The organism is Kocuria palustris, from assembly GCF_016907795.1.
In the GTDB taxonomy this organism is placed as follows: domain Bacteria; phylum Actinomycetota; class Actinomycetes; order Actinomycetales; family Micrococcaceae; genus Kocuria; species Kocuria palustris.
Genome location: NZ_JAFBCR010000001.1, coordinates 1886223 through 1943893, shown reverse-complemented (window position 1 = coordinate 1943893; position 57671 = coordinate 1886223). Strand labels below are relative to the sequence as shown.

General features: G+C 68.7%; 45 protein-coding genes, 1 tRNA gene, 5 pseudogenes and 1 other annotated feature (2 of these 52 cut by a window edge). Of the genes and pseudogenes, 23 read left to right on the top strand and 28 right to left on the bottom strand.

Annotated features, from left to right (window positions below; genetic code table 11):
- From JOE55_RS13140 to JOE55_RS08615, 11 genes are all read right to left on the bottom strand, one after another.
- Window positions 1-970, bottom strand: partial view of a molybdenum cofactor biosynthesis protein MoaE gene (locus tag JOE55_RS13140; RefSeq protein WP_239546560.1) — the 5' portion only. Its footprint begins 230 nt before the window's first position; only the first 970 of its 1200 coding nucleotides appear in the window; it begins with the start codon at window positions 968-970; its stop codon lies off the left edge, out of view.
- Entirely contained in the window at window positions 967-1464 is a 498-nt protein-coding gene (moaC, locus tag JOE55_RS08660; protein ID WP_006213675.1) for a cyclic pyranopterin monophosphate synthase MoaC, read from the bottom strand. Before moaC ends, JOE55_RS13140 begins: the two co-directional genes overlap by 4 nt.
- Window positions 1465-1651: 187 nt before the next feature.
- Window positions 1652-2887: an MFS transporter gene (locus JOE55_RS08655; protein WP_204782649.1), complete on the bottom strand. Its 1236-nt coding sequence runs from the start codon at window positions 2885-2887 to the stop codon at window positions 1652-1654.
- Window positions 2888-2961: 74 nt separating this feature from the next.
- On the bottom strand, window positions 2962-3762 hold the full coding sequence (narI, locus tag JOE55_RS08650) for a respiratory nitrate reductase subunit gamma (protein ID WP_204782648.1): 801 nt from the start codon (window positions 3760-3762) through the stop codon (window positions 2962-2964).
- A gap of 6 nt (window positions 3763-3768) precedes the next feature.
- Complete coding sequence (gene narJ, locus JOE55_RS08645) at window positions 3769-4596, bottom strand: nitrate reductase molybdenum cofactor assembly chaperone (RefSeq protein ID WP_006213679.1); 828 nt, start codon at window positions 4594-4596, stop codon at window positions 3769-3771.
- The gene (narH, locus tag JOE55_RS08640) at window positions 4593-6275 is read right to left on the bottom strand and encodes a nitrate reductase subunit beta (RefSeq protein ID WP_204782647.1); all 1683 of its coding nucleotides are present in this window, start codon (window positions 6273-6275) and stop codon (window positions 4593-4595) included. Before narH ends, narJ begins: the two co-directional genes overlap by 4 nt.
- On the bottom strand, window positions 6275-10012 hold the full coding sequence (locus JOE55_RS08635; RefSeq protein WP_204782646.1) for a nitrate reductase subunit alpha: 3738 nt from the start codon (window positions 10010-10012) through the stop codon (window positions 6275-6277). The genes narH and JOE55_RS08635 overlap by 1 nt, the downstream gene beginning before the upstream one ends.
- Window positions 10013-10306: 294 nt before the next feature.
- Window positions 10307-10738, bottom strand: a complete 432-nt coding sequence (locus JOE55_RS08630; protein WP_006213684.1) for a hypothetical protein — start codon at window positions 10736-10738, stop codon at window positions 10307-10309.
- 94 nt (window positions 10739-10832) lie between these two features.
- Complete coding sequence (galK, locus tag JOE55_RS08625) at window positions 10833-12035, bottom strand: galactokinase (RefSeq protein ID WP_239546558.1); 1203 nt, start codon at window positions 12033-12035, stop codon at window positions 10833-10835.
- Window positions 12032-13171: a galactose-1-phosphate uridylyltransferase gene (gene galT, locus JOE55_RS08620; RefSeq protein WP_204782645.1), complete on the bottom strand. Its 1140-nt coding sequence runs from the start codon at window positions 13169-13171 to the stop codon at window positions 12032-12034. Before galT ends, galK begins: the two co-directional genes overlap by 4 nt.
- Window positions 13168-13953, bottom strand: a complete 786-nt coding sequence (locus JOE55_RS08615; protein ID WP_204782644.1) for a DeoR/GlpR family DNA-binding transcription regulator — start codon at window positions 13951-13953, stop codon at window positions 13168-13170. The genes galT and JOE55_RS08615 overlap by 4 nt, the downstream gene beginning before the upstream one ends.
- A gap of 179 nt (window positions 13954-14132) precedes the next feature.
- Between JOE55_RS08615 and JOE55_RS08610 the strand changes: the two genes are divergently transcribed.
- Window positions 14133-17201 (top strand): glycoside hydrolase family 2 TIM barrel-domain containing protein, encoded by a 3069-nt coding sequence (locus JOE55_RS08610; protein ID WP_204782643.1) that lies wholly within the window; start codon window positions 14133-14135, stop codon window positions 17199-17201.
- 4 nt (window positions 17202-17205) lie between these two features.
- On the top strand, window positions 17206-18621 hold the full coding sequence (locus JOE55_RS08605) for a glycoside-pentoside-hexuronide (GPH):cation symporter (RefSeq protein ID WP_204782642.1): 1416 nt from the start codon (window positions 17206-17208) through the stop codon (window positions 18619-18621).
- 644 nt (window positions 18622-19265) lie between these two features.
- Here JOE55_RS08605 and JOE55_RS08600 read toward each other — a convergent pair.
- The 3 genes and pseudogenes from JOE55_RS08600 to JOE55_RS08590 form a co-directional block, all read right to left on the bottom strand.
- Window positions 19266-20216 (bottom strand): annotated as a pseudogene (locus JOE55_RS08600) (IS3 family transposase); the annotation flags it as partial.
- Window positions 20123-20219: a sequence feature (AL1L pseudoknot), on the bottom strand. It overlaps the preceding pseudogene by 94 nt.
- A gap of 24 nt (window positions 20220-20243) precedes the next feature.
- Window positions 20244-21401, bottom strand: a complete 1158-nt coding sequence (locus tag JOE55_RS08595) for an IS30 family transposase (RefSeq protein WP_053446838.1) — start codon at window positions 21399-21401, stop codon at window positions 20244-20246.
- 33 nt (window positions 21402-21434) lie between these two features.
- Window positions 21435-21737 carry a transposase gene (locus tag JOE55_RS08590; RefSeq protein WP_204782640.1) on the bottom strand — a complete coding sequence of 101 codons (303 nt, stop codon included), beginning with the start codon at window positions 21735-21737 and terminating at the stop codon, window positions 21435-21437.
- 62 nt (window positions 21738-21799) lie between these two features.
- Here JOE55_RS08590 and JOE55_RS08585 point away from each other — a divergent pair.
- The 4 genes and pseudogenes from JOE55_RS08585 to JOE55_RS13135 all read left to right on the top strand — a co-directional run.
- Window positions 21800-22933 (top strand): annotated as a pseudogene (locus JOE55_RS08585) (extracellular solute-binding protein); the annotation flags it as partial.
- Between the two features lie 113 nt (window positions 22934-23046).
- On the top strand, window positions 23047-24198 hold the full coding sequence (locus JOE55_RS08580; protein WP_204782639.1) for an ABC transporter ATP-binding protein: 1152 nt from the start codon (window positions 23047-23049) through the stop codon (window positions 24196-24198).
- Between the two features lie 191 nt (window positions 24199-24389).
- Window positions 24390-24791 (top strand): PadR family transcriptional regulator, encoded by a 402-nt coding sequence (locus JOE55_RS08575; protein ID WP_204782638.1) that lies wholly within the window; start codon window positions 24390-24392, stop codon window positions 24789-24791.
- A gap of 26 nt (window positions 24792-24817) precedes the next feature.
- Complete coding sequence (locus tag JOE55_RS13135) at window positions 24818-25576, top strand: HAAS signaling domain-containing protein (RefSeq protein ID WP_239546556.1); 759 nt, start codon at window positions 24818-24820, stop codon at window positions 25574-25576.
- A gap of 71 nt (window positions 25577-25647) precedes the next feature.
- On the opposite strand, the pseudogene JOE55_RS13590 reads toward JOE55_RS13135, so the two are convergent.
- Window positions 25648-26343, bottom strand: a pseudogene (locus JOE55_RS13590) (lipase family protein); the annotation flags it as partial.
- A gap of 545 nt (window positions 26344-26888) precedes the next feature.
- Between JOE55_RS13590 and JOE55_RS08565 the strand changes: the two are divergent.
- A complete protein-coding gene (locus tag JOE55_RS08565; protein WP_204782636.1) occupies window positions 26889-27248 on the top strand; it encodes a universal stress protein in 360 nt (119 codons plus the stop codon).
- Between the two features lie 164 nt (window positions 27249-27412).
- On the opposite strand, the gene JOE55_RS08560 is transcribed toward JOE55_RS08565, so the two are convergent.
- Window positions 27413-28717 (bottom strand): molybdopterin molybdotransferase MoeA, encoded by a 1305-nt coding sequence (locus JOE55_RS08560; protein ID WP_239547340.1) that lies wholly within the window; start codon window positions 28715-28717, stop codon window positions 27413-27415.
- A gap of 247 nt (window positions 28718-28964) precedes the next feature.
- Here JOE55_RS08560 and moaA point away from each other — a divergent pair, with 247 nt between their 5' ends.
- The 4 genes from moaA (at window position 28965) to JOE55_RS08540 (ending at window position 32632) form a co-directional block, all read left to right on the top strand.
- The gene (gene moaA / locus JOE55_RS08555) at window positions 28965-30086 is read left to right on the top strand and encodes a GTP 3',8-cyclase MoaA (RefSeq protein WP_204782634.1); all 1122 of its coding nucleotides are present in this window, start codon (window positions 28965-28967) and stop codon (window positions 30084-30086) included.
- A 72-nt stretch (window positions 30087-30158) separates the two neighbouring features.
- Window positions 30159-30449, top strand: a complete 291-nt coding sequence (locus JOE55_RS08550) for a MoaD/ThiS family protein (RefSeq protein WP_029643430.1) — start codon at window positions 30159-30161, stop codon at window positions 30447-30449.
- 1 nt (window position 30450) lies between these two features.
- Window positions 30451-31275, top strand: a complete 825-nt coding sequence (gene mobA / locus JOE55_RS08545; RefSeq protein WP_338125465.1) for a molybdenum cofactor guanylyltransferase — start codon at window positions 30451-30453, stop codon at window positions 31273-31275.
- A 7-nt stretch (window positions 31276-31282) separates the two neighbouring features.
- The gene (locus JOE55_RS08540; RefSeq protein WP_053446772.1) at window positions 31283-32632 is read left to right on the top strand and encodes a molybdopterin molybdotransferase MoeA; all 1350 of its coding nucleotides are present in this window, start codon (window positions 31283-31285) and stop codon (window positions 32630-32632) included.
- Window positions 32633-32697: 65 nt separating this feature from the next.
- Here the strand turns inward: JOE55_RS08540 and JOE55_RS08535 are convergent, their stop codons facing one another.
- The gene (locus JOE55_RS08535; RefSeq protein ID WP_024289278.1) at window positions 32698-33198 is read right to left on the bottom strand and encodes a DUF456 domain-containing protein; all 501 of its coding nucleotides are present in this window, start codon (window positions 33196-33198) and stop codon (window positions 32698-32700) included.
- Window positions 33199-33327: 129 nt separating this feature from the next.
- Here JOE55_RS08535 and JOE55_RS08530 point away from each other — a divergent pair, with 129 nt between their 5' ends.
- Entirely contained in the window at window positions 33328-35379 is a 2052-nt protein-coding gene (locus tag JOE55_RS08530) for a BCCT family transporter (RefSeq protein WP_204782633.1), read from the top strand.
- A gap of 75 nt (window positions 35380-35454) precedes the next feature.
- Window positions 35455-36153 (top strand): lytic transglycosylase domain-containing protein, encoded by a 699-nt coding sequence (locus tag JOE55_RS08525; protein ID WP_239546554.1) that lies wholly within the window; start codon window positions 35455-35457, stop codon window positions 36151-36153.
- A 95-nt stretch (window positions 36154-36248) separates the two neighbouring features.
- Here the strand turns inward: JOE55_RS08525 and JOE55_RS08520 are convergent, their stop codons facing one another.
- A complete protein-coding gene (locus JOE55_RS08520; protein ID WP_204782632.1) occupies window positions 36249-41150 on the bottom strand; it encodes an NAD-glutamate dehydrogenase domain-containing protein in 4902 nt (1633 codons plus the stop codon).
- Between the two features lie 434 nt (window positions 41151-41584).
- Between JOE55_RS08520 and JOE55_RS08515 the strand changes: the two genes are divergently transcribed.
- A complete protein-coding gene (locus JOE55_RS08515) occupies window positions 41585-42694 on the top strand; it encodes a glycerophosphodiester phosphodiesterase family protein (protein WP_204782631.1) in 1110 nt (369 codons plus the stop codon).
- A gap of 97 nt (window positions 42695-42791) precedes the next feature.
- On the opposite strand, the gene JOE55_RS08510 is transcribed toward JOE55_RS08515, so the two are convergent.
- Window positions 42792-43313: a histidine phosphatase family protein gene (locus JOE55_RS08510; protein ID WP_204782630.1), complete on the bottom strand. Its 522-nt coding sequence runs from the start codon at window positions 43311-43313 to the stop codon at window positions 42792-42794.
- 91 nt (window positions 43314-43404) lie between these two features.
- Between JOE55_RS08510 and JOE55_RS08505 the strand changes: the two genes are divergently transcribed.
- The gene (locus JOE55_RS08505; RefSeq protein ID WP_239546552.1) at window positions 43405-44427 is read left to right on the top strand and encodes an aldo/keto reductase; all 1023 of its coding nucleotides are present in this window, start codon (window positions 43405-43407) and stop codon (window positions 44425-44427) included.
- A 187-nt stretch (window positions 44428-44614) separates the two neighbouring features.
- Window positions 44615-45187, top strand: a complete 573-nt coding sequence (locus JOE55_RS08500) for a DUF2617 family protein (RefSeq protein ID WP_204782629.1) — start codon at window positions 44615-44617, stop codon at window positions 45185-45187.
- Between the two features lie 48 nt (window positions 45188-45235).
- On the opposite strand, the gene JOE55_RS08495 is transcribed toward JOE55_RS08500, so the two are convergent.
- Window positions 45236-45736: an acyl-CoA thioesterase gene (locus JOE55_RS08495; protein ID WP_204782628.1), complete on the bottom strand. Its 501-nt coding sequence runs from the start codon at window positions 45734-45736 to the stop codon at window positions 45236-45238.
- A gap of 85 nt (window positions 45737-45821) precedes the next feature.
- Between JOE55_RS08495 and JOE55_RS08490 the strand changes: the two genes are divergently transcribed.
- The 4 genes and pseudogenes from JOE55_RS08490 to JOE55_RS08475 form a co-directional block, all read left to right on the top strand.
- Window positions 45822-46472, top strand: a complete 651-nt coding sequence (locus JOE55_RS08490; RefSeq protein WP_204782627.1) for a YdcF family protein — start codon at window positions 45822-45824, stop codon at window positions 46470-46472.
- Window positions 46473-46607: 135 nt separating this feature from the next.
- A tRNA-Leu gene (locus tag JOE55_RS08485) sits at window positions 46608-46691 on the top strand.
- Between the two features lie 195 nt (window positions 46692-46886).
- Window positions 46887-47483, top strand: a pseudogene (locus JOE55_RS08480) (IS3 family transposase); the annotation flags it as partial.
- Between the two features lie 19 nt (window positions 47484-47502).
- Window positions 47503-47820 (top strand): annotated as a pseudogene (locus tag JOE55_RS08475) (IS1634 family transposase); the annotation flags it as partial.
- Between the two features lie 317 nt (window positions 47821-48137).
- Here the strand turns inward: JOE55_RS08475 and JOE55_RS08470 are convergent.
- Window positions 48138-48785 carry a uridine kinase family protein gene (locus JOE55_RS08470; protein ID WP_197459154.1) on the bottom strand — a complete coding sequence of 216 codons (648 nt, stop codon included), beginning with the start codon at window positions 48783-48785 and terminating at the stop codon, window positions 48138-48140.
- 360 nt (window positions 48786-49145) lie between these two features.
- Here JOE55_RS08470 and JOE55_RS08465 point away from each other — a divergent pair, with 360 nt between their 5' ends.
- Together JOE55_RS08465 and JOE55_RS08460 are read left to right on the top strand one after the other, a co-directional pair.
- A complete protein-coding gene (locus JOE55_RS08465) occupies window positions 49146-49295 on the top strand; it encodes a hypothetical protein (protein WP_006213710.1) in 150 nt (49 codons plus the stop codon).
- A gap of 518 nt (window positions 49296-49813) precedes the next feature.
- A complete protein-coding gene (locus JOE55_RS08460) occupies window positions 49814-50374 on the top strand; it encodes an AAA family ATPase (RefSeq protein WP_204782626.1) in 561 nt (186 codons plus the stop codon).
- 165 nt (window positions 50375-50539) lie between these two features.
- Here JOE55_RS08460 and JOE55_RS08455 read toward each other — a convergent pair whose 3' ends face one another.
- The 4 genes from JOE55_RS08455 to JOE55_RS08440 are packed head-to-tail and all read right to left on the bottom strand — an operon-like array spanning window position 50540 to window position 52765.
- The gene (locus JOE55_RS08455) at window positions 50540-51055 is read right to left on the bottom strand and encodes a phenylacetate--CoA ligase family protein (RefSeq protein ID WP_061712835.1); all 516 of its coding nucleotides are present in this window, start codon (window positions 51053-51055) and stop codon (window positions 50540-50542) included.
- A gap of 2 nt (window positions 51056-51057) precedes the next feature.
- Window positions 51058-51486, bottom strand: coding sequence for a DUF2000 domain-containing protein (locus tag JOE55_RS08450; RefSeq protein WP_061712834.1), 429 nt, complete (start codon window positions 51484-51486; stop codon window positions 51058-51060).
- Complete coding sequence (locus tag JOE55_RS08445; protein WP_204782625.1) at window positions 51483-52445, bottom strand: DMT family transporter; 963 nt, start codon at window positions 52443-52445, stop codon at window positions 51483-51485. The genes JOE55_RS08450 and JOE55_RS08445 overlap by 4 nt, the downstream gene beginning before the upstream one ends.
- Window positions 52442-52765, bottom strand: a complete 324-nt coding sequence (locus JOE55_RS08440; RefSeq protein ID WP_186367347.1) for a Dabb family protein — start codon at window positions 52763-52765, stop codon at window positions 52442-52444. Before JOE55_RS08440 ends, JOE55_RS08445 begins: the two co-directional genes overlap by 4 nt.
- A gap of 368 nt (window positions 52766-53133) precedes the next feature.
- Here JOE55_RS08440 and JOE55_RS08435 point away from each other — a divergent pair, with 368 nt between their 5' ends.
- Window positions 53134-53952 (top strand): TrmB family transcriptional regulator, encoded by an 819-nt coding sequence (locus JOE55_RS08435; protein ID WP_197459153.1) that lies wholly within the window; start codon window positions 53134-53136, stop codon window positions 53950-53952.
- 558 nt (window positions 53953-54510) lie between these two features.
- Here JOE55_RS08435 and JOE55_RS08430 read toward each other — a convergent pair.
- The 3 genes from JOE55_RS08430 to JOE55_RS08420 form a co-directional block, all read right to left on the bottom strand.
- Window positions 54511-54933, bottom strand: a complete 423-nt coding sequence (locus tag JOE55_RS08430) for a hypothetical protein (protein ID WP_204782624.1) — start codon at window positions 54931-54933, stop codon at window positions 54511-54513.
- Window positions 54934-55179: 246 nt separating this feature from the next.
- Window positions 55180-56811 (bottom strand): amidohydrolase, encoded by a 1632-nt coding sequence (locus tag JOE55_RS08425; RefSeq protein ID WP_204782623.1) that lies wholly within the window; start codon window positions 56809-56811, stop codon window positions 55180-55182.
- Window positions 56812-56886: 75 nt separating this feature from the next.
- On the bottom strand, window positions 56887-57671 hold the 3' portion of the coding sequence (locus tag JOE55_RS08420) for an alanine/glycine:cation symporter family protein (protein ID WP_061711829.1). 757 nt of this gene lie beyond the right edge of the window; only the last 785 of its 1542 coding nucleotides appear in the window; its start codon lies beyond the right edge, outside the window; the stop codon is at window positions 56887-56889.

Here is a 57671-nt window from a genome sequence, read left to right as displayed (position 1 = left end):
CGCGCAGCGCTTCGGCGGCCTGCGGATGCGCGGTGTAGTCCAGGGAGGCGACGCCGCGGCCGCCGTCGTGATCGCGCACGATGCCGCTGAACCCGACGACGGCGCCCGCCGCGGAGGCAGAGGCCATGGCCCGCAGGCCCACCGGATCCAGCGGCTGATCCGTGATCCAGGTGTCCACGACCGTGGACGGGGCCAGGTCGGCCGGGTGATCGCCCTGCTGGCCGGAGGGCTGGTATCCGTCGGCGGGCGGAGCCGGGGGCTTGTCGGCGGCGGAGGCGCCGTGCTCGGCTGGCGGCACCGGGGCGACGGCCTCCTCGACGGGTGCGGCAGGCGCGCCGTCAGCGGAGGCCGCTGAGGGTGCCGCTTCCGTGCGGGGGGCCTCGGGGCTCGTGTGCCCCGCGTCCCGGTCGCCCTCGAGCTGGTGCAGGATGTGCTCGAGCAGCGGGATGATCACGGCCATGCCGTCCTTCACCCCGCCGCGGGAGCCCGGCAGATTGACCACGAGCGTGCGCCCGCTGATCCCGGCCAGTCCGCGCGAGAGCACGGCGGTGCGCACGTGCTGCAGGCCCTCGGCCCACAGCGCGTGGACGAGCCCGGGAAGCTGCAGGTCGAGCAGCTCGGCGGTGATCTCCGGCGTGCGGTCATCGGCCATCATCCCGGTGCCGCCGGAGGTCACGACCAGGTCCGGACGCTCGGCCTGCGGCAGCTCGCGCAGCAGCCGGTGCAGCTCCCGGCGCAGAGGCTCGCCGTCCGCCACCACCACGGGCTCCGGGCACTCGATCCCGGCCCGTCGCAGCGCCGTCACTCCTGCAGGCCCAGCGGTGTCCTGGTAGGTGCCCGCAGCGGCGCGGGTCGAGGCCACGACCAGCACAGCGCGCCGCGGGGGCAGCTGCGGATCCCGCTCGCCCCAGGCGCGGGCGCCCTCCGATTCGGTGCTCATCGGCTCGGTGCTCATCGGCTCGGTGCTCATGGCTGCGCGTCCTCTCTGGTCCAGTCGCCGGACTTCCCGCCCGACTTGGCCAGGACCCTGATCCCGCCGATCTCGGCGTGCTTGTCCACGGCCTTGATCATGTCGTAGAGCGTCAGCGCCGCCACGGAGACCGCCGTCAGCGCCTCCATCTCGACGCCGGTGGCCCCGCGGGTGCGCACGGTGGCCAGCAGGCGCACGGACTCCGTCCGGCGTTCGAAGTCCACCGAGGCCTTGGCGAGCGGCAGCGGGTGGCACAGCGGGATGAGGTCCGGGGTGCGCTTGGAAGCCATGATCCCGGCGATCCGCGCCGTCGGCAGGGCATCGCCCTTGGGCAGCTCGGCCGCGAAGATCCTCTCGATCACATCCGGTCGAGTGCTCAGCACCGCCTCCGCGGTGGCCTCCCGGGAGGTCTCGGCCTTGGCGGAGACGTCGACCATGTGGGCCGAGCCGTCCGCCCGGACGTGGCTCAGACCGCTGCTCGGGGTCTCGGACATGGGCTCCTCCTGAGGTGCTGCGAGCTGGGTGCTGCCGGCCGGACGCCGCGAGACGCAGGGCGCGCCCGGCGGAGTCGTCGTGCCGTCCACCGTACGGGGACCGCACGACGGGACAGCCTGTGGGCCCGACGGACGGCCCGCCCCTGCGGCGGGCAGAGACGGGCCGAGCGCGAGGCGCTGTGCGGGCTCAGGCCGTCTGGCGCTGGTCCACCTTGCCGCCGTTGCGCAGCACGAGCGCCACGAGCAGGCCGAGGATGCAGAACGCGGCCAGCAGCATCAGCCCGAAGAAGTAGGAGTTGTGCTCCGGGTTGTAGGTGGCTCCCATGACCAGCGGCGGGAAGTAGCCGCCCAGGCCGCCTGCCGCGGCGATCACGCCGGAGACGGTGCCCACCGTGCGGGAGTCCGAGGCCCGCGACACCCAGGCGAACACGCCGCCGGTGCCCAGTCCCAGGAAGACGGCCATGGCCAGGAACAGCGGGCCGTAGACGAACTCGTGGGAGGGCTGGAAGGCGACGATCGCGGCGAGCGCGGCCGCGCCGACGTAGGAGGCGATCGACACGGTCTTGGGACCGATCCGATCGGCCAGGGTGCCGCCGATCGGCCGGGCGATCACCGCGGCCAGGGCGAATCCGGCGGTGCGGGTGCCCGCGGCCGTGGGGTCGTAGTCGTAGACGTTGCCCAGATAGGTCGGCAGGTAGTTCGAGAAGGCGACGAACGCGCCGAAGACGATCGCGTACATGAAGCACAGCATCCAGGTCTCCTTCAGCGCGAAGGCGGCCTTGAGCTTGGGCATCATGGGCGTGGGCTCCAGTCCGCGTCGCGTGGGCGACTCGCGCAGCGCGATCCAGCTGATCGCGGCCATGGCGGCCACCAGCACCGCGACCAGCACGTGGGCGCCCATGTAGCCCAGGCCTGCGACGATGCGCGGGGTGACGAAGGCGGAGACCGCGGTGCCGACCATGCCCGCGCCGAACACGCCGGTCGCGAAGCCCTTGCGGTGGGCCTCGTACCAGGCCGAGCAGAACGGGATGCCGATCGCGAAGACCGTGCCGGCGATGCCCAGGAAGAACGAGACGAAGACGAGCAGCCCGAAGCTGTTCAGCTGCCCCACGATCGCGGTGAGCAGCACGAGCGGAGCGGTCACGCCCAGGATCGCGGTGAACATGACGCGCCCGCCGTAGCGGTCGGTCAGCGCGCCCACCGGGACGCGGGCCACGGAGCCGACCAGGATCGGCATGGCCACGAGGATCGAGGTCTGCCCCGCGGTGAGGTCCATGGCCTGCGAGTAGCGCGAGGACAGCGGGCCGATGATGGTCCAGGCCCAGAAGCCCATCACGGAGGCCAGGGTCGCGATGATCAGGTTCCGGGTCTGGCCGGCCTTCAGCTCGGCGTCGACGGACGGTCGGGTGCCCTCAGCGGACATGGGTGATCTCCTGGTGGTCGGCGCCGCGCTCGAGGCGGCGCGAGGGTGTGCAGTGGGGCCGTGAGAGGGGCGCGTCAGCGGCGCCCGGAGGACGCCGGCTGGCGCTTGGGCCGGGAGGCCGACGACGGCGCGCGGTCCTGCGTCCCGATCGGGTCCCAGCCGCGGCGCACGGGGGCGTGGCCGGTGGTGCGGCCCCGGTCCCGGGAGCGGTAGACGATGTACGGCCGGAAGAGGTAGTGCACCGGCGCCGTGAACGCGTGGATCAGGCGGGTGAACGGCCAGGCGATGAACAGCGCGAACGCGAACAGCACGTGCACCTTGAACGAGGGCGACGACGCGGCCATGGCGCCCACGTCCGGCTGCAGGATCCATATCGAGCGGAACCACGGGGAGACGGTCTCGCGGTAGTTCACGACGGTGTGGTCGAAGACCGAGATCAGCGTGGTCGCGATGCCCGCCAGCAGGGCCAGCACCAGCAGGACGTACATCATCTTGTCGTTGTTCGTGGTGGCCATGAACACCGGGCCTGTGGTGCGGCGGCGGTAGATCAGCAGGGCCAGGCCCACCAGCGTGCCGAAGCCCGCGAACATGCCGATCGTCAGCGCCATGATGTGGTACATGTGCTCGGACACCCCGGCGAAGTCCGTCCAGGACTTGGGGATGACCAGGCCCACGATGTGCCCGATCAGCACCGCCAGGATCCCGAAGTGGAACAGCGGCGAGGCGATCCGCAGCAGCTTCCCCTCGTACAGGGACGACGAGCGGGTGGTCCAGCCGAACTGGTCGTACTTGTAGCGCCAGATCGTGCCGCCGATGAAGATCAGCAGCACCACGTAGGGCAGTACACCCCACAGCAGGATGTCGGTGGTGTTCATGCGGTCTCAGTCCCTGGAGCTCGTGGAGGCGGCGGCCTCGCGTCGGTGGGTGGGGGTGCAGCCGGCAGCGGCGTGCGCGGCCGAGGGATGGGTCGCCGGATCCACAGGCACGGCACCTGCCGCCCCGCCGGTCATCCCCGAGGCCGAGGAGTCGGACAGCGGCAGCAGCCGCGGATCGAACGGCTGCAGGCCCACGGTCTCGGTGGGAGGGCCGTAGCCGGCCATGCGCATCACGGCGTCGCGGTCCTCCGGGGAGGCTCCGGGCAGCGTGGTGCACACGAGCTCGACGATCCCCAGGTGCGGGAGGCCGTCGTCCTTCAGCGCCAGGCGCAGCAGCTCCAGCGAGGGCCGGTAGCGCTGCAGCAGCTCTGCGCCGTCGTCGGGAGCCACGAGCGCTGCGAACTCCAGGACCACGGGGAGGTGATCGGGCAGCTCCGAGTCGTCCATGCGGAACCCGTGCTCGGCGTAGAGCTCCTTGAACGACAGCAGCGACTCGCCGCGGCGGCGGGTGTCGCCGTCGGTCCAGTACGTGAGGTGGAGGCTGTGCCGGCGCGAGAGGTCGTACTCCTGGACCCAGTCGCCCTGGATCTCGGCCAGCGGCTTGGAGAGCATCCACTGCTCGAGGCGGTCCACGGGCGCCGGGTCGACCCCGACCTCCTGCAGCGCCGCGCGGATCTGCGGGATCCGCCCGAGCAGCTCCCGGTCCGGGTAGCCGAGCAGAAGTGCTGCCGACTGGCGCACTACTGCGGAGCGCTGGGGGTCGGCATCGCGCCACGGCGCCGTCTCGACGGTGCCCTTGCCGCCCAGCCCGAAGATCCTGGCCAGCAGGCTCATCGCGGCTCCCCCTTCGACCCGGGGGACGAGCTCTCCGGGAACAGCCCGTACGGGGTCCCGTTGCCGTCCCAGTTCAGGAGGTTCACCCGGCCCGACATCTCGGAGGCACCCGCGGGCGAGTCAGCGGTCTGGCGCGCCTTGAGCGTGGCGAAGTTCTCGACCGCCACCGGCATGGGGCGCCCGGAGGCCTCGCCGAGACCGCCCATCTGGCCCATGCCCGGGCCGCCGTCGCCATCCAGGGAGCAGCCCATCTCCTCGAGGTTGTGGGCGTCCTCGGTGTGCGCGGTGGGGATGACGTAGCGCTCTGAGTACTTGGCGATCGCCATGAGGCGGTACATCTCGTACATCTGCGAGCCTGTCATGCCCACAGCCTGGGCGATCGACTCATCGGCCTGGTCGCCCAGGGTGATGTCGCGCATGTAGGAGCGCATGGCCGCCAGCTTGCGCAGCACGTTCGCGATGATCTCGGTGTCTCCGGCCGTGAACAGCTCGGCCAGGTACTCCACCGGGATGCGCAGCGAGTCGATCGCCCCGAACAGGACATCGAGGTCCTGGCCGTCGTGGCCCTGGGTGGACAGAAGGTCCACGATCGGCGACAGCGGCGGGACGTACCAGACCATCGGCATGGTGCGGTACTCGGGGTGCAGGGGCAGAGCCACCCGCAGCTCCTTGGCCAGCTTGTAGACGGGCGACTTGCGCGCGGCCTCCATCCAGTCGTCGGGGATGCCGTCGGCGCGGGCCTGACGCTGGACCTCGGGGTCGTTCGGGTCGAGCATCAGGTCGAGCTGGGCCTCGTAGAGGTCCTTCTCATCCGGGGTCGCGGCGGCCTCGGTGACGCGATCGGCGTCGTAGAGGAAGATGCCGATGTAGCGCATGCGACCCACGCAGGTCTCGGCGCAGACCGTGGGGATGCCGACCTCCACGCGGGGATAGCAGAACGTGCACTTCTCGGCCTTGCCCGTCTTGTGGTTGTAGTAGATCTTCTTGTAGGGGCAGCCGGTGATGCACTGGCGCCAGCCGCGGCACTGATCCTGATCGACCAGCACGATGCCGTCCTCGGCGCGCTTGTAGATCGCCCCCGACGGGCAGGCCGCCATGCAGGACGGGTTCAGGCAGTGCTCGCAGATCCGCGGCAGGTGGAACATGAAAGTCTTCTCGAAGTCCAGCTTGATGCGGTCCTCCGAGTCCCGGCGCAGCTTCTGCAGCACCGGGTCCTGGGACTCCGTGGCCTCGATGCCGCCCAGGGAGTCGTCCCAGTTCGCCGACCACTCGACCTTGGTGTCCTTGCCGGTGATCAGCGACTTGGGCTTGGCCACCGGGAAGTCGTCCGAGGCCGGAGCCGAGACGAGGTTCTCGTAGTCGTAGGTCCAGGGCTCGTAGTAGTCGTCCAGATGCGGCTGCACCGGCGAGGCGAAGATGCCGAAGAGCTTCTGCAGGCGGCTGCCCGACTTGAGCTGCAGGTTGCCGCGGCGGTTGAGCGTCCATCCGCCGCGCCACTTCTCCTGGTCCTCGTAGCGGCGCGGATAGCCCTGCCCGGGGCGGGTCTCCACGTTGTTGAACCAGACGTACTCCGTGCCGGCGCGGTTGGTCCACGCCTGCTTGCACGTCACGGAGCACGTGTGGCACCCCAGGCACTTGTCGAGGGTCATGACCATCGCGGTCTGAGCCATGATGCGCATCAGTACTGGACCTCCTGCGAGCGCTTGCGGACGACCGAGGTGACATCTCGGTTGTTGCCGGTGGGGCCGTGGTAGTTGAACGCCCAGGACTGCTGGGCGTAGCCACCCACCATGTGCGTGGGCTTGAGCATGATCCGGGTGACCGAGTTGTGGATGCCGCCGCGGCGGCCGGTGGCCTCGGACTTGGGGACGTCGATCGTGCGCTCCTGCGCGTGGTGGACGAAGACCGCTCCGGGGCGCATGCGGCTGGTGACGATCGCCCGCCCCACGAACACGCCATTGGTGTTCACGCACTCGACCCAGTCGTTGTCCCTGACCTCGATCAGCGCCGCGTCCTCGTCCGACATCCACACCGACGTGCCGCCTCGCGAGAGCGAGAGCATGAACAGGTTGTCCTGGTACTCGGAGTGGATGGACCACTTGTTGTGCGGGGTCAGGTAGCGCACGGCCACCGAGAGGTCCCCGCGCTCGCCGAGCCGCGGCTCGCCGAACAGCGCCGCGCTGTTCAACGGCGGCCGGTAGGTCGGCAGGTTCTCGCCCATGTCCGACATCCAGTCGTGGTCCAGGAAGAAGTGCATGCGCCCGGTAAGGGTGTGGAACGGCTTGAGCCGCTCGATGTTCACCGTGAAGGGGGCGTAGCGCCGTCCGCCCGTCTCCGAGCCGGACCACTCCGGGGAGGTGATGACCGGCACCGGGGCTGCCTGGGTGTCCGCGAAGGTGATCTTCTTCTCCTCCGAGCCCAGCGCCAGGTCGTGCAGCTGCTTGCCCACGCGCTTCTCGAGGGTCTTGAAGCCCTGCACAGCCAGCTCGCCGTTGGTGGTCCCGGACAGCGCCAGGATGGCCTCGGCCATGCGGGCGTCGGTCTCGATCGCGGGCCGGCCCTCAGCCGCACCGGAGTCGAAGACGCCGTGCTTGCGCCCCAGCGCCTCGACCTCGTGGTTGACGTCGAAGGTGATGTTCTTGGTGGTCAGCCCGAGCTTGTCCGCCAGCGGGCCGAGCGCCACGAACTTGTCGCCGATCGCGGTGTAGTCGCGCTCCACGATCTTGAGGTTGGGGAAGTTCTTCCCCGGCACCGCCGGAAGGTCCGTGCCGCGCCACTCGGGAACGTGCCCGCCGGGCTGGTTGATCTGCCCCGGGGTGTCATGGGTGATCGCGGTGGCCACCAGGTCGTGCCGGGTGTCCAGACGGCCCTGGGACAGGCGCGCGACCTCGTCCGAGAGCAGCCGGAACAGCTCGTGATCCGTCTTGGCCTCCCACGGCGGGGTGATCGCCGGGTTGAAGGCGTGGACGTACGGGTGCATGTCCGTGGAGGAGAGGTCGAACTTCTCGTACCAGGTGGCGGCCGGGAAGACGACGTCCGAGAGCAGCGTGGACGACGTCATGCGGAAGTCCGCCGAGACCAGCAGGTCGAGCTTGCCCTCCGGCGCCTTCTCGTGCCAGGCGACGTCGCGGGGCTTGTGGTCCACGTGGTCCTGGCCCAGCACGTTGTTCTGCGTGCCCAGCAGGTGCTTGAGGAAGTACTCCTCGCCCTTGGCGGAGGAGCCCAGCAGGTTCGAGCGCCACAGCACGAGCGTGCGCGCCCAGTTCGCCTCCGCGTCCGGGTCCTCGACCGCGAACTGCAGCTTGCCTGCCTTGGCCTGATCGGCGACCCACTGGCCCTCCGATTCGGCCTCCCCGCGCTCGACGGCAGCCGCTGCGGCGTCGGCGACGTCGAGCGGGTTCTGCGTGAACTGCGGGTAGAACGGCATCCAGCCCAGGCGCGTGGACTGGGCCACGACGTCCGCGGTGTGCATGCCGTCGAGGTGGCCCTTGGCCAGCGGGGACTGCAGGTGCGCCGAGGAGTGGCCGTCCTGGCGGAACTGGTCGGTGTGCATGTACCAGAACGCGGTGCCGATCATGAACCGCGGCGGGCGCGACCAGTCGCTGGCGGAGGCCATGGTGGCCCACCCGGTGATGGGACGGGCCTTCTCCTGCCCGACGTAGTGCGCCCAGCCGCCGCCGTTGCGGCCCTGGCAGCCGCACAGCATGAGCATGGCCAGGATCGCGCGGTAGGTGACATCGCCGTGGTACCACTGGCACAGCCCGCCGCCCAGGATGATCATGGACCGCCCGCCGGAGCGCTCGGCGTTGGCGGCGAACTCGCGGGCCACGCGGATCGCGGCCTCGGACGGGACGGAGGAAATGGCCTCCTGCCATGCCGGGGTGTAGGCGGTCTCGGCGTCGTCGTAGCCGGCGGACCACTGGCCCGGCAGGCCGTCGCGCCCGACCGCGTACTGGGCGAGCATCAGGTCGAAGACCGTGGTGACCGTCCGACCCGCCACCGTGCGGACGGGCACGCCGCGGTGGACCACGGAGCCCTCGCCGGTGTCATCGACGAAGGCTGACAGCGCGATCTCCGAAGCCGCCCCGTCCCAGTCGCCCAGGTCCATGATCGACAGCGCCGGGTCGTGGCCCTCTAGGTCCAGGTTCCAGTCGCCCTCGTCCTGGGCGTTGTAGCGGAAGCCCATGGAGCCCTTGGGGATGAAGGCCTCGCCCGTGGCGCGCTCGAGCATCACGGTCTTGAACGCGGGATCCGCCTGATCCGAGCCGAGGTCCTCGGCGGTGACGAACTTGCCCGGGACGGTCTGCCCGTTCTCGTCGGTGACCAGGGTGACCAGGAACGGGAGGTCCGTGAACTGCTTGACGTAGTCCTCGAAGAACGGGGTCCGCTTATGCGCGAAGTGCTCCGTGAGGATGACCTGGCCCATGCTCATGGCCAGCGCGGCGTCCGAGCCGGGCTGGGCGGGCAGCCACTCGTCGGCGAACTTGGTGCTGTCCGCGTAGTCCGGGGAGACCGAGACGACCTTGGTGCCGCGGTAGCGCACCTCCGCGACCCAGTGGGCGTCCGGGGTGCGGGTCACGGGGATGTTGGAGCCCCACATCATGAGGTAGGTGGCATCCCACCAGTCCCCGGACTCCGGGACATCCGTCTGGTCGCCGAAGACCTGCGGCGAGGCCACGGGCAGGTCCGCGTACCAGTCGTAGAAGCTGTTCATCACGCCGCCGATGAGGTTGATGAACCGGGCGCCGGCGGCGTGGGAGACCATGGACATGGCCGGGATCGGCGAGAAGCCCACGCAGCGGTCCGGGCCGTAGGCGCCGATCGTGTGAACGTGCGCCGCGGCCGTCATCTCGAGGGCCTCCTGCCAGGACGCGCGCACCAGACCGCCCTTGCCGCGGGCCTGCTGGAACTCCCGGCGCTTGGCCGGGTCGTCCACGATCGAGGCCCAGGCCGCCACGGCGTCGCCGCCGTGGGCCGCACGGGCCTCGCGGTACATCTCGAGCAGCACGCCGCGCACGTACGGGTAGCGCACGCGGGTGGGCGAGTACGTGTACCAGGAGAAGGCGGCGCCGCGGGGGCACCCGCGCGGCTCGTACTCGGGGCTGTCCGGGCCGACCGACGGGTAGTCCGTCTCCTGGGCCTCCCACGTGATGATCCCGTCCTTGACGTAGACCTTCCACGAGCACGACCCCGTGCAGTTCACGCCGTGGGTGGAGCGCACGACCTTGTCGTGGCTCCAGCGGTTCCGGTAGAAGGAGTCGCCCGCGCGGCCGCCCTCCCGGAACTCGGCGCGGCCGTCCGCGGTCTGCTCGCGACGGGTGAAGAAGCGGCCGGTCTTCAGCAGCGCCTGGCTGGCGGGGCCGTCGACGCCTGCGGCGTGGGCAGTATGCGCTCCGGAAGTCGTATTCGTGCTCATGGCTCGAGGCTATCGACGAGGCCGAGTCGCTGAGGAATGATTTCCGGCAGTTGCCGGAATTGCAGAAACGGATCCGGAAGACCGCTTGATCTCCGTCAAGGAAATCCGGATCCATATCTGGCACAGGCGTGATGACGCGGATCCAGAGCCCTCGAGGCAGCAAGGCCACCCTTATGGGAATTACACTACAGCGGCGTTCCTGAATTCGCTTCCGTCATTTCTTCTCGAATACCCCCAGAGAAGGCAAGCGATTTCCGGAAGATGCCACGAACCGACCGGAGGTCGGCGGGGGAGTCAGCGAGCGCCCGCCTCCGCATCGGCCGACGCGTCCGGATCAGCCTCGGCCTCCTCCTGCTCCTCGAGCTCGCGCTCGCGCTGGCGCGCCGAGGGGTTCGACGCCACGGCGACGACGGCCGTGATCAGCAGGACCAGGAAGGTCCCGTAGAACATCCACACCGACGGGTAGAACCAGAACAGCGCCATCCCCCAGCCCACGAGCGCGAGCACCAGCGCGAGCACCGACAGGACCAGAAGCCCCAGCCGGACGGTCGAGAACCGCTCGGCGCGCCCGCGCAGCCCGTAGAAGACGGCCAGGCCCATGAGGAAGAGGGTGAAGAACAGCTGCCCGGTGACCGTGATCGCGTCCTGGTGGTACTGATGCATCCCCAGCGCCTGGATCACTGCGGCGATCGCGAGCAGGGCGGGGGCGATGACGGCGGACTTCATGCTGGGAGATCTCCTGGGGGACGGTGACGGACCCGGTCATTCTAGGTGCCGCAGCGAACGAGGCCCCCGGCGCCTGGACTGCTGCCGGACCGCCTCACATTCTCCGTGCTCCCGTCGACGGGAGCACGGAGAAGATCTCCGGGGCCCACAGGCCGCTGTCGGCGAATCCGCGCTGCACGGCATCACGGACCCGCCCCTCCTCGGCCGTCGGCACCAGCGCGATGGCGGCACCGCCGAATCCGCCGCCGGTCATCCGCGCGCCGAGAGCGCCGGCACCCATGGCGGCCTCGACGGCGAGATCGAGCTCGGGGCAGGAGACCTCGTAGTCATCGCGCAGTGAGGCATGCGACGCCGACAGCAGCTCGCCGACCCCGTGGAGGTCGCCGCTGCCCAGCCGCTCGACGGCCTCCAGCACGCGGGCGTTCTCGGTGAGCACGTGGCGCACCCTCCGGCCCGTCTCCTCATCCAGCACGGTGAGGTCGGCGCCCGATGGGACATCACGCAATGACACCGCACCGAGAGCGGAGGCGCCGCGCTCACAGGAAGCCCGGCGTGCGGCGTATCCGCCGTCGGCGTGAGAGTGGGAGACCTTCGTGTCGATGACCAGGACGATGAGCCCATGCTCGGCCAACGGCAGAGGCACGACGCGGGATTCCAAGGTGCGGCAGTCGAGGAACAGGGCGCCGTCGGCCCGACCCATGAGCGAGGCCGACTGATCCATGATGCCGGTGGGCGCTCCGACGAACTCGTTCTCGGCCCGCTGAGTCAGCCGCGCCATGGCCGTCGGCTCCAGCCCCAGATCCAGCAGATCGTTCAGCGCGACGATGGTGGCGACCTCCACGGCATGGGACGAGGACAGCCCCGCACCCACCGGCACGGTGGAGTCCAGCAGCATCTCGAAGCCGGGGACCGCCGCCTCGCCCGTCCCGTCGAGGACGTGGACCACCCCGGCCGGATAGGCCCCCCAGCCGCCGACGTCGCCGGCGGCGAGGCCAGGGAGGCTGAACCGCTCGCAGGAGAGCCCCTTGCCGTCCGGCGCGTAGGTGGAGGCCAGCTCGACCGTGTCCTGACCAGGCTCCCCGGTCCGGCGCAGACGCACGGCGACCATGGCCGCCCGGTCCAATGCGAAGGGCAACACGAATCCGTCGTTGTAGTCGGTGTGCTCCCCCAGCAGGTTCACCCGCCCCGGAGCCCGCCACACTCCGTCCGGAGCGCGACCGTAGACCTCGGTGAAGCGGCGTGCGAGGTCTGCAGCTCGGGCGTCTTCGCGCGGGTCGGTCCTCTGCGGATCCATCATGCGTCCCCCCTCAGTCGTGCGGCGGTCTGCTCGGCGGTGACGTCGTTGATGAATGCGCCCATGCCGGCCTCGGAGCCGGCCAGGAACTTCAGCTTGTCCTCAGACCGACGCGGGCTGGTCAGCCGCAGGTGCAGCCAGCCGGCCTCCCGGTCGGCCGTCGTCACGGGCGTCTGATGCCACGCGGCGATGTACGGAGTGGGAGTGGCATAGAGCCGATCCACTCGCTGCACCAGGTTCCGATAGAGAACTGCGAGCTCGTCGCGCTCCTCCCCCGTCAGGGCCGCCAGATCCGGGACCTGGCGATGCGGCAGCAGATGGACCTCCAGCGGCCAGCGCGCCGCATAGGGCACATAGGCGGAGAAGTGCTCCCCGGCCAGGACCATCCGATCCCCGTCTGCGGCCTCATCGGCCAGGACCTCACCCATCAGAGCCCGGCCCGTGGAGGCCAGATGGGCCCGCGAGCGGGCGGCCAGCTGCGCGGCGTGGGGTGCGGCATACGGGTAGGCATAGATCTGCCCGTGCGGGTGGTGCAGAGTCACCCCGATCTGCTCGCCGCGATTCTCGAAGGGGAACACCTGCCGGACGCCCTGCAATGCCGACAGGGCCTCGGTGCGCTGAGCCCATGCCTCAACGACGGTCCGCGCCCGCTCGAAGGGCAGCGAAGCGAAGGAGCCGTCGTGCTCGGGGGTGAACACCACCACCTCGCATCGCCCGAAGGCAGGCGCGGGCGCCCCCCACAGACTCCGGCCCCCCGCCCCGTCCGCCTCCGGCAGCGCGCCCAGTCCGGGCCCCAGCGACGGGAAGCGGTTCTCGAAGACGACGACGCCGAAATCCGCTGCGGGGATCTCCGATTCCCGCTGGCCTGTGCTCGGACACAACGGGCACTGGTCGGCCGGGGGGAGATACGTGCGGCTCTGGCGGTGAGCGGCCACAGCCACCCATTCCCCGCTCAGACGGTCGAAGCGCACCTCACCGCCCGCCGGACGGGGGCCCAGGGGGCGCTGATCGACGATGTGCTCCACCGGCGAGGTTCCGCGATCGCTGAAGAACACGGCTTCTCGCCCATCGGCGAGGTGGTGGATCCGGTGCGCGATCACCCGCTCGGCGGTGGTGTCGGCAGGCTCGGGAGAGGTCATCGGACGGGCTCCAGTCGCAGGTCGGGGACGAATCGGCTCAGGGTCTCGCGGTGCTCGGCTGCCAGCCCGTCGTCGGTGATGACGGAGTCCACCTCGTCGAGGCCGGCGATGCGATAGAGGCCGGACATGCCCCACTTGGTCGAGTCGGCCAGCACCACGCTGCGGTCGCAGCGGTCCAGGAAGAGTCGGTTGATCTCGGCTTCCATCATGTTCGGGGTCGTGAGCCCCTGACGTTCACTGATCCCGTGCACACCCAGGAAGCACAGGTCCACATGCAGGGTGCGCAGCGCCGCAGCCGCCAGCGGTCCGACCAGTGCATCCGAAGGAGTGCGGACGCCCCCGAGGAGGATCACGGTCTGGCCTGCCGCTGGGGCGTCCTGGAGCAGGGTCGCGATGCGCGGGGAGTTGGTCACCAGGGTGATGCCCGAGACACGGCGAAGGGCACGAGCCAAGGCGAAAGTGGTGGTCCCCGAGTTCAAGGACACCGACATCCCGGGCTCGATCAGGGCCTCGGCTGCGGCCGCGATGGCGGCCTTCTCGGGAAGCTGCAGCTCGGCCTTCCGGGCGAAGCCCGGCTCCGCCGCAGAGGAGCCCGCCGGCAGCTTCGCTCCGCCGTGGACCTTCTGCACCTCTCCGTCCCGCGCCAGCCGGTCCAAGTCCCGACGCACCGTCATGTCCGAGACGTTGAACTCCTCGATCAGATCGGACACTCGGACCGCACCGGCGGACCGGACGCGCTCAAGGATCGCCTGCCGACGACGGTCGGGAATCATCTCGGACACATGCGCTCCTAGGACTTCGAGGGGGTCCTGCCACCACAGCATCCTGCCACTACCGGCGAGCGATTGCGACCACGAGACCAACAAAAAAATGTTCTGTTCAACAGGGTTGATGTTCACTTTTGTTGACCCTAGTATGACGAAGACCACACTGATCGAACACTGCGAGAGGAGATCCATCGATGATCGTTCCCAGGTACTACGAGGACTTGGCCGTTCTGCACGAGAACACGCTCCCGGCACGTTCCTACTACATCCCGAGTTCCACGCCGCTCGACCCCGGTCCGGAGGCTCGTGACTCCTCCGATCGTCTGCAGCTGCTGAACGGTGAGTGGTCGTTCCGGTACTTCGAGAGCATCCACGAGCTTCGGGACCACTTCTACGAGCGCGACTTCCCCGCGGGCGGTTTCGATCGTGTGCCGGTGCCGAGCACGTGGCAGCACCAGGGCTACGACCACCACCAGTACACGAACATCCGCTACCCCTTCCCGCTCGATCCGCCGTTCGTCCCGCAGGACAATCCGTGCGGCGCGTACGTCCACGAGTTCGAGTACACGCCCAGTGAAAACGCCCCGAGCTCTCATCTCACCTTCGAAGGCGTCGACTCCTGCTTCTACGTGTGGCTCAACGGCAAGTACGTCGGCTACAGCCAGGTCTCGCACGCCACCGCCGAGTTCGACGTCACCGAGATCATCGAGCCGGGCACCAACCGCCTGGCCGTCCTTGTACTCAAGTGGTGCGACGGCAGCTACCTGGAAGATCAGGACAAGTTCCGCGTCAGCGGGATCTTCGGCGACGTCTACCTGCTCTCGCGGCCGGCCTCCGTCCTCTTCGACCACTTCACCACCACGACGATCGACACGACGGGGGCCACGGTCGAGATCCGGGGGCTCTACCGCGGCAAGTCCGTGCCGACCTCCGCCGAACTCACCGACGCCGATGGGACGCGCGTCGCAAGCGGTGAGTTGCAGGAGTTCTCCGGCGACGACACGTACACCCACCGGGTCCAGCTGCGCGTTGAGGACCCGCAGCTGTGGACCGCCGAGAATCCTTACCTCTATACCCTCACCCTCACCTCACCGCAGGAGGTCGTCACCGACCGCGTCGGCATCCGTGAGATCACGGTCGTGAATGCCGTCGTCCACGTCAATGGGCAGCCGATCAAGCTGCGCGGCGTCAACCGCCACGACTCCGACCCGGTCACCGGCCCGGCCATCGACCTCGATCACATGAAAACCGACCTGCGGTTGATGAAGCAGCACAACATCAACGCGGTGCGCAGCGCTCACTATCCAAACGCGCCGCGCTTTTACCAGCTGTGCGACGAATATGGATTCTTCGTCATGGGCGAGGCCGACAACGAGAGCCACGGCACCCAGTTTCAGTTCCTGGAGGACCCCTCCTTCGCGAATCAGGTCGAACACTGGAACGAGCCGATCGCGGACAACCCCGAGTGGATCGAGGCGACCCTCGACCGCACCCGACTTTGCGTCATCCGTGAGAAGAACCGCCCGAGCATCGTCATGTGGTCGGCGGGCAACGAGGGCGCATACGGGTGCACTTTCGAAGCCGCGCTCGCGTGGATGGCCGAGTTCGACCCCACCCGCCTTACGCACTACGAGAGCGCCTTCTACCGTAACAGCAAGCGGAAGTACGACTACTCGAACATCGACCTCTACAGCCGGATGTACCCCGCGCTGCACGAGATTCACGAGTACCTCGATTCCGACCCGGACAAGCCGTTCATCCTCGTGGAATACAGCCACGCCATGGGCAACGGCCCCGGTGACCTCGAAAACTACTGGGAGATCATCCGGGCCGACGAGCGCATGTGCGGCGGCTTCGTGTGGGAATGGTGCGACCACGCCGTCTACAAGGGCAAGGCCGACAACGGCAAGGACATCTATTTCTATGGCGGTGACCACGGCGAAGACATCCACTTCGGCAACTTCTGCATGGATGGTCTCGTCTACCCCGATCGCACGCCCCACACGGGTCTGTTGGAGCTCAAGAACGTCCACCGGCCTGTCCGCGTCCTCGGGTTCGACCGGCACACCGGCCGGCTCACCCTGCGCAACGACATGGACTTCACCGATCTGCGCGATCACATCTACCTGACCTGCGGAGTCGTTTGCGACGGCGAGGTGGTCAAGACTGTGCGCGTCGATCTCGACGAGAGCGTGCCGCCGCGGTCCGAGACAACCGTGACGCTCACGCCGACCGTGCCCGAGGCGGGCACCTGCCACCTGCTCGTGACGTCTCATCTGAAGGGCGAGGTGCCATTCCTCACGGAGGGGCATGAGCTCGGCTTCGACGAACTCGAACTGACCACCGCCGATGGACGCAACCAGAGGGCGGTCGCTCTCCTGGAGGGCACCGAGCCGGGCTCGGGCCGGTTGCGCGTCACCGAGGACGCCTCCTCCATCACCGTCGAGTCCGAGGCGTTCCGGTACGCCTTCGACACGCGCACAGGGCTGCCCCAGACCATGACCCTCGGCGGTCGGGATCTGCTCGATGCTCCCGCGCAGATCAATATCTGGCGGGCACCGACGGACAACGACATGAACATCAAAGCCGAGTGGAGACGCGCCCACTACGACGCCGCCTCGGCACGCGCCTACTCCGCAAGCGTCGAGCCAGGCGCGGATGCGGTGACGCTCACCTTCCCCCTCGCGGTCGTGGCGCCCACGATCCAGCCGATCCTGAAGGTGGAGGCCGCCTGGCACGTGAACACCTCCGGTGCGGTGCAGGCGTCCCTCTCAGTGAGGCGTGACCCTGCCTTTCCGTCGCTGCCCCGCTTCGGGATCAGGCTGTTCCTGCCTAAGGAGATGTCGCAGGTTACCTATTGCGGCTTGGGTCCGTTCGAGAGCTACGTCGACAAACGCCGAGCTTCCCATCACGGCCTCTTTGGCTCCGACGTCTTCCGCCTGCACGAGGACTACCTGCGTCCGCAGGAGAACGGCAGCCACGCGGACTGTGACTACGTCATCGTGGCCGGAGGCGGTCTGTCCCTCACCGCCGTGGGGAGCGAGACCTTCTCCTTCAACGCCTCCCCTTACACGCAGGAAGAGCTGGCGAGACGTGCCCACAGCTATGAACTCGTACCGGCGGGCAGCACCGTTTTGTGCCTGGACCACGCCAACGCCGGGATCGGGTCCAACAGCTGCGGTCCTGAACTCCTCGAAAAGTACCGCGTGGATGCCGAGACGTTCCGGTTCGACATCACCATGATTCCCACCATCGAGCAGTGAACTAGTGAAGGGTCACAACGACGTGCCTGCCACCCAAGAGAAGACGTACCTCAAGTGGTACAACAAGATCGGTTATGGATCGGGCGATGTCGGCGGGAACGTCGTGTATGCGTTCCTGTCCGCGTTCGTCATGATCTACCTCACCGATGCCGTGGGCTTGAACCCAGGCATCATCGGCACATTGATCATGGTCTCCCGGCTTTTCGACGGGGTCAGTGACCTCTTCTTCGGAAACCTCATCGACCGCACGCACACGAAGATGGGCAAGGCACGTCCGTGGATGTTCTGGGCGTACTTCGGTTGCGCCGCCGCGCTCATCGCCACCTTCGCGATCCCGACCAACGTCGGCCAGACCGCGCAATACGCCTGGTTCTTCATCGCCTACACGCTGCTGAACGCGGTCTTCTTCACGGCCAACAACATCGCCTTCTCGGCGTTGACGGCGCTCATCACCAAGAACGGTGCCGAGCGTGTGCAGATGGGCTGCATCCGCTTCATGTTCGCCTTCGGGACGAGCATGCTCATCCAGACCTTCACCGTCGCAGGTGTGCAACAGTTCGGTGGCGGCGCCGAGGGCTGGCGCACGATCGCCATCATCTACGCCGTGATCGGGCTAGCCGTGAACTCGCTGTCGGTGTTCTCGGTGCGCGAGCTTTCGCGCGAGGAGCTTGCGGACCGGCCGGGCGCCCACCATGACCCCGCGGAGCTCGCCGAGGTGGAGGTGACCAGCGTCAAGGAGGCCGCGAAGCTCGCGGTGGCCAACAAGTACTACCTCATCATCCTACTCGTGTTCCTCCTGGCGCAGATCTTCACCGCGACGCTCAACATGGGGATCTACTTCATGACGTACATCCTCGGCGACGCGAACCTTCTCGGAGTCTTCGCGTGGGCGATCAACGCGCCGTTGATCATCGGTCTGCTCTTCACCCCGTTCCTCGTGAAGCGGTTCGGTGAGATGTACCGGGTGAACATCACCGGGTATGTGATCGCGGTCGTCGGCCGGCTCGGTGTTCTCGTCGCGGCGTACATGGGCAGCATTCCCCTCATGCTCCTCTTCACGGGCCTGGCCTCGCTCGGGATGAGCCCGCTGCAAGGCACGTTGAACGCACTGATAGCCGAGGCGTCCGAGTACACCTACCTCACCAAGAACCGGCGCATCGATGGGGTCATGTACTCCTGTACCTCGTTCGGCGTGAAGCTGGGCGGCGGAATCGGGACGGCACTGGCAGGATGGCTGCTCGCATGGAGTGGCTACGTCGGTGGTGCGGACACGCAGCCGGAGTCCGCGCTGCAGATGATCAGCTTCATGTACCTGTGGATCCCGGCCATCATGAACTTCATCATCCTGCTGCTGCTGACGCGCCTCGACGTGGAGAAGGCCAATAGGAGGGTCAAGGCGGAGATCGCCGTCACCGCGTGACGCCTCGCGCTCTTTCCGAAGACCCTGCTCGAGTCTGCTTCTTCACGGGATGGTTGTGCTGGGGTTCCGCAGCTGATTTCGTGGAAAGAGAGCGGATCGGGGGGTTGTGGGGGATTGCGTGATCAGCTGCTGACACGTCGTGTCACTAGGGGCGGGGGTTTGCCCTGGTCAGGTGCCTTTGGGGTCCAGGTGGAGGATGCGCGGGGGTGGGGTCAGGTGCAGCGCGCTGAAGGCTTTGGAGGCCAATAGGAGGGTCAAGGCGGAGATCGCCGTCACCGCGTGACGCCTCGCGCTCTTTCCGAAGACCCTGCTCGAGTCTGCTTCTTCACGGGATGGTTGTGACTGATTGGCTGACACCTGAACCGGTTCCATCCTGGCGGAGCTGGGCCGCCGGGGCGAGGCGCTGGCCCCCACCCAGGAGGCCGTCGACATACGCCGGGTGCTGGACGACCCCGACACCGGCAACCCCGCCGCCTACCAGCCCGACCTCGCCAGCTCGTTGAACAACCGGCTCTTCCCAGATGAGGGTGTAGCGCACGTCGCGCGGCGGGCCGGCGCGTCGGTGGCCGGATAGAGGTCGAGGTCTCCCGAGGATGAGAGCTCCTACACACTCAGCCTGAAGCGCCCTGGGTTTCGTTCCGAGGTCAGGGCACCGCGGGCGCGGTCACCTCGAGGTCAGTGTAAGCAGCCTCGACCTCGACCGGGGTCCGGTACCCCAGTCGTTCGTGGAGCCGAGCCGTGTTCCACCAGTGGACCCAGTCCAACGTCGCGATCTCCACCGCAGTAGCCGAGGGCCAGACGCGCTTGGAGTAGATGATCTCGGTCTTATAGAGACCATTGACCGTTTCTGCCAGGGCATTGTCGTAAGAATCCCCGACCGTACCGACTGAAGCAGTCACACCTGCAGCAATCAGCGCATCCGAGTAGGCCAGCGACACATATTGAGACCCTCGATCCGAGTGATGCGTCAAGCCAGAAGAATCCCGACGGGCACCAGTCGTCAATAATGCCTGTTCCAGAGCCAGAAGCGGCAGGCGATCTGTGTGCAGCGTTGAAGCGACCGACCAGCCGACGATCTTGCGGGTGCAGACATCCGTGATGAATGCGGCATAGCAGAATCCCGACACAAGACGCACATAAGTGATGTCGGCGACCCAGAGCTCATGCGGAGCCGCGGCCGTGAAGTCGCGCTGGACCAGGTCCGGGCGATGATCATCTGCCTGGGCTGGACGGGTGGTGTTGGGCTTGCGGCCCCGGCGGACCCCGTGCAACCCGGCGCTACGCATCAAACGAGCGACCTGATCGCGGCCCAGGTCCCAGCCTGCTCGGCGCATCGCATGCCACATCTTCCGCGCCCCGTAGACACCATAGTTCTGCGCATGGACGCGCTGTATTTCCGGGATCAATGATTGATCACGCAGAGCACGAGCTGAGGCCGGTCGAGTCTTCGCAGCCCGGTAGGCCCGGGAGGTGATGAACCCACATTCTGTTTCGCGCATCACGCGGCAGATGGCCTCGACCCCGAAATCGTCGCGGTTCATGTCGATGAACCGGATCATCTCGTCGTGGGGCGGTCGAGTTCCGCTGCGAAAAAAGCCGAGGCCTTTTTCAGGATGGCGGATTCAAGCGGTGAGCGCAAGGAACTCTGCGAGCTTCTCTGATGGTGTCAGATAGCCCAATGTCTTCCGAGGGCGTCCGTTGAGACTGTCCTGGATCATGTCGAGTTCCCTGCGGCTGAGGCCGCTGAGGTCGGTGCCTTTGGGGAGGTACTGGCGCAGCAGGCCGTTGGTGTTCTCGTTGCTGCCGCGCTGCCAGGGCGAGTGAGGATCGCAGAAGTAGATCGGAATGCCCGTGGCGGTAGTGAACGCAGCATGCTTGGCCATCTCCGCGCCCTGGTCCCAGGTGATCGTTCGGGCCAAGGAGGACGGCAGCTTGCTGACCGCCTCGCGCATTGCTGCCTCGACCTGCTCGGCGCTCTTGCCATCGGGCAGGTGCAGCAGCAATGTCATCCGTGTCGAGCGCTCGACGAGCGTCCCGACAGCGCTGCGGCTGCCCTGACCAAGGATGAGGTCACCCTCCCAATGCCCGGGCACTGCACGGTCGTCGGCTTCGGCAGGGCGCTGGCTGAGCATCACCATGCCGGGGATGCGGCCACGACCCTCGATGGCCCCGCGAGGCTTGCGAGCCGTCCTTCCGGACCGCAGGCACCGGGCCAGTTCACGGCGCAACTCGCCTCTGCCCTGCACGAACAGCGACTGGTAGATCGTCTCGTGGCTCACACGCATCTGCGGATCATCGGCATGATCCAACCGTAGGCGCACCGCGATCTCGTCGGGCGACCACAACTGCTCCAGCCGACTGGCGACCTCCTCGAGCAGTCGGCCGGGCCTGAGCTTGAACGGCTTCGGCCGACGAGTCTGCTGGCGGGCACGTTCATGTGCGCGCCAAGCCGAGTATTCGCAGCGGCCTCCGCCGCGCTTGACCTCACGGCTGATGGTGGACACCGTTCGCCCCAGCTGCCCGGCGATCGCGGTGAATGTGTCGCCACGATTGATCCCCAGAAGGATCTGCTCGCGCTCATCGATCGTCAGGCAGCCCTGGCGTGGTTTCCAGCCGAGCGGTTTGGCATCGAGGTGCCTGCCGCTCCGGGCCATGACCCCGACCATCGGCGCGCTGCAGCCGATCTCCTTGGCGATATCGACCAGCCGCCAGCCCCTCGCGTGCAACCTGAGCGCCAGCTGCTTCTGCTCCCGGCTGAGATGACCGTGCTTGCCCTGCATCCGGATCCTCCTGTGGTCAGTGACTGTCCCATCTCACAGGAGATGTTGCGCTGACCGCTTGAATCCGCCGATCTCATTGGCGCGGCGGGCTTCGGCGAGTTCTCGACGCAGCCTGCGATTCTCTTCGCCCAGGCTCTCGTCAGTGGCGGGTGCCGGTGTGGCCTTGCTTGCTGTGATGGCTTGGTTGCACCAGGCGCGCAGGGTCTCGGGCCCGCAGCCCAGCGACTCGGCCACGACTCGGATGGAGGCCGCGCGTGGTCCGCCCTCGGTGGCTTGGCGGTCGAAGACCATCCGCACGGCGCGTTCGCGGAACTCGGGGGTGAACTTCTTGGGCATGATCCGATTCTCCTTCAGGAAGCTCGGAACCAAACCCAGGGCGCTTCAGGGACGACTACTGGACCAGACTCACCGCCGGGTTCATCGCCGGCACGGGACCCGACGTCTTCACCAATCATGTGTCCAGATACCCCCAGTTCGCCGAGCTCGAGGTGCTCGCCCCGCTGGATGAGCAGTCCGCCACGGCGGACCTGGACCCCGACGACTACCAGGATGGCCTCGTCGAGCTGTGGACCGGCGCGGACGGCCACCAGTACGGCGTCCCCAAGGACTGGGACACTGAAGCGATCTTCTACAACGAGGACATGATCGCCGAAGCCGGGCTGTCAGCGGAGGACATCGGCAGCCTCCGGTGGAACCCCACGGACGGCGGCAGCTTCGAGGACATCGTGGCGCATCTGAGCGTGGACGAGAACGGAGTGCGCGGCGACGAACCAGGCTTCGACAAGGACAATGTCGCGGTCTACGGCTTCGGGCTGCACGAGGCCGGCGGCGGCACTGCGGGCCAGGCGCAGTGGTCGGCCTTCGCCGCCTCCAACGGCTGGCAGATCACCGACGAACCGCTCTGGGGGGATCACTACAACCTCGATGATCCGGCTCTTCAGGAGACCCTGGATTGGTACTTCGGGCTCACCGACAAGGGGTTCGTGCCGCCGTACGGACAGTTCAACGCAGCTGAGGGCGTCAACTCCCAGCTCTCCTCCGGGTCGGTGGCCATGGCCGTGGACGGCGCATGGCTGATTCCCAACTACGCGGCCATCGAGGATTTCCCCGTCGGCACCGCCCGCACCCCAGTGGGTCCCGACGGAACGGCCCAGTCCATGATGAACGGCCTGGCCGACTCCATCGTCAAGGACACGGACAATCCCGAGGGCGCCGCGCTGTGGACCGCGTTCATGGGTTCGGCCCAGTGCCAGCAGGAGGTCGCCCGAGCTGGCGTGGTCTTCCCCGCCCGCAAGGACTCCACGCCCATCGCCGCGCAGACCTATCAGGAGATGGGCATCGATCCGGAGCCCTTCATCGCCCCGGTCGAAGAGGGCAACACGTTCTACTTCCCCGTCACCCGATACGGAGCCGATATCACCGCGCTGATGGCCCCCGCTTTCGAAGACATCTATGCCAACGACGTGCCCGCCTCTTCCCTCTCCGAGACCAACAGGGCCATCAACGTCCTGTTCGAGACCGACGGGTCCTGACCGGATCACAGCCCCGAGCTCTGCTTCGCGGCAGCCGACTGCCTCCAGCAGCGATTCATCAGACAGCTCTTACGCCGCATTTCATGCGGCACTTCCAGAAAGGATGCCTCGTCATGGCGACTGTTTCGTATGACCGCGTGACCTGTCAGTACCCCGGAGCCGAGAGCCCCTCGGTCTCCGAGCTCAGCCTGGACATCGCCGACGGCGAGTTCCTGGTGCTCGTGGGCCCGTCGGGCTGCGGCAAGTCCACGACCCTGCGCATGCTGGCGGGACTCGAGGACGTCACCCGCGGCTCGATCCTGATCGGCGATCAGGACGTCACCGACGTCGACCCCCGCGACCGCGACATCGCCATGGTCTTCCAGAACTACGCCCTCTACCCCCACATGACCGTGGCCGAGAACATGGGCTTCGCGCTGAAGATCGCCAAGGTCCCCGCCGACGAGCGCCGGGCCAAGGTCGAGGAGGCCGCCAAGATCCTGGACCTCACCGAGTACCTGGACCGCAAGCCCAAGAACCTCTCGGGCGGACAGCGCCAGCGCGTGGCCATGGGCCGAGCCATCGTGCGCTCCCCCAAGGTCTTCCTCATGGACGAGCCGCTGTCCAACCTCGATGCCAAACTGCGCGTGCAGACCCGCACCCAGATCGCCTCCCTCACCCGACGCCTGGGCGTCACCACCGTCTATGTCACCCACGATCAGACCGAGGCCATGACCATGGGTGATCGCGTGGCCGTGCTCAAGGGCGGCAAGCTCATGCAGGTCGACACCCCGGCCAACCTCTACGACCGCCCCGCCAACGAGTTCGTGGCCGGATTCATCGGCTCCCCGGCCATGAACCTGCTGCGCAGCGCCCCGGATGACCAGGGCGTGCTGGCACTGGGCACCACCCGTCTCCAGCTCACCGACGCCCAGCGCCAGGCCCTCACCGGCACCGAGGTCACCGTGGGCATCCGCCCCGAGAACCTCTCACTGGCCCCAGAGAGCGAAGGCATCCCCGTGACCGTCCAGGCCGTCGAGGAGCTCGGCGCCGACGCCTACATCTACAGCACACTGGCACCGGTCACCGCAGCCAACCAGATCGTCACCACCCACTCCTCGGCCGCCGAGGAGGAGACCGCCGACGAAGACCACGCCCCCGAAGGCATCACCATCCGCACCAGCGGACGCTCCGCCGTCAAGGTCGGCGACACCATCTGGACCACCCCGGCCCTGGACCGCCTCCACCTCTTCGACACCGCCACCGGCCAGCGCCTCCCGGACTGAACCGACTCGAGGCCTCGCGCTCCTTAACGTGCCCCGGTGGACGACGGGGCACGTTGCCCGAAGCCATCGTCCGGGGCCGCCGCGCGCAGAGGTGAGCAGGCAGAGGCGAGCCGCCAGAGCCACGGCGGCCCTGGACCGCATCGCACATCTGCTAGATAGCCACCCCCACTAGTGTGTGTGGCTATCTAGTCATGACTCCTGCAGCAGACCCCTCAGCGACCAGACGCAGCGAATGGCTGCGCGGCGTGCTGCAGCCGTGCGTGCTGCAGTGCCTGGCCGTCGGCCCCGCCTACGGCCACGGCTACGGCTACGGCTACGGCTACGGCTACGGCTACGCGATCATCGCCCGCCTGGCCGAGGCCGGGATCGGCGAGATCATGGGCGGCACGCTCTACCCCCTGCTCGCCCGCCTGGAGACCCGCGAGCTCGTGACGATCGAGTGGCGCACCGGCGAGGGCGGGCCCGGGCGCAAGTACTTCCGCCTCACCGACGTCGGCCGCGCCGAGCTGGCCGACGCCCGCACCGCCTGGTCGGCCTTCGCGCGCGCCGTCGACACCCATCTGGAGCTTGACCGAGCTCCGTCGCACCCCTGAACTCCACCCTTCTTCAGGAGATCACCATGAGCACAGCACCCGAGTCCCTGGCCGATGACCACGACGTCTGGCAGCGCCCGTTCGTGCGGCTGCACCGCCGCTGGTGCGACGACTTCGTCCTCGAGCTGCGCCTTCGCGATGTCCCCGGCGCGCGGATCGGCGACCACCTGGCCGAGGTCGAGTCGCACTGCATCGAGACGGGCACCGACCCGGAGGAGGCCTTCGGCGACGCCCGGGAGTACGCGCGGGAGGTCGGCGACGCCGACGAGCCCGCGCGAGACACCGGGGTCCTGCGCGTCACCCTGATCTCCCTGGCGGCCCTCGTCGTCTTCCTCACGGGCAATGACGCGACCAACCGGTGGGCCCTCGGCGAGGCGCTGTCCTTCAACGTGGCTGAGCTGATCTGCCTGGGACTGCTCGCCGCCGGAGTGGCGGCACTGCCCGTCCTGCTCGGGCCGCTGCTGCGCAGGACGCGGCTCGGCCTCGCCTTCTTCGCCGGGCTCTTCCTGCTGGGCGCGCTGCGCGCCCTGGCCGGACCCCTGCCGCTGGAGCCCGTGGTCGATGGCATCCCGGCAGCCCCCGTCTCCGTGGGCGCCCTCCTCGTCCTGTGCGTGCTCTCAGCCCTGGAGGCGCGCGAGCTCTCGGGCGACGACGACCGTGTCACCTCTCCCCTGCGCGCTCCGGACGGCGCGCGACCGCCGGCTGGTCGAGGCGTGGTGCTGATCGCCTGGATCTTCCCGATCGCCTTCGTCGCGCTGGGGGCGCTGGCCTGGATCGTCGCCTGAGCGGCGGCTCCGAGGCGCTGCCGCTCGAGGATCGACAGGAACGGCTCGGTGCGGCTCAGCTCGGTCACGGAGCGCCCGCTGGCCGTCAGACTGCTCGTCCGGGCCAGGGCCGTCGGCGCGATCGCCGAGGTCGTGCACTCGCCGATCGTCTCGGTGTAGAGCTGAACACCGCGGGGGTTCAGGAACGACGCCGGTGAGATGCCCTCGGACTCGACCAGCCCGCTGAGCGTGTACATGAGGAAGCCGTTGTAGAGCCCGTTGTCGATCTTCGCCGTGACCTGGCTCAGATCGGCGGGCGGGGCGCCGGCCGCGACGGCCTGCACCCGGAGATCGGGTGCGTAGGAGGCAGCCAGCTCGCCGGCTGAGGCTGCGGCCCCGCCGCCCTGGGAGTAGCCCACGATCCCGACCGGAGTCTGCGCGCTGGTCCCGCCCAGGCCGGCATCGCGCACGGCGCCCGCCGCATCGCGCACGGCGTGACCCTGGTCCAGGCGGTCCATGTACGTGTGCGGGCCCTGCATCCCCAGGCCGATGCAGTCCGTGACGACCACGTCGTAGCCGGCCAGCAGCAGGGCGTTGATGCCCGCGGCCTCGTACTCGGTGCCCTGGGCGCCCTGATGGCTGGGCGCGCACTGATTCGCCACGCCCTGCGTGCCCACCGCATAGGTGATCAGAGGGCGGACCCCTGGGCCGCGCCACGGCGAGCCCGACTTCAGGAACGAGTCCGTCACCGGGACGATCGCGCCGTCCGAGTCGGTCGTGGTGTACATGATCCGGGACTGCGCCTCGCCCAGCCGCACCGCTCGCGCCGGTCCGAGATAGAAGGGCGAGGACTCGTGCTTGAGCCGGCTCGCCGGCGCCTGGGGCAGCTGCGAGGGTGCGGCATAGAACGCGCCCAGCGGCTGATCGGCCGCACTGTCGGCGGCCGAGACCGCCCGGGCTGCAGCCGGGGCCGGGGCGCGGTCTCCGGGACGGCCTCAGCAGCGGGATCGGAGGCGCTCGACGACGACCCGGGCGCCGCCGCCGCGGGGGCCAGGCCGCCGAGGCCCAGGGAGAGGGCGGCCAGGGCCGCGGTGACGCTGAGCAGGGACGCGCGGAGTTTCATGGGGACCTCGATGCTGGTGCGGATGCAGCTGGTGGCCGGAGCGCATCCCGCACCCATACCGCCCGCGACGTGCGACGATGATCAGCCCGTCACGTTCGAGACAGAAGTGCATCCATGGTGCCGCCACCTCGGCGCGGCGCGTCGGATGTGATATGTACCATAGGCTCTGCGCAGCCACAGCGCGCCCCAGATCCCGCCCCAGGAGGACCCATGACCATCGTGATCGCCCGCGCCGGCACCGCCGAGGGCCAGGCCGCCCTGGACGCCGGGCTGGCCGAGGCCGCCCGCCGCTCGGAGGACGCCGTGATCTTCCACCTCGGCGGGGACGACTCCGACACCGAAGCCCAGGAGCTGCAGGGCGTCAAGGTCACCCATCAGCAACCGGAGCCCCGCGGCCGCGATGCCGTGGGCGACCTCCTCGATGCCGCCGAGGCGGCAGACGCCTCCCTGATCGTCGTGGGCATCCGCCACCGCAGCCCCATGGGCAAGCTGCTGCTGGGGAGCGCCGCGCAGCAGATCCTGCTCGAGGCCGCCTGCCCGGTGCTCGCCGTCAAGCCCGAGCGCCGCTGAGGCCTTCCGCTCCAGAGCTCGGCACCTCGCCCACCGCGAGTCGCCGGGCTCTTCCGCGTCACGGGGCTGCCGGCCCCGTGAGGGGCCCGCTCTGCCGCCCTTCACCGCAGGAAGGCCTGCACAGCAGACCCCTCACGGCTGCGAGTGGCCGCATCCGAGGGCTTTCAGAGCAGACGGACCTCCACGGGCTCACCGGCGGGCACCGGCCCCTTGCCGGACTCCAGGACGATCAGAGCGTCCGCAGCGGCCGCCGAGGCCAGCAGGTGCGAGCTGTATCCGCCCAGCCGGTGCGCCCTGTGCCCGTCCCACCGGGCGCGGATGATCCTCGTCCGCCCGGGCAGCCGCTCGAGGTCCTCGGCGCACTCGGCGGTGATCGCGCGCGGAGCTTCGGGTCCGGCCCCGGCCGCCGCGAGCGCTGGGCGCAGCAGCGCCTCCGCGGAGACCCAGGTGGACACCGGGTTGCCGGGCAGGCACACGACCGCGGTGCCCTCGATCATGGCCAGGCCCTGCGGCCCGCCAGGCTGCATGGCCACGTGCAGGAACTCGCTGTCGGGCTCGGCGCTGAGCACCCGGCGCACGACCTCGAAGGCGCCCTCGGAGATCCCGCCGGAGCTCACCCAGACGTCGGGGGCCTCGAAGTCCGAGGAGCTCAGCAGGGTGCGCAGCTGCTCGTCGTCGTCGATCACATGCCGCACGGCCGTGACCCGGCACCCCAGCCGCACCAGCTGAGCGCACAGCAGGGCGGCATTGGCGTTGTGCACCTGGGCTGCCGAGGGCTGCTGCCCCGGCTCGACGACCTCGTCGCCGGTGGTCAGGATCCCGACGCGGAGCCTGGGCCGCACGCGCACCCGCTGCAGCCCCAGGGCCGCGATCGCGCCGATGGCCACGGGGCTCAGGATCATCCCGGGAGGCAGCACGGATCCGCCCCGGGCGACGTCCGAGCCTGCGGGGCGCACGAAGCGCCCGCTCGGCTGCCCGGACGGCACCCGCACCGTCGCGCCCTCGGCCAGGAACTGCGACGGTGCCGCCTCCTCGACCGGCACGACGGCATCCGCACCGGACGGGATCGGCGCTCCGGTCATGACGGGGGCGGCCGTGCCGGGAGCCAGCGGCGCAGGCTCGTGCCCGGCGGCTCCGGTGACGGCCACGAGCAGCTCGACGAGCCCCGGGTCAGCGCCTCCGCGCTGGCCGCTCTCCTTATGGGCGCTGTCGTCTTGGCCGCCGTCGCTGTGCGTGTCCGCTGCGCGCACGGCGTAGCCGTCCATCTGGGAGTCGTCGAATCTCGGCAGCGGGATCGGGGCCGTCAGCTCCTCGGCCAGCACCCGACCGGCGGCATCCTCCAGCGCGACCTCCTCCGTCGCCCGGTCTGACCACCGGCTGCGCTCGATGACGCCCTGGATCGCGGCGATGTGCTCGTCCACGCCGCGCGATCGGTGCCCGTGCCCGTGCCTGCCGCCGTGCCCTGCCATGTCGGCCACCCCTCCCGAGTCGGCTTGAGCCGTGTCAAGGCTTCTGGATCGTGTGCTGTCTATCGTGGCTGATCCTGCCTGCGGGCGGGACCGCTGCACCGCGGAAGGCGCCCGAGCAGGCAGGTGTGTGATGCCGCACAAAGCAAGTCCGGGCCACCGCAGCAGGATCCGCAGTCTGCGCCGATAGCCTGGCAGACACGACCAGCACCGGCTGGAGCACAGCCGGAAAGGGAACGAGGTGACCCCCATGACCACCGCTCTCGGGATGCCGGGTCTGCGCACACGTCTGGAGCCCTCGCCTGCGGATCCGGCACTGGGGCTCGTGGACTCCTTCGGGCGCAGGGCCGCCGATCTGCGCATCTCCCTGACCGACAAGTGCAACCTGCGCTGCACCTACTGCATGCCCGCCGAGGGGATGGACTGGCGTCCGTCGTCCGAGCTGCTCACCGCCGCCGAGATCCAGCGCCTGGTGGGCATCGGCGTGCAGCGCCTGGGCATCGTGGAGCTGCGACTGACCGGCGGCGAGCCCCTGATCCGCCCGGATCTCGAGGAGATCATCGCCGGAGTGCACCGCGAGCACCCCGAGCTGCCGATCTCCCTGACCACGAACGCGATCGGGCTGGATCGCCGCGCCGCCGGGCTCCGGGCAGCCGGGCTCACGCGGCTGAACGTCTCGCTGGACACCCTGGACCGGGCGACCTTCGCCCGTCTGGCCCGCCGCGACCGGCTGCCGCAGGTGCTGGCCGGCATCCGGGCCGCTCAGGAGGCCGGGCTGGAGCCCGTGAAGATCAACTCCGTGCTGTTGCGCGGGATCAACGACGACGGCGCCGCCGACCTGCTGGCCTGGACCCTCGAGCAGGGGCTGCAGCTGCGCTTCATCGAGCAGATGCCCCTGGACGAGGACCACACCTGGACGCGCCGCGGCATGGTGACGGCCGCGGAGATCCGGCAGCTGCTGAGCCGGCGCTTCCGCTTGGATCCGCGCCCCGTCCCTCGCGCCGGCGCCCCGGCAGAGCTGTGGGACGTCCGCGCGCTGGATGCCGAGCTGGCGGACGAGCCGCTGGGCACCGTGGGGATCATCGCCTCCGTGACCGAGCCCTTCTGCGGCGACTGCCGGCGCACCCGCCTGACGGCCGAGGGTGAGATCCGCTCGTGCCTGTTCTCCCACGAGGAGTTCGGCCTGCGCGACCTGCTGCGCGGTCAGACCGAGCAGGGCGCGCTGCCGCAGGAGCGGGCGGACGAGCTGATCGCCGAGCGCTGGCGGGCAGCCATGTGGATCAAGCCCGCGGCGCACGGCATGGATCGCACCGGGTTGGGCGACGACGGCTTCGTGCAGCCCGTCCGCTCCATGTCCGCGATCGGCGGATGAGATCCTGGTCGTGACGCCCGCGTGCGCGCGGGCCGCGTACCGTGATGCCGGAGATCGCGAGGAAGGTGCGACATGTCGCTGACGATCAACTACTACGCCGCGGCGAAGGCCTCGGTGGGCCAGGACTCGCAGGAGCTGGACTTCGAGGCCCTGCCCCGAGACAGCGACGGCCGAGTCACCCGGGGTGCAGTGGAGAACGCGCTGATCGCGGCCCATCCCACGGCCCCTGCCGGCGAGCAGCCCCTGGCCGAGGTGCTCGAGCGCTGCTCGTTCCTGCTCGACGGCCAGGCCTGCCCTGAGCCCGAGACCGAGATCTCCGACGGCTCCGCCCTGGACGTCCTGCCGCCCTTCGCCGGGGGCTGAGGTGACCCCGCTGCCGAAGCTGCCGGTCCCGGTGCCCGCGCCGACGCCCACCCGCAGCTCCCGCGCGGCGCTGAGCGCGATCGTGGTCGCCGGTGGCCGGTCCTCTCGCCTGGGCGGATCGCCCAAGGCGCTGATGCGCCCGGATCGCGACGGCGCCCCTGCCCTCGTGCGCGGCGCCGTCGACGCCCTGATCGGACTCGGCCTTCCGGCGCATCGGATCGCCGTCGTGGGCCCGGAGGGCCTTCCCCTGCCGGACGGCGTGCTGCGCACCCGAGAGGACCCGCCGTTCTCCGGTCCGGCGGCCGCCCTGGCCGCTGGCGCACTCGCCCTGGGGCTGGCCGAGCCCTCCGGGGCCTGCGCCTCCGCCGAGCCCTCCGAACCTGAAGGGGGCGACGATCCCGCCGCGTCCGGCACTGCGGACCGCGCCGTCGACCCCGACGAGCAGTGGACCCTCACCCTGGCCTGCGACATGCCCCGGGTCGCCGACGCCGCTCGGGCCCTGATCGCCGAGATCGAGGCACGGGGCACGAGCCGAGCGCCCTCCCCCGCCTCGGAGGCCACCGACTCGGGCCACACCGGCACAGCGCCCCTCGAGGCCCCGTGCGGGATCGTGCTGACGGACCGCGGCATCCTCCAGCCGCTGGCCGCCGTCTACCGCAGCGCGGTGCTGGGTCGGCAGCTGGTCGACCAGCCCGTCGTCGATCGCTCGGTGCGTCGAGTCCTCGGGCCGCTGTGGGACCGGCAAACGGCCGTCAGGGGACTGACCGATGACGTCGACACATGGGACGATGTGAAGAGATTCGGGCTCGTGCCCGTTCAGGACTGAGGAGACCATGAGCGATCAGCCGCAGACCCCCCGCACCCTTCGCAGCCCCGACTGGGCGCAGGCCCGCCAGGCGGCCTTCGACGCCGCTGCGGCGCTGCCGCCGCACTGGCTCCCGCTCGGGGAGACGGTGGGCGAGACCCTGGCCGAGGACCTGCGCGCCGAGCGTCCGGTGCCCCACTACACCTCCTCGGCCATGGACGGCTGGGCAGTGAACGGACCGGGCCCCTGGCGGATCAACCGCGGCGAGTACGAGCAGATCGACCAGCGCGTGGCCTGGGCCCGCACCGAGGAGCCGCAGCTCAAGCCCCCGCGATCGCTGGCCGTCGGCGAGGCCGCACCCATCGTCACGGGCGGACTGGTCCCGTTCAGCACGAGCGCGGTGCTGCGCTCGGAATGGGGCCTCGAGGACGGCGACTCGCTGCGCCTGAGCCCCGAGGCACCGGAGGGCGCCCCCGAGGAGGGACAGAACCTGCGCCGGGCAGGCCGCGAAGCCGAGACCGGAGAGCTGCTGATCCGCGCCGGGACGCGGCTGACCCCGGGGCACGTGGCCTTCGCGGCCACCACGGGCCTGGACATGCTCCCGCTGCTGCGGCGCCCGCGCGTGACGCTGCTGCTGACCGGCGACGAAGTCGACGAGGACGGCGTCCCGGAGCCGGGACGGGTCCGGGACGCCTTCGGCCCGCAGCTGCCGCAGTTCGTCCACCTCCTGGGCGGTCAGGTGGATGCCGTGCACCGCGTGGGCGATGACCGCGAGCAGATGCTCGAGCGGCTCACCGGCTCCGCGGTGGGCGCGGAGTCCGTGCTGGACTCCCGCGCGCAGCTGATCATCACCACGGGCGGCACGGGCCGCTCGACCGCGGATCATCTGCGCCCGTCGCTGGAGGACAGCGGCGCGCATCTGCTCATCGACGAGCTGGGCCTGCGCCCGGGCCACCCAGCGCTGCTTGCCCGCATGCCGGAGGACGGCCCGTTCGTCCTGGGCCTTCCCGGCAACCCGCTGGCGGCCATGACCACCCTGATGCTGCTGGGGGCGCCGCTGCTGGCCGGGCTCGGCGGCAACGTCATCCCGCCGCTGACCACGGTGCGCCTGACCCGCGAACTGCCGGCCTCCAAGACGGATCGACTGGCACCGGGACTGGCCTTCGTGGCCGGCGCCGCCGTCTCCGGGACCACGATCACCGACCTGAGCGAAGACGCTGACGCCCAGGGCACCGAGCTGCCCAGCGCGGTGGCGCTGTCACGCGCGGGCTCCGACCAGCTGCGCGGCTTCTCGCAGGCCAACGTGCTGCTGCTGATCCCCGCCGACGGCGTGCGGCCAGGCGAGCCCGTCCAGGCGCTGCCGCTTCCCTGGCTCTGAGGCGGCGGGAGCAACGGTCGGCCGGACCGTAAGGGTCCCGTCGGCCGACCGAGCAGGCTGGTCCGTCAGGCCGTGACGAAGTACGTGATCGCGCAGATCACGAAGACCGCAGAGGCCGCCAGCGCGCACCCCAGCTCGATCACGATGCCGAGGCCCATGGCCTTGAGCGCGACCCAGCTGGACTCCAGCGCGGCGTTCAGGTCCCGCTGCCGGTAGGTCTCCGAGAGCAGCAGGCCCACCGCGAAGCCGATGAACAGTCCCACCACGGGGATCACGAACAGGCCGATGACCGCACCGATCACCCCGTAGAGCACAGAGCTGTTGGGGATCTGCCGCTTCTTGAGCCGAGCGCCGGTCAGCGCCAGGGAGGCCGACATCCCCGCGATCGCCAGCGGGACGCCCAGGGCCAGGGCCACCCATCCCTCCGGCGAGCGCACGACGACAGCCCAGATCACTAGGCCGATCACGACCGTGATCGATCCGGGCAGGACCGGCACCACGATGCCGATGCAGCCGATGGCCAGCAGGAGGACGGCGACGACGGTCGCGATGATCTCGGGGAGCATGAGGCCCATTGTGCCTGCCCGAATGCCCGTCGGTCTCCGCTCCACAAGCCTGAAGATGCACCCTTGCTAGCATGCAAGAGCCCTGACGGATTCCCGTCAGGGCATCCCTTATGCAAGGAAGGGCTCATCATGAGCAGCACAACCCCCGGCTCGACGCCGCCCGGAGAGCCCTCGAGCGCCTCCGGACAGGACGTGGATCACCAGCCGTCCGAGCTGGTCCCCCCGTCGCCGGCAACGGAGACCGACACCTCGTTCGATCGCCAGCATCACCTGCTCGACTCGCTGCGCGACTCCCTGACCCGCGCTCAGCCCGAGACCCGCAGGGGCCTCGACACGGTCGTCTTCGGCTGCGCAGCCGTTCTTGCTGTGGTCTTCGTGGCGTGGGGCCTCATCAATCCCTCGGGCCTGGGGGCGGTGGCCGATCACCTCCTGGCCGGGACCATCACGGGCTTCGGCTGGCTCTACGTCATCGCCGCCACCGTCTTCGTCGTCTTCGTGATCTTCCTGGCGTTCTCCAAGTTCGGGAAGATCCCCCTGGGACGCGACGGCGAGAAGCCGCAGTTCTCCACGTGGTCGTGGATCTCCATGATGTTCGCCACCGGCATGGGCATCGGCCTGGTCTTCTACGGCGTGGGCGAGCCGCTGTGGTTCTACATGGCACCGCCGCCCGAGACGGCTGATCCCTCGACCACCGAGGCCATGCGCACCGCCATGGGCACGACCCTGTTCCACTGGACCCTCTACCCCTGGGCCATGTACGCGGTCGTCGGACTGGGCATGGCCTACGGGACGTTCCGCCTGGGCCGCTCGCAACTGTTCTCGGCCATGTTCACCTCGGTCTTCGGCCGTCGCTTCGTCAACGGCGTGGGCGGGCGGATCATCAACATCCTCGCGATCCTGGCCACGCTCTTCGGCTCGGCCTGCTCCCTCGGCCTGGGCGCCCTGCAGATCGGCGGCGGCATCAGCTCCGCCGGTATGATGGAGACCGTCACCACCCCGATCCTGGTCGGCATCATCACCGTCCTGACCATCTGCTTCGTGGTCTCGGCCGTGTCCGGCATCGAACGCGGCATCCAGTTCCTGTCGAACTCCAACATGGTCCTGGCCGTGATCATCGCGCTGATCGTGTTCGTGGCCGGGCCGACCCTGTTCATCCTGGACATCATCCCCAACGCCATCGGCGCCTTCGTGCAGGAGCTGCCGGAGATGGCCTCGCGCACGAACTCCGTCGGCGGCGAGGACATGGCCTCCTGGCTGTCCTCGTGGACGATCTTCTACTGGGCCTGGTGGGTCTCATGGGCCCCCTTCGTGGGCCTGTTCATCGCCCGCATCTCGCGCGGTCGCTCCGTGCGCCAGTTCATCGCCGGCGTGCTCGTCGTCCCCTCGGGCGTCTCGACCATCTGGTTCGCGATCTTCGGCGGCGCGGGCATCGGCCTGCAGCAGCGCGCCGAGTCCGCCGGCGACACCGGCTCCATGCTGGCCCAGCAGACCACGGAGGGCCCGGACATCAACTTCGACGCCATCCTGTTCGACCTGCTCAACGCCCTCCCGCTGAACCCGATCATGACCGGCGTGCTGATCGTGCTGACCATCATCCTGATCGGCATCTTCTTCGTGACCGGCGCGGACTCCGCCTCGATCGTCATGGGCGGGCTGTCCGAGAACGGCGCGGAGGAGCCCTCCAAGGGCGGCATCATCTTCTGGGGCGTGGCCACCGGCGCCGTCGCCGCGGTCATGCTGCTGGCAGGCGGCTCGGATCCCTCCGAGGCGCTCAACGGCCTGAAGAACATCACGATCGTCTCCTCGCTGCCCTTCATGATCGTCATGCTGATCCTGTGCCTGGCTCTGTACCGGGACCTCGCCAGCGATCCTCTGGTCCTGCGCACCGAATACGCCCGACAGGTGCTCGTCGACACGGTCGCCCAGGTCCCGCTGGACTCCGACGAGCCGGTGGCCCTGGCCACGACCACGCCCGACACCGGCGAGATCCCGGCCGTGAACGCCGACGGCACGCCGCGCAGCGCGGGCTCCACGGATCCTGAGGACGGCATCGTGATCCGCTCGCAGTCCCTCGGCGTCCCGGGCTCGCGTCCGGGCGGGCCGTGGGACAACGCCTGGGACGACCCCGACGGCACCCGCTCCGCGGGATCCGAGGGCAGGGACAGCCCGCCGCGGGCCTGATCATCCGCACCACCGGCGGATGCCGTCGACATCGACCATGTCGACGGCCTCGGCTCGTGCCCTAGGCTCGAGGCGATGCCGTCTTCCGACAAGCGCACCCCCGTCAAGAGCTCACGCCGCGCCGCCTCCGCCGCCCGGCGCAAAGCGCCCCCGCGCCCCAAGCCGCGCGAAGGCAGCCGGGCTGCGGGCGGATCGGCCCCCGGCCGTCCGAGCGCGAGCCGTTCGGGTGCGGTGCTGCGCGCCTGGCCCGTCTGGGGCGCCCTCGGCCTGCTGATCATCGGCACCGTCGGCACGATCTCGCACAACAGCGACCCCAGCTGCTCGGATCACGGCGGAGCCATCCCCCGCGAGTGGGCCGACGACGTCGCCCATGCCGCCGAGGTCTCGGCCCTGCCGCCCGAGCTCGTGGCCGCGCAGCTGGACGTGGAGAGCCGCTGGGACCCGGAGGCCGAGAGCCCCGTGGGCGCCCAGGGCCTGGCGCAGTTCATGCCCGAGACCTGGGAGCTCTACGGCGAGGGCGAGGCCACGGATCCGGAGGCCTCGATCCGCGCGCAGGGCTACTACCTGCGCGATCTGCGCGAGATGGTCTCCGAGCTCGATCCCGCCGACGAGCAGGAGGAGACCGATCTCGTCCTGGCCGCCTACAACGCCGGGCCCACGGTGATCCTCGAGGAGGGCGGCATCCCGGAGTACCAGGAGACGCAGAACTACATCGATCAGATCACCGAGCTCTCCGAGACCCGCTACGCCGGGGTCTGCTCCGAGGAGTCCTGAACCACGCCTCCCCAACAGGAACCCCGCGCACGACGACGGCGCCCGCTCCCTCGAGGGGAGCGGGCGCCGTCGCAAGCAGGGGGCGATCCCGGTGATCAGGCGCTGATCAGCGAGCGCATGGAGCGCAGGGCCACCGACAGGGCCGCCATGTCCGTGGCGGCATCGCCTCCGGAGCTCGACTCGATCTCCTGGAGGGTGCGTCCCACGCGCTCCAGGGACTGCCGGTTCTCCTCGATCCAGGCCTCGACCTTCTGCTCGGCCGTCTCGCCGTCGGCGCGCAGCGCCATGGCGGTCATGGACGTCAGCGTCGAGTACACGTCCTCGCGCATGGACATGCGCGCCAGGACCTCCCAGCGGGTGGTCTGCGGCAGGCCCGAGATCCGGGTCAGCATCGTCTGGATGCCGAAGCGCTCGTGCAGGGCGAAGTACAGCTGCCCCACGAGCTCGAGGTCCTGATCCTCGCCCTCGGACTCCGCGAGACGCACGATGTCCAGCAGCGAATAGGAGTCCAGCAGGCGCGACCAGGTCTGCGCGAGCTCCTCCGAGATGCCCTGCTCGAGCGCCAGCTGTTCGCGGCGCTGCGCGGCCTCGGCGTCCTCGGCTCCCAGGAAGGTGAGCCCCTCCCGACGGACCTCGGGGATCTGGGCGAAGGCCTCGACCACCTGCTCGACCGGCTGCTGGGACAGGCCGCGGCTGATGAGCCAGCGTACGGCGCGGTCCAGCAGGCGTCGGACGTCCTGGATCATCTGGATCCACTGCTCGGTCGAGACATCGGCCGGCAGCTCCGCCAGTTGCTGCAGCAGGGGGTCGAGCTCGAAGATCTCGACCGCCGCCAGGAAGGCCGCGGCCAGCTCGCCGGGCTCGCACGAGGTCTGCTCGAGCGCACGGTAGGCGAAGGTGGCCCCGCCCATGTTGATCATCTGGTTGGCCACCAGGGTGCCCACGATCTCGCGGCGCAGCGGGTGTGTCTGCAGATCCTCGCCGAAGCGCTCGCCCATAGCCTCCGGGAAGTAGCGCTGCACGATCCGCGCCGTCCAGGGGTCCTCGGCCAGGTCCGAGCGGATCAGCTCGCCGGAGAGCTGGATCTTGGCGTAGGCCGTGAGCACCGACAGCTCCGGGGCGGTCAGCGGCTCGTCGATCTCGGGGTCCTCGGCACGGGCCTCGAGCTGCTCATCCGTGGGCAGGTACTCGATCTCGCGGTCCAGGTCCGCGTTCTCCTCGAGCCAGTCCATGAACCGCGCGTAGGTCAGCGCATAGTCATCGGCCTTCCAGCGGTCGACGCTCAGCGTGATGTTCTGCGCCACGTTGGTGCGCAGCACGAGCGAGGCCAGCTCCTCGGTCATGGACTCGATGAACCCGGCGCGCTCGTCCTGGGGGAGCTCCCCCGCCGCGACCATGCGGTCCACGAGGATCTTGATGTTGACCTCGCGGTCGGAGGACTCCACACCGCCGGAGTTGTCGATCGCGTCCGTGTTGATCAGCACGCCGTTCTGAGCGGCCTCGATGCGGCCCAGCTGGGTCGCGCCCAGGTTGCCGCCCTCGCCGATGACCCGCACGCGGACGTCGGCGCCGTTGACTCGGATCGCGTCGTTGGCCTTGTCGCCCACATCGGCATTGGTCTCGGTCGAGGCCTTGAAGTACGTGCCGATGCCGCCGTTGTAGAACAAGTCCACGGGCGCCTTGAGGATCGCGCGCATCAGCTCCGGCGGGGCCATCTCCGTGGTGCCCTCCGGCAGGCCCAGGACCTCGCGGACCCGCTCGGAGACCGGGATCGACTTGGACGACCGCGAGTGGACGCCGCCGCCGTCGGAGATCAGGGAGGCGTCGTAGTCCTTCCACGACGACGGCCCCATCTCGAAGACCCGCTTGCGCTCGGCGAAGGAGGCCGCAGGATCCGGATCCGGGTCCAGGAAGATGTCGCGGTGGTCGAACGCGGCCACGAGCTTGATGTGCTCGGAGAGCAACATGCCGTTGCCGAAGACGTCGCCGGACATGTCGCCCACGCCCACGACCGTGAAGTCCTGGGTCTGGGTGTCGTGGCCGAGCTCGAAGAAGTGGCGCTTGACCGACTCCCACGCACCGCGGGCGGTGATGCCCATGGCCTTGTGGTCGTAGCCCACCGAGCCGCCGGAGGCGAAGGCGTCGCCGAGCCAGAAGCCGCGCTCAAGGCTGATGGCGTTGGCGGTGTCCGAGAACTTTGCAGTGCCCTTGTCCGCGGCGACCACCAGGTACGAGTCGTCTCCGTCGCGGCGCACCACGGCCTCCGGGACGACCACACGGTCCTCGCCGTCCTCCTGCGGGACCAGGTTGTCGGTCACGTCCAGCAGCGAGCCGATGAACTCCTTGTAGGCGTCCTTGCCGGCCTCGCCCCAGGCCCCGCGATCCTGCGCCGGATCCGGCAGCTGCTTGGGGAAGAAACCGCCCTTGGCGCCGTCGGGGATGATCACGGAGTTCTTGACCATCTGCGCCTTGACCAGGCCCAGGACCTCGGTGCGGAAGTCCTCGCGGCGATCGGACCAGCGCAGCCCGCCGCGCGAGACCGGGCCGAAGCGCAGGTGCGTGCCCTCCACGCGCGGCGACCACACCCAGATCTCGTGGCGCGGACGCGGCAGCGGTGCCGCGGAGATGCGCCGCGGCTCGAGCTTCAGCGCGATCGCGGGCCGGCCCTGCTGGTAGGCGTTCGTGCGCGCGGTGGCGCAGACGACCTCCACGAGGGTGCGCAGGAAGCGGTCGGCATCCAGAGAGGGGACCTCGTCCAGGGCGGCCTCGAGCTTCTCGAGCACCTCGGCGCGGGCGGCTTCGCGGGCTTCGTCGTCCGGCTGCCCGTCCTCGCCGGCGAAGCGCTGCGGGTCGAACGAGGTCTCGAACAGCTCGACGATCCCCCGGGTGACCTGCGGCTGGGCCAGCAGCGTGTCCGACATGAACTCGAAGGAGTGCGGGACGCGCAGCTGCAGCAGGTACTTCACGTAGGCGCGCAGCACGGCGATCGAGCGCCAGTGCATGCGCTCGGCGAGCACGAGCCGGTCCAGGGAGTCTGACTCCGAGCGACCGGAGATCACGGCGCAGAGGATCTCCTCGATGAGGTCCTCGGTGCGAGCGTCGTCGGGGCCCACGGCATCCACGCCTTCAGGCAGCTCGACGCCGAAGTCGTAGAGCTGGAACTCGCGGCCGTCGCCGGTGCGGACCTGGTACGGCTTCTGGTCCAGCACCGTGAGCCCGAGGTTCTGCTCCATGGGCAGCATCTCGGTCAGCGTGAGGCTGCGGGTCAGGTAGACGTTGACGCGCACGGGCTCACCCTCGGCCGTGGACGGCGCCACGCGCACCTCGGCGGGCAGGGCCTCGTCACGGCCCCACAGCATCTCGCAGCGGCGCAGGTCCTCGATGGCCTCGTCGATCTCGTAATGGGCGCGGTAGTCCGCGGGGAACGCCTCCGCCCAGCGCTGCACGTATTCCCGGGCGCGCTCGGGGTCGAAGAGCTCCTCGATCTCCATGGACAGCGCCTCGGGCCACGAGCGGGCGGCCTTGCGCACCTTCAGCTGCAGGTCCTCGTGATCCACCGGCGGCGGGGTGTCCTGCGGCAGGCGCAGCCGGAAGAAGAGCCGGGCCAGCGAGGAGGTCGACAGCGAGACGTCGAAGTCGACGTCCACCGCGCCGTAGGCCTCGGTGAGGATCTCCGAGATCCGCTCGCGGACCTCGGTGTTGTAGCGATCGCGCGGCAGGTAGACGACGGCCGAGACGAAGCGCCCGAAGAGGTCCGTGCGGCAGAACAGGCGGGTCACGCGTCGCTCGTCGAGCTCGACGACCCCGCGGGCGGCCCGCACGGCCTCCTCCACGGACATGTGCAGCAGCTCGTCGCGCGGGTACTCCTCGAGCACGGACTGCAGGTCGCGCTCCGAGTGGGAGTCGGGGCGGAAGCCGAAGGTCTCGGAGACGGCCCGGACCTTGTCCCGCACCCACGGGGTGTTGCGGGCCGAGGTCGAGTACGCCTTGCGGGCGAACAGGCCCAGGATCAGGTACTCGCCGTCGACCTGGCCGTCCGCGTCGAAGCGGCGGACTCCGATGTAGTCGAGGTAGTCGTTGCGGTGCAGTCCCGAACGGGTGTTCGCCTTGGTCACGAACATCGCCTGGCGATCGCGCGCGTGCTCGGCGGCCTGGACCGTCAGGCGCCGCGGGCGTCCGGACTTCTCCTCCGTCTCGGCGAGGATGCCCAGGCCGCTGCCCTCCACGGAGGACAGGTACAGGCCCTCGTCGTCCTCGCGCAGGTCGTACTCCTTGACGCCCATGAGCACGAAGCGCCCGTCGAGCAGCCAGGTCAGGAACTCCTGGGCCGGCTCGACGTCGTCGAGCTGCGAGCGCATGGGGCTCAGGGAGTCGTTGACGCTGCCGACCCAGCGGACCATGTCGTCGTGATCCGCATCGATCTGCGCGACCGTGCGCAGTGCGGGGCGCAGGCCCTCGATGAGCTCCTGCGCCTGGGACTCGTCCAGGTGCTCGGCCAGCTCGACCTGTATCCAGGACTCCGCCGCGGACGTCTCGCCGAGGGCCCCCACGATCGGGATGGTCTGCGTGTCGCCGCTGGAGATGGCACGAACGTCCTCGAGCTCGTCGACGGAGCGCAGCTCGCCGTCGTCGTCGCGGGTGGCCCGCAGAATGGGGTGCACCACCAGGCGCGCGCCGCCCCAGTCGCCGGCGATCCGGGCGTTGAGCGTGGAGACCAGGTAGGGGACGTCGTCGGCGACGATCAGCACGACCGTGCGCGAGCCCTCGTCCAGGGTGGTGATCAGGACCTCGCCGCGCTCGCGGTGCTGGGCGAGCTCGCGGTGGCGCTGGGCACGGGCCGCGAGCACGTCCTCGCCGCGCCTGTCGAGATCCTGTGCCGGAGCGCCGGCGTAGTAGGTCCGCATCCAGGGCTCGGAGCCCGGCCGCGGATGCCGCCGCCCTCCGGAGTCCTGCGCGTCTGCGGTCGAGGGGGCGGGACGGTCCTGGGACTCTGCCACTGGGGGATCACACCTTTGTGAAGTCGTGAGCTGGTCATCCGCTTCTGGCGGCCGATTCGGCCACTGTAGCCGGGGGACAGCGGCCGTGACAGGGAAACGACGGCGCTCGAGTCCGCGCGCCCAGACGGCCGCGGCCACCGCGCGCCGCCGACGCCCGCAGCGCGGCCTGCGGCCCACCCCGACGACGGCCCGCCGAGCCCGATCGACGGAGCATCGCCGCTGGTCACGACCCACTTCATGCATCTGAGGCAGTTCACGCGCAGGTCATCCGACGGACCCCAGCGCCTCGCCCGGGGGCCACCTCAAGCTCAGGGGCGATTCCTAGTCTCGGCAGGGCCTGCCCAGGCGGCATCCAGCCTCTGCTCCTTCGGACCGCCCGCAGGCCCGCACTGCCCCGCATGCATCTCCCACCCTCCGCTGGAAAGGCTGCTCCCATGCCCACGAACCTCACGCTGCGCACCGCCGCGCTCGGCGCCGTCCTGGCCCTGGCCGCTTCATCCGTCCCGGCCGCCGTCGCGGCTCCCGCCACCGCTGCCCCGTTGGACGAGCGGGCCTCGCAGGCGGAGGACTTCGACCTGCAGTCCCACCGCGGCGGGCGCGCCGAGTGGACCGAGTCGTCCCTGACCGCCTTCTCCCGCTCGCTCGAGCTCGGCGTCACGACCCTCGAGCTGGACACGCACCTCACCGAGGACGACGTCGTCATGGTGTGGCACGACGACACCATCCAGCCGGAGAAGTGCCAGGACACCGGCCCGGTCACCCCCGGTGATCCGGACTACCCCTACGTGGGCGATCGCTTCCGCGAGCTGACCTACGCGCAGATCCAGACCCTGGACTGCGGTTACCAGCAGCTGCCCGGCTACCCGGTGCAGGACAACATCGAGGGCAACCGCATCGCGACCCTCGAGGAGGTCTTCGCCGTGGCCGTCCAGCACGGGGCTCAGGACGAGATCCGCTGGAACATCGAGACCAAGGTCGAGGACCCCGCGAACGCCCCCGAGCGCGAGGCGCTGGTCGACGGCGTCATGGCCACGATCCAGGAGCACGGCTGGCCCGAGCGCACCACGCTGCAGTCCTTCGACTGGGCGGCCCTGGATCAGGTCCGCGAGATCGATCCGGACATGACCCTGGTGGCCCTGGCGGAGTCGGAGAACCCGGTCGGCGCTGGCATCGACCCGCAGGATGCCGCTGATCGCGGCTACGACGTCTGGTCGCCGGCCCACGCGCTGCTCACGGAGGAGAACATCGCCGAGGCCCACGAGCTCGGCCTCGTCGTGACCCCGTGGACGGTGAACAACCGGGCCGACATGGAGCGGCTGATCGACTGGGGTGTGGACGGCATCATCACGGACTACCCCTCCACGCTGCGCGACGTCATGGCCGATCGCGGCTGGGCCCTGCCGAAGGCCTACCCGCTGGTCGAGCAGCCGCAGTTCGGCCGCGGCGCTGAGACCCGCGCCGAGCGCGAGCACACCGGCGCGGCGCGCTCGGTCGAGGGTGTGCGCGAGCGCTCCGAGACCGCCCGCGAGCGCTACACCCGCTGAGCGGATCGGCTGCGGCGACGCCCGCGGCCCGGCGACGACGGCCGGCTCCCCCGCGCGGGGAGCCGGCCGTCGTCGTCGCGCGTGAGGACTGGGCGGATCAGCCGATCCACTCCTCCTGCAGCTGCAGGACCTGCGTGTTGATGATCCGGGGGTGGGTGTCGCCGCTCCAGTGGTTCAGGGCGATGCGGATCAGGGACCCGTGGGTGACCATGAGGACGTCGCGCCCGGGATGATCGGCGGCGACCTGCTGCACGGCCTGCAGGGCCCGGGCCACGAGCTCGTCCTCCGGCTCGGCCGGGGCCATGAGCTCGGCGTACTCCTCCGGGGTGAGGTTCTCGTTGTGCTTGCCCTCGGTGGAGCCGAACGACCGTTCGATGAGGCCGTCGTAGGTCCCGCCGAACTCCGCGCCCAGCGTCTCGGCCACGATCTGCCCCGTCTCGCGCGCACGGGACAGGGGCGAGGTGACCACCGCATCCCAGCTCTCGCCCTCGTCGAGCATGCGCTGGGCGGCGTCGCGGGCCTGCTGGCGGCCCGTCTCGTTGAGCGGGACGTCCGTGCGGCCCTGGAAGCGCATGGCGCGGTTCCAGTCGGTCTCGCCGTGGCGCATGAACGCGAGCATCTGCTCTCCTGACCGGCCCCGTGCGGGGCCACGATGTCTGCTGGGGCGAGCCGGGCCCGCCTGCTCGGGCCGGTCCGGACAGACTGGGGCCATGAGCGATTCCAGCACCAGTGTCCCCCAGCCCTCGGACTCCCGCGATGACCCGGGCCTCACCCGGCTGATCTACGGCGCCATGCCCCTGGGCGGCTCGTGGAGCGCCGATGATCCGCTGACGGAGGAGCAGGAGGAGGTCGGCTTCGCGGCCCTCGATGCCGCCGAGGAGGCGGGGTACCGCGACCTGGATCTGGCCGACATCTACGCGGCGGGCAAGTCGGAGACCGTCGTCGGCCGCTGGCTGGCCCAGGACCCACAGCGACGGCAGCGGATGCAGGTGCAGACCAAGGCGGGGATCCGGATCCCGGGCGGCACAGCCGCCGGCGATGCGCCCATGCACTACCGGCTCGACGCCGCCACGGTGCGCGGGTCGCTCGAGGAGTCGCTGACCCGGCTCGGACTGGAGTCCGTGGAGCGGTTCTTCATCCACCGCTGGGACCCGCTGGCCGATCTCGACGAGCTCGGGGCCGCACTGGATGCGATCGTCGACGAGGGACTGGCCCGCCGCGTGGCGGTGTCGAACATGCCGTGGGATCGCCTGCAGCTGCTCCAGCAGGCCATGACCAGCCCGCTGTCGGCCGCCCAGGTCCAGCTGAGCCTGGATCACCGCGACCTGATCGAGGCTCAGATCCTGTGGAACCATCCCGAGGGCCGCACCACGGTCCAGGACGGGACGTTCCTGGAGCGCTGCGCCCGCGCCGGCATTGAGGTCCAGGCCTGGGGATCGATGGCGCAGGGGATCTTCACCGGAGCACCCGCCCCTTCTTCGACCGACGAGGTCCGCAATCTGCAGCCCACGATCGAGCTCGTGCGGCAGCTGGCCCAGGAGCTGAACTGCTCGCGCGAGGCGGTGGTGCTGGCCTGGCTGATGCGCCTGCCCCACCGGATCCGCCCGGTGATCGGCACCACCAGCTCCGATCGCATCCGCGCCTGCGCGCAGGCCGATGTGGCCGCCGCGAATATGACGCACGAGCAGTGGTACCGCCTCTGGAACACCGCACGCGGCCACGACGTGCCATAGGCCCAGGTCACAGACCACATCCGCCGCTCTTGTCGTCGCAATAGCGGACAAGCGGCCCCGGAACGGCTCACCGCGCGGCATTCCGGCTTGCCAGCCCGCCCCCATGCCGGTAATTTGCGATCGACATACCGGCGCGCGGCTTCCCCCAGGCCCCCACCTGGACGCCGCCGGCATGGGGAGGAGCATCATGACCACCACCGTCGAGTCCGACGACCACAGCGCAGCAGCCCCGATCCTGGGCGTCGATCCGTCGTCGCTGAGCCTGCAGCACCGCGTCCCGCGCCTTCCGGCGCTGGCCGTGCGCACCGAGCAGCTGCCGCAGCTCGTCTCTGCCTCGGTCGAGCTGCGCCTGCTGGGCAGCGGCCACCAGGTCGTGCTGCGCCTGGACGAGACCGAGTGGATCGAGACGCTCGCGCAGATGCCCGGAAGGCTCCCGCACCTGCCCACGCAGACCCGGGTCGAGTCCCCGCTGCCCGGAAGCGGGCCATACGAGGCACGCTGCACGCTGACCGAGCACTCCCCCCGAGGTCTGGTCAAGCAGCGCGAGCGCTTCCAGCACCACAGGGCGGCCGCCCAGGCCTCCCTGCTGCTGCGCGGCGGCGACGGCGCCGCGGCCGCCGTGTGCCTCTACCTCCCCGACGGCGACGACGAGCTGCAGTGGCGCACCTGGCGCACGCAGCCGGCGACCGGACGGCTCGTGCAGACCGTCAGCACCGTGCAGCTGCCCCCTGCGATCGGACGGCGGCTGCGCGCCAGCTGAGCCGGCCTCGCGGCGCCGTCGTCGTGCCCGCACAGGGCGGCACCGCCCTCAGCTGAACAGCGGATCTCCCGCGTACGGGGCCAGCAGCTCGCGCTGGGCCGGCTGCAGGCGCAGCACCGTCTGGGACTGCGGGTCGAAGAACGCGAGCTGCGTGTGCGCGCGGATGCACCATTCGCCCGTGCGCGGGTCAGCGATCTCGATGCCGAGGATCAGCGCTGCGCCGGCCGCCTTGACGATGCGCACGCGCGTGGGGGCGGGGATGTTGCTGTACTCGAGCGGACGCACGTAGCGCACGCGGTGCTCCACCACGAGGGCCTGCGTGCCCTCCGGGAGGGCGTCGAAGAGCTGGACCCGCGCCGGCCGCGCCTGGTTCCCGGTGCCCACGGGCACGCCGAAGGCCTCGATGCGCGCCTCTTCGAGCATGCGCACGATCTCCACGTTGTTGATGTGGCCGTAGGCATCCATGTCGCCCCAGCGCATGGGGATCTGAACGACGACGCCCGGGCCGTCCTGGGCGATCTCGGGCGCAGCAGATGTGTGTTCGGACATGTTGCGGGATCCTTCCGGGTGGGGGCCCCAGAATAGAGGCTGCGGCACCACGACCCGCATCCCACCAGAGAAGATGAGCATCGCCATGAGCACGACCACTCGCACCGGCAAGCGGACCGCTCGCCGCCGTCGGCGCCTGAGGGCCCTCGGGCTCGGCGCCGGCGTCCTGGTGCTCGTCTGGCTGGTGGTGTGCACCGTCGTGGTGCTGCACCCGGACGTCACCGAGGACCCCCAGCCCGCAGATGCGGTCTTCGTGCTCGGGCCCGCCGACGAGGCCCGCGTGGCCCACGCCCGTGACCTGATGGACCAGGGGCTCGCCCCCACCGTCGTGTACGCGACCCCGCAGGGCGACTTCGGCGGCGGCGGCGAGGCGGCGACCGACGAGATCGGCAAGCCGCACTGCGATCAGGGCAAGGACTACGAGGTCATCTGCTTCGAGCCGGACCCCTCCACCACGCAGGGTGAGGCCATGAAGATGCGCGAGCTGGTGGCCGAGCGGGGCTGGGACAACATCATCGTGATCACCATGCGCCCCCACGTCTCCCGCGCCCAGCTGATCGTGGACCGGTGCTACAGCGGCGAGGCCCAGTGGTCGCCCATCGACTACGTCGACGACTACTGGCGCTACCCCTGGATGACGTTCAAGGCCTACGTCTACCAGTCCGCCGGCTTCCTCAAGGCCTGGGCCACCCCGGGCTGCGACAATCAGCTGCCCGGCAATCCCAAGTCGATCTGAGGCCCTTCAGACGCTGACCCGAGGCCACCGCCGACGTCGACCTGGGGCCCCGCCGACGCGAATTGGCGCGCGAGCGCGGACTCGGGTACGCTATCCGTCGTTGCCCGCAGGGATGAGAGTCGCTGCGAACCACGAGCGCGAGTGGCGGAATTGGCAGACGCGCACGGTTCAGGTCCGTGTGCCCGAGAGGGCGTGGGGGTTCAAGTCCCCCCTCGCGCACGATTGTGATGTCTCAGTACATCGGAAACACCCCGAACCCTCAGGTTCGGGGTGTTTTTCGTTGTGGCTGGTACTTCCGCGTGGGGTCCAGGGTGAGCTCGCGGAGGATCTCTCCGGTGGCCTTGGCCACGATGGTGATCTCGCGGTCCTCAACGATCAGAACGACGTGGGTTCGGGCGTGGGCTCGGTGATCCGGACGGGAAACGTGCCGGTGACCTGCTGAACCGTGACTTCACCGCGGCGGCTGCGAACCTGGTCTGGGTCACGGACTTCACCTACGTCCGCACCTGGGCGGGATTCGTCTATGTCGCGTTCGTCCTGGACGTGTTCGCCCAGCGGATCGTGGGCTGGCACGCGTCCTCGAGCAAGAAGGTCGACTTGGTCATGACGCCGCTGCGGATCGCGCTATGGCAGCGAGAACGGGAAGGAAACCCCATCTCACCAGGAGATCTGATCCACCACAGCGACGCCGGATCTCAGTACACAGCGATTCGGTTGACCGAGCATCTCGCGCTCGAGGGCATCGCCCCGTCGAGCGGGACCGTCGGCGACGCCTACGATAACGCCCTGATGGAGACGGTGAACGGGCTCTACAAGGCCGAGTGCATCTGCACCACCGTGTTCCACGCCGGGTCCTACCGAACCCTCGCGGACGTCGAGTACGCGACCGCCGGCTGGGTCGACTGGTACAACAACCGGCGACTCCACGGCACCCTCGGGATGCTCACCCCGATAGAGTTCGAGAAGCTCCACTACGAGGCCCTCACCCGAGAGTCCGAACCCGCAAAGTAGCGGCATCAAACCTGGGCCGGTTCACTCCAGCTACCACGACCTCTGGCACGTCGAGCAGTCGTTCCGGATGAGCAAGACAGACCTCCAGGCCAGACCCATGTTCCACCGGCAACGCGACGCCATCGAAGCTCACCTGACGGTCGTGTTCACCGCTCTCGCGGTCGCGCGATCCATGCAGAACACGACCGGGCTGAGCCTGAAGAAGATCATCACGACCCTGCGTCCGATCCAATCCGCGCTGCTCCGCGCCGGCTCACACACCCAGCTGATCCCTCCGCACATCCCTGAGAACGCCGCCCTGGTCATCAATCAGATCACCGGAAAACCGGGACACTAAGCCAATGCATCAAGTCAGGACAGGGATTCCCGCTGGCCCCGGCAGTAACACCTACGTACGCGCCAGCGAGTACGTAGGAAACGCCCGGCGCACAATCGGCCGTCGCGGATACGTCGACGAGTCCAGTCTCGATCTATGGGCAGGGCAGCCCCGCGGCGTTCCGTAAACGAACATTTCCGGTATCGGGAAACGCAACACCTGCCAGCCGGTGTCGGAAATGGCGTTTCCCCCGGAACGGGGTTATGACTCGGTGACCGTTTCTGAGACCGGTGTGCGCGTGGGGTTATTGGCGGGTCCGCAACCTCCGCACGAGCGTCTCAGGTGCTGCGTGAACCCTGCATCCTCAAGGATCGCGCACCGGGTGCGACAGCGAGTTCGCCGTCGTCGAGCGCGATGGGTGGGGTTCCTGCGACGACCACGCCGGCTCGTTCCCACGGTCGCTGTCGCCGCAGGAACTGCAACTCCTCCGCCATCCACTCGTGCCAGAAAGCGATGGTTTGCTCGGTGTCCCCGTTGACCCCCTCCGCGATGTCGCGAGCGATGCCGCGTTCCTCGGCTGCGGCGAAGTCGGACTGCACCCACACCGTGACATCAATGAGGTCTTCCAGCTCTCGTTGGCTGGCTCCTACACCTTCGACGACAACTAAATCCAGGTCGGAGGAGATATCGATCGTCCCGTCCCGTCCGTGGAGTGCCCAGGCAGGTGGGCGGAAGGAGACGTCTTCCCCGCGGTGCAAGGGTCGTAAGAGGTGGTCAGCCAGAAGATGGCCCCACGCGAAGTAGGGCTCGTACCAGGCGACGTCATCTGTGTGGATGATCGCTGAACGGGGCACCTGCTGGCAGAGCCGCTTAGCTAACGTTGACTTGCCGGACGCGCCGCGGCCGTCTACAGCCACGATTCGCGGCCGCTCAGCCGGCGTTCCCGCTGCCCGGAACAACAGGTGAACGAGGTCGGCCTGAGTCATGGCGCTCCAAGGGCCAGCAGCAGGCTCCTCAGGGGGCAACTTCATAGACATGGACTCAGCATGCACTATCACGCATCGAGTTGCCGCTACAACGCTTCCGATTCTGCCGCCAGGCGTCGGGCTACCCACGGCGGCCAAAGGATCGATTGCACTCGGCTGAACTGTGATCGTTCTGGAAGCCCTGGTCCGGGGTTGCTCGTGCGAAAACGAAGGTTTCTGGGATGCTCGTCAGGCCCGAAGCTCCTGCAGGTCGTGGCGTCCTGAAAAGTGGTCCCATTACCTGTGCGGTCCAGAGTGCCCCGGCGCCGCCCGCCCCCCAAGGCGCCCAAGGCACCCCGACCGCGCCCACCGAGCGCGGACGTGAACGCGTGGATCGACGGCTTCTACCACCACTACGACCGCATCCCACCGCGCGACGAGATACGGCACGCCTTCCACGAGCTGACCCAGTCCGATGCAGAGCAGTACCTACGCGACGCCCAGAGCCGGCTGTGGAATCGCGAGTCGTGAAGACGCGCGACCGAGCGATCGTGACCGGGCCAGCGTTGCGTGCCGGCGGGTGAGCTCAGCCCACGTCTAGGGGTAGACGATGAAGGTGTGGGTTGTGTACTCGGTTTCCACAGCCAGGCCATCACGGACGATCAACGGAGGGCCCACCCCCTCTCCGTGATATTGGCCGGCGCATGAGCACTCGCAGTCCCAGCGTGTCTCAGGCGAGGCGTTCCAGCATGCCTCCACGCACGTCGTCTGGGTTGCTCCGTGGAGGGTGACTTCCACCCGGGTCCCGAGCTCGCCCGGTAGCTGCTCGATCAGGGCTCGGAGGTGTTCGCGTGCGACCTCGAAGCACTTCTCGTCCCTGTTGTACCTGGGGCGAGTCTGCTCTCCGCAGATCCGCTTGAGGAGGTCACGGTTCCCCGACCCTGGCTGGTAAGGAATCTTGACCTTCGTGCGCCCTCTGAGGGGTCGAACGATGCTCGCCATGCCCACAACGTAGCGCTTTCCTAGGAAGCCCACGGCATGATGGGCCGATGACATCAGCGCCGGCCCTTGTGATCCTCCGTGGAAACTCGGCGTCGGGGAAGTCCACCATCGCCCGGAAGGTTCAACACGACCTTCCCCGAGGGCGTATCGCAGTGATCGGCCAAGACCCCGTACGTCGAGAAGTCCTCTGGGAAGAAAACGACAACCCCGTGTCGACTATCGCGCTGACCGAGGTCATGGTGCTTCACTGCCTCTCGCGGGGGCGCACAGTGATCATCGAAGGCATCTTCAAAGTGGCGCGCTACGGCCAGATGTTCCAGCGACTGCTCACCGGCCACGACGGGCCGGCTCTCGTGTACTACCTGGATGTGAGCCTCGCTGAGACGCTGCGCCGCCATGCACTCAAGCCCATCGCCGGGATCGTGAGTGACGACGAGGTCGCGTCCTGGTACGCCGAACGAGACACCCTCGGAGTCCCGGGTGAAGTGCTCCTCCCGGAACGCATGAGCGAGGATGCGCTCGTGACGAGGATTCTGAGTGACCTTGCGGCGCTCGGCGTCAGCGGAGGGGCTATGTCCCCTCCGGATCACGCGGCCAGCCACCTGTAGCCCTGAGCCACAGCGTCCTTATTGGGTATACCCCACGGCGCAGATGTTTCACGAAATTGCCGATTCGGACCCTGTGGCACAGGGACGCCTACGGTGCCGTAACTGTCACGCAGGGTGGTGCTCAATGCAGCAGAAGTGTCAGGTTGAGGTGTGCCAACTCGCGCATCAGTCCCTTTTGATGCTGCTGTGGCCGAGGCTTCGGAAGACGTCACCGAAAGTGTCGCCGGTGGAGTGCAACTCGGTCGGCCCCATCACAGCGATCGAGAGGTGTTCGCCATGGCCGTTCAAGAGGTCACGGTAGCCTTCGCAGAGTGCGACTCCGGTGCGGATGGAATCCTCGGCCGTGCGCGGGCACGGGGTGGAGACGCCTGGGGTGCCAGTGGTCTCGTAGTAAACCCATGCGTGGTCAAGGCTCAGGCTTGCCACGTCGTCGAGGTGCTCTCGGAGATCATCCTTGACTGTGAACGGTAGCGCATCGATGGGCGAGGTTGACTCCAGGCCCGCGAGGTGGCGCTGGTAGAACGGTGACTTGTCCTGGCAGTACTCGATGGTTTTCTGCAAATTCGTGGCCTGCCATGCATCCAACGCTTCCGCACTCATTTCACCGGACCATTGGCGTTTCTGGGCGGCGGCGAATTCGTTTGCACCCTCCCACAGGTCTGCGTTTTCGAGAGGAATCACCTTTACTTCTCCTTCGCGGGATAAAGCGGCAGGTCGCCGGTCAGGGAATTGATCGCCTTCTTGGGGCCGCAGAGACCGATCGCAGCGAGTTCGAGGTCGTGCGTGCTCGTCGAGCTCATCTTGGAGATGTACTCGTCGTAGGTCTTGCATCCCTGGGCCAGTCGGGTGAAGGGGAAGACATCAATTCCGGAATTTGCCTGATCGGCGCGGCTCCAGGCGGACCCGAGCAGGCTTTCATCGCCGGCCAGAACCGGTAGCGGGGCTAAGACGACCCCGGGCAGCTCAGAGTCAGCAGTTTTCACCGGCGGCCCCATGAGTGCGGGAAACGCGGTGGTGATCATTGCCGCGACGATCGACGCGGCATTGACTGCCAGTCCCGTGGGGAGATGACGGTCGACGACGATGACGGTTTTATGTTGCTCGGCGCTCATGGCTGGAAGTCCTTTCGGGATGGAGGAGTGCTGATCTGGGGTCGTTGCTTTCCCGTACGGGTCGGGGAGCTTCGTGCATTCATGGCGACACCGATGATGACGGTGATCGCGCCGACTGTCTTGAGTACGGTGATCTCTTCTCCGGCGATCACGACCGCCCATACGACTCCGAACACGGGCACGAGGTTGAGGACCGCTACGGCTTGGCTTGGTTTCAGCGCCGTGAGGCCGAACGTGTAGAGGAGAAACGCCAGGGCGGAACAGCCGACGGCGAGGTAGGCGATCAGCCAGATCGCGGGCGCGTTGAGGTTGGTGGTCGTACCCTCGGGCAGGAGGGGCACGAGCAGGCAGAAGCCGATACCTCCCCAGAGGTTCTGCAAGCCCGTCGTGGGAAGCACGCCGAGACGTTGGCTCGGCGATACGTTGACCGGCCTCCGGGTCGAGATCATGTTGTAGGCGGTCCATGCGACTCCGCCGAGGAAGAGGAAGAGGATCCCCCAAGGACGGTGGGGTGTTTCCTGGGCGGGCTCGTCGATGGTAACGAGCACGACGCCGACGAACGCGACGAGGGCTCCGACGACGTTGATCGGGGCCGGCCTGCGGCGGTGGAAGATGGCTTCGGCGAGCATCGTCATGACAGGATAGGAAGCCACGATCAGGACGGCGTCAGTGGCTGTTGCCAGGGCGACCCCATAGTTCTCGAGGGCAAAGTAGATCGTGATGCCGACCAGTCCCGCGCCTGCGACGGCCGCGTGGGCTCGCCAAGGCGCGCGCAGGTGTGCCCGGACAAGAAGGCAGCTGATGATCAGCAGTATTGCGGCAGCCAGGAACCTGATCGCGCCGAGTGTCAGCTCTCCCACGTAGGGAAGCACGACCTTCGTCACCGCAAACGAGGTGCTCCATAAGAGAGCGGCACCCGCCACGGCGCTGATATGGAGCAGTGTCGAGTCGCTTCTCATGGTCGTTCGCTAACGCCTGGGAGAATGTCGGCCACGGTCCACGTCGCGATCTGCTTCCACGCGTTCTTGCCCCGCTGGTGATCGGGATGAACCTGGAAGATGTCGTAATCACCAGCAGTGTCGAACGTGCTCACGACGAGGAAGTCGGCAGAGTCAGGCCTGCGGCTGGTGTCCCACCCGCACGCCCAAGTGGCGATCTCCGGGATGGTTGCCGGGTGGCCGCCGGTGATCGCGGCAGCTACTTGAGCCCGGGGATCGTCGCGGGAGACGTCCGGATTCAATGTGAACGCAACGACGTGCGTCAGTTGGCTCCCGCTCAATGTACTTCCCTTCAGTCGTCGGAGGCGGCGTACGTCCCATACGAGCCGAGCGCAACGTAACCACCTCGGTGACTACGTAGCGTGTCTCGAAATGTACACGGCATCCGGACCTCTGCCAATCGACTGCGGAGAAAGACGGGCTCCGTGTCCTGACCACCTATCGAACGGGATCCGGATGTGCCGTATCATGAGGAGCTGCGCGCAGTTCCACTGGGAACCTTGCCCGCAGGCTGCGAGGCGCCAGGCGTTGCACCCCCCCACTGCCTGCCGCGCCTGAAACGCCCAATGATCGATTGCGAAGTGCGAGCTCCGATGATTACGCGCGCTCGCCTGAAATGGTGATCAATCATGCAAACGAGGAGAACAACGTGAGCCAGCCGGTGTTCGGCGATACCGAGATCCAAGCACTACGCGCAATCGGGCTCACAGAGTGGGAATCTAAGGCGTACTTAGCGCTTCTCGATGAGGCCCCCGCCACTGGGTATGGGGTCGCCAAGCGATCAGGAGTGGCACGCGCTCGCATCTATGAGGTTCTCGATTCTCTCGTAACCAGAGGGGCAGCACGAGTCTCGAATGGAAAGCCGCAGAAGTTTGCGCCTACGGCCCCAGAAGAATTCCTGAAGGTTCAGCGTCGACAAACGGAGGAATCGCTTTCTCGCGCTGATGAAGTCCTTCGCAATTTCGGAGCTCGAGACGAGAGCGACAGCGTCATCTGGGATCTGCAGGGGCGCGGCGACATCCTCCTCCGTGCTCAGGACGTCATCAGTCGCGCATCAACTAGGCTCCTGTGCGAGATCTGGGAAGCCGAAGCCGATCGCTTGTATGAGGGTCTTGAGGACGCGGCCAGTCGTGGAGTCACGATCATCGTCGTCGCATATGGCACTGTCGATTTTCCATTTGCCACAGTCTTTCCGCACCCGGGAACAGACGAGGTCACCCACGGACTCGGCAGCCGCTGGTTGGTAGTCTCAGCCGATGACCGTGAGGTCGTGGCTGGAAGTGTGTCCGGCGGCGCTGAATCCCGAGCCGCCTGGACCAGGCATACCGGTCTGGTCGTGCCGATCACCGAGCTCGTGCGTCATGATCTCTATAAGTTGGAGATGCTCAATGCACATGGCGACATCCTGGAGGAGACCTTCGGCCCTGCCCTGGCGACACTGAGAGCGAAGTACGGACCTCTCGCATAAGAAGGCCGACAAGCTGATGCCCGATCGGGAAACACCCACGAGGTCGTCACGGCCCCAATCACCCATAGTATGAAGTGCGCGGGTTTGACTCCAAACTTCCTGAACGAGAACCGGATCATGCCCCCGTGAGTTCCGCGAATGACACGATCCCCCGCAGCTCCCTGTAAAGCAGGGTGTAGCGGGGCCGCTCGAACCAACGACAGCGTCACGACTAGCAACAGGTTAGGCAGGCTGATCTACAAACTGCTGCCGCCAGTGGCATTGAGGACCTGGCCGGTGGCCCATCGACCATGTTCGGAGGCTAGGCACGCAATGACGGCGGCGATGTCATCGGGCCAGCCCATGCGACTAAGCACGACGCCAGAGACCACTCCATCCCCAGCAGTCAAGCAGGTGTACAAAATCTTCACCACCCGTGTACACGCGTTGGCTGGAGCACCGGCGTTTGCCATGGTCAGCGAGTTTCATGAATCACCCACGACAGTCCCGAAGCACCCCGATCCCACAGGATCGGGGTGCTTCTGTCTGTACAGGGCCTTTTCCGCTCCGACTGCAGCCTCACCACCGCTGCGGGCCGAGGTCCCCCAGGATCACCAGGTCCACGATCCAGCCGTCGACGCCGCCCTCCTGGCCAGCGAGCTCCTCCCGTCCAGGCACGGCCCCTGAGTCGTCCAGCCGCGCGGAGCCGGGCACCACTGCCCAGGCCACTCCATCCGCAGAGACCTGCTGCCACAGGAGGCGCACCTCCTGCACTCGTTCCCCGCGCACGAGCACCCGGTGAGCGGGCGGCATACCCGGTCCGTCGTCGTCGTGGAGCACGAGGAGCCAGTCCACGGGAGCTCCGGACAGATCCTCATCCATCGTCGAGGCCGACTGGAGCGTCACCATGGCGGTCTCGTCGGCGCGCAGGGCCGATCCGCAGCACTCCTGCTCCCAGCTGCTCAGATGCGCTCGCCCACGCCGCCCGGGGAAGATCTCCATGCGCGGAGCATAGGCCCGGCCTGGCGCCGGCTCGCTCGTCTCGCAGCCTGCCCAGCGGGATTCGCCGCCCACCGTCGAGAGGACGCAGCCGACGCCTTCCCGGTCCTGAATCGCCGCCCATGCGTCCCCTCGGCGGCGCTGATCTGCAGGAGCCTGGAGAATCGCGAGAGCTGTCGGGTGCCCGGCTTCGAGCACCGATCCCGGACATCCGACAGCTCTCATCGGCGCCGGAGGTGCGGCGGTCTCTTACAGCCCGCCGTGCACGAACCGCCCTCCCACGACGGTGGCCACGACCTCGATCTCGGCGATCACATGAGTCGGCACCGCGCGGGGGTCGTCGCTGAGGACCACGAAATCCGCAAACTGACCCGAGACCAGCTGCCCCTTGTACCCGCCCCAGCCCGTGGCCTCGGCCGAGCCCGCCGTGTAGGCGTGCAGCGCCTCCTCGACCGTGAGCCGCTCGGACTCGGGCCCGTAATCCTGTCCCGCCTCGGTGCGACGCAGCACAAAGTCCCGGATCACGTCCAGCGGGCGCCCCCCGGCCACGGGCCGGTCCGAGCTGCCGGGCAGCACGAGCCCGGCGCGCAGCAGGCGTCCGGCCGGATAGGACAGGTCCACGCGCTCGTCGCCGATCCTCTCGCGCACCGATTCGCCGAAGGCGCTGATGTAGTTCGGCTGGGTGGCCATCACGACGTCGAGCTCGGCCATCCGGACCACCTGCTCATCGCGCACCACGCCGCCGTGCTCCACCCGGTGCGGCATCACGGGTGCCCCGAACTGCTCCCGGGCCTCGGCGATCACGTCGAGGGCGAAGTCCAGAGCGGCGTCGCCGATCGCGTGCATGGCCAGCGCCCACCCGCCCGCCGCTGCGGAGAGAGCGGCGCGGCGCATCTCGCCGGGATCCTGCTGCAGGTAGCCGCGCCCGTGTCCGGCGAAGCAGTAGTCCTCCGACATGGCCGCGGTCATCCCCAGCATGGCCCCATCAGTGAAGACCTTCGCCGGTCCGATCTGCAGCCACTCGTCACCGACTCCCGTGCGGATGCCCGCGCCGAGAGTGGTGTGGGTGCCGTCGTCGGGGTGGCCGTCGATCGCCTTCAGCCCGTCCAGGGTGACCATGGTCTGGAACCGGGTGCGCAGCAGCCCGGCCTCCCGTGCCCGCTGATACGCCCCGAACTCGAGCGGGCTGTGCCCGATCCAGCCGCCGGCGATCCCGGCATCGGTCACCGAGGTGATGCCCTCGGCGGCGTACTCCTGGGAGGCGCGCTCCAGGCAGCGCCCGATGTGCTCGTGGGACTCCGGCTGCAGAAGCCCCGTGACCAGGGGCATGGCGGTCTCCTCGAGCAGGCCGGTGGGCCGCCCGGCCTCGTCCGTGACGATCCGCCCGCCCTCGGGCTGCCGACGAACGGTCTCGCCGATGCCCGCCATGGCCAGCGCCGCCCCGGAGACCGTGAGCGAATGACCCGTGTTGTGCCGGATCAGCACAGGACGCCCGGCGGCGGCAGCATCCAGGCCGTCGCGATCGGGCTGGGGACCGTCGAGGTGACCGGGGTCGAAGCCCGCGCAGGTGACCCATGCCCCGGGAGCCAGCTGCGCGGCGCGGTCGCGGATCAGTCCGTAGACCTGCTGGGCGGTCCGCGCGTGCTCCAGATCGACGTCCAGGCGGGACTGCCCGAACCACACGCTGTGGGTGTGGACATCGTTGAACCCGGCGACGATCGTGCGCCCGCCGGCATCCAGGCGCTCCCGGGCGGCGAGTCCGTCCAGCTGCTCATCGATCCCCACCACGAGCCCCCGCCACACGCCCAGTCGCGTGGCCGACGGCCGGGCGGGGTCGCCGGTGACGACGGAGGCGTTGTCGATCAGCAGGTCAAGCTGCATGGGGTGGGGCTCCTGAAGCGGTCGATGGCAGGGGCAGATCCCTGCGCCGAACGGGACGGGCAGGCCGGTCGGGGCTCAGTTGCGCGGACGCACCACCGCGACGGCGCGGGTGTCCGGGGCGGTGTCTGCGACATGATCCATGGCGGCACCGACATCGCCGGTGCGCTCGTAGGCGGCGTGGATCTGCTCCCAGATCGGGGCGTTGTCCACCCCGATCGCCTTGGGGTCCAGCACGATCTCTCCGCCGGCTCGGCGCTGCCGGTCGTAGTCCTTCATCAGGCGGATGGCCGTGGGGCTGAGCAGGACCAGCGCCAGGAGGTTCACCCACGTGTACAGGCCCAGGCCGAAGTCCGCCATGGACCAAACGAACGACGAGGTCTGCACCGAGCCGAAGACCATGGACGCGGCGAGCAGCGCGCGCGCGATCCCGATGCAGATCCCCTGCGCCTTCGTGTTCGGGATGAGGTAGGCCAAGTTCGTCTCCGCGTAGAAGGAGAAGGACAGCAGCGTGGTGAAGGAGAACAGGAACACGGCGATCGCCACGAACGACGGCCCGAAAGCAGGCAGTCCGGAGTCGATCGCGAGCTGCACCCAGGCGGGGCCCTCCTCCACGCCCGGCACGTTCTCGGTGAGCAGCGACTCCTCGTCCGGGCCCAGCACGTTGAAGCTGTTGGTGGCCAAGATCATCAGACCCGTCATGGTGCACACGAACAGCGTGTCCACGTAGGCGGAGAAGGCCTGGGCGAGCCCCTGCTTGGCGGGGTGGGAGACATGGGCGGCGGCCGAGGCCTGGGCGCCGGAACCGGTGCCGATCTCGGTGGAGTACACCGCCCGACGCACGCCCCAGGCCACGGCCGCGC

Bases quoted from the DNA above. Each gene is read 5' to 3' on its own strand.
- JOE55_RS08590 (WP_204782640.1), bottom strand. From the start codon at position 21,737: ATGCCCAAGAAGTTCACCCCCGAGTTCCGCGAACGCGCCGTGCGGATG.
- JOE55_RS08595 (WP_053446838.1), bottom strand. From the start codon at position 21,401: ATGCAGGGCAAGCACGGTCATCTCAGCCGGGAGCAGAAGCAGCTGGCG.
- JOE55_RS08515 (WP_204782631.1), top strand. From the start codon at position 41,585: ATGCCCACGAACCTCACGCTGCGCACCGCCGCGCTCGGCGCCGTCCTG.
- JOE55_RS08450 (WP_061712834.1), bottom strand. From the start codon at position 51,486: ATGAGCGCCGAGCAACATAAAACCGTCATCGTCGTCGACCGTCATCTC.
- narI (WP_204782648.1), bottom strand. From the start codon at position 3,762: ATGAACACCACCGACATCCTGCTGTGGGGTGTACTGCCCTACGTGGTG.
- moaC (WP_006213675.1), bottom strand. From the start codon at position 1,464: ATGTCCGAGACCCCGAGCAGCGGTCTGAGCCACGTCCGGGCGGACGGC.
- JOE55_RS08550 (WP_029643430.1), top strand. From the start codon at position 30,159: ATGTCGCTGACGATCAACTACTACGCCGCGGCGAAGGCCTCGGTGGGC.
- JOE55_RS08495 (WP_204782628.1), bottom strand. From the start codon at position 45,736: ATGTCCGAACACACATCTGCTGCGCCCGAGATCGCCCAGGACGGCCCG.
- JOE55_RS08445 (WP_204782625.1), bottom strand. From the start codon at position 52,445: ATGAGAAGCGACTCGACACTGCTCCATATCAGCGCCGTGGCGGGTGCC.
- JOE55_RS08630 (WP_006213684.1), bottom strand. From the start codon at position 10,738: ATGAAGTCCGCCGTCATCGCCCCCGCCCTGCTCGCGATCGCCGCAGTG.
- JOE55_RS08610 (WP_204782643.1), top strand. From the start codon at position 14,133: ATGATCGTTCCCAGGTACTACGAGGACTTGGCCGTTCTGCACGAGAAC.
- JOE55_RS08530 (WP_204782633.1), top strand. From the start codon at position 33,328: ATGAGCAGCACAACCCCCGGCTCGACGCCGCCCGGAGAGCCCTCGAGC.
- JOE55_RS08565 (WP_204782636.1), top strand. From the start codon at position 26,889: ATGACCATCGTGATCGCCCGCGCCGGCACCGCCGAGGGCCAGGCCGCC.
- JOE55_RS08655 (WP_204782649.1), bottom strand. From the start codon at position 2,887: ATGTCCGCTGAGGGCACCCGACCGTCCGTCGACGCCGAGCTGAAGGCC.
- JOE55_RS08505 (WP_239546552.1), top strand. From the start codon at position 43,405: ATGAGCGATTCCAGCACCAGTGTCCCCCAGCCCTCGGACTCCCGCGAT.
- JOE55_RS08425 (WP_204782623.1), bottom strand. From the start codon at position 56,811: ATGCAGCTTGACCTGCTGATCGACAACGCCTCCGTCGTCACCGGCGAC.
- JOE55_RS08540 (WP_053446772.1), top strand. From the start codon at position 31,283: ATGAGCGATCAGCCGCAGACCCCCCGCACCCTTCGCAGCCCCGACTGG.
- JOE55_RS08560 (WP_239547340.1), bottom strand. From the start codon at position 28,717: ATGGCAGGGCACGGCGGCAGGCACGGGCACGGGCACCGATCGCGCGGC.
- galK (WP_239546558.1), bottom strand. From the start codon at position 12,035: ATGATGGATCCGCAGAGGACCGACCCGCGCGAAGACGCCCGAGCTGCA.
- JOE55_RS08510 (WP_204782630.1), bottom strand. From the start codon at position 43,313: ATGCTCGCGTTCATGCGCCACGGCGAGACCGACTGGAACCGCGCCATG.
- JOE55_RS08460 (WP_204782626.1), top strand. From the start codon at position 49,814: ATGACATCAGCGCCGGCCCTTGTGATCCTCCGTGGAAACTCGGCGTCG.
- JOE55_RS08525 (WP_239546554.1), top strand. From the start codon at position 35,455: ATGCCGTCTTCCGACAAGCGCACCCCCGTCAAGAGCTCACGCCGCGCC.
- JOE55_RS08575 (WP_204782638.1), top strand. From the start codon at position 24,390: ATGACTCCTGCAGCAGACCCCTCAGCGACCAGACGCAGCGAATGGCTG.
- JOE55_RS08490 (WP_204782627.1), top strand. From the start codon at position 45,822: ATGAGCACGACCACTCGCACCGGCAAGCGGACCGCTCGCCGCCGTCGG.
- narH (WP_204782647.1), bottom strand. From the start codon at position 6,275: ATGCGCATCATGGCTCAGACCGCGATGGTCATGACCCTCGACAAGTGC.
- JOE55_RS08500 (WP_204782629.1), top strand. From the start codon at position 44,615: ATGACCACCACCGTCGAGTCCGACGACCACAGCGCAGCAGCCCCGATC.
- JOE55_RS08635 (WP_204782646.1), bottom strand. From the start codon at position 10,012: ATGAGCACGAATACGACTTCCGGAGCGCATACTGCCCACGCCGCAGGC.
- JOE55_RS08470 (WP_197459154.1), bottom strand. From the start codon at position 48,785: ATGACTCAGGCCGACCTCGTTCACCTGTTGTTCCGGGCAGCGGGAACG.
- moaA (WP_204782634.1), top strand. From the start codon at position 28,965: ATGACCACCGCTCTCGGGATGCCGGGTCTGCGCACACGTCTGGAGCCC.
- galT (WP_204782645.1), bottom strand. From the start codon at position 13,171: ATGACCTCTCCCGAGCCTGCCGACACCACCGCCGAGCGGGTGATCGCG.
- JOE55_RS08430 (WP_204782624.1), bottom strand. From the start codon at position 54,933: ATGGAGATCTTCCCCGGGCGGCGTGGGCGAGCGCATCTGAGCAGCTGG.
- JOE55_RS13135 (WP_239546556.1), top strand. From the start codon at position 24,818: ATGAGCACAGCACCCGAGTCCCTGGCCGATGACCACGACGTCTGGCAG.
- JOE55_RS08535 (WP_024289278.1), bottom strand. From the start codon at position 33,198: ATGCTCCCCGAGATCATCGCGACCGTCGTCGCCGTCCTCCTGCTGGCC.
- narJ (WP_006213679.1), bottom strand. From the start codon at position 4,596: ATGAGCCTGCTGGCCAGGATCTTCGGGCTGGGCGGCAAGGGCACCGTC.
- JOE55_RS08580 (WP_204782639.1), top strand. From the start codon at position 23,047: ATGGCGACTGTTTCGTATGACCGCGTGACCTGTCAGTACCCCGGAGCC.